Below are 55,926 nucleotides of genomic sequence, written 5' to 3'. Positions count from 1 at the left end.
CGAGGTCGGCCTGGGCACCGACACGCAGGTGGTGCCGCATATTCTGCGCCACACCTGCGCGTCACGGCTGGTTCAGGGCGGCATCGACATTCGCCGTGTGCAGATGTGGCTCGGGCACCAGACCTTGCAGATGACCATGCGCTACGCCCACCTTGCCGCCAACGATCTCGACAGTTGCGTGGTGGTGCTGGAAGCCCGGCCGAAACCTGCCGCGCCGAAAGCGGCGTGCGAGGCGCCGAAGCCGGAGCCGAAACCGCGCGCCAACCGCAAAAGCGCTGCCCCGGCCGCGCGCAAGCGCGAGGTGAAATAGGCAAGGAGCGGGACTGGCGGATAATACCAACGGTCATTTTGAATGATCGTTGGAGCGCGCGACTGCGCGCCGCGCCCGTTGGCGCGAAAGCCAAGTGGCCCGGATGGGCCGCGCCGGCGATTGAGGCGGCCTGGATGTGTCAACATCCAGGCCCACCGGTATTAAGTGGCCTCACCAAGCGCCCTCATGGTGAGGCGCGCAGTGAAGCGAAGCGCAACGAAGCCTCGAACCACGAGGGCGGTCCCGGTCGTGCGTCGTTCGAGACGGCGGCTTGCGCCGCCTCCTCACGATGAGGGAGGTGGATGCGCCTACCCACGCCCGTTCACAAGGTCGCCGGCAATGTCGAAATGGCCGGTGAGGCGCATTTTGTAGACCTCGTAATTCTCCATCACCCGCTGCACATAGTTGCGCGTCTCGGTGTAGGGAATGCGCTCGATCCAGTCGACGACGGTATCGAGATCCTTGCCGCGCGGGTCGCCATAGCGCGCCACCCACTCGGCGGCACGGCGCGGGCCGGCATTGTAGCCGGCGAAGGTCAGCACATAGGAGCCGTCGAAGCGGTCGAGCTGCTGGCCGAGAAAGGCGGAACCCAGTTGCGCATTATAGCCGGGGTCGGCCGTCAGCATGACCTTGGAAAAGGGCAGCCCGGCCTTCTTGGCCAGTTGCGCGGCGGTGCCGGGCATCAGTTGCAGCAATCCTTGCGCGCCGGCGCTGGACACGGCGGAGACGTTGAACTCGCTTTCCTGCCGCGCGATCGCATAGGCTAGCGCCTTGCCGGACGCGGAAACGTCGGCATCGTCGGGGATGACGCCCAGCGGGTGCGACAGCGCCCCGACATCGATGCCGCGCCCGGCGGCGATCTTGCCGATCCTGAGCGCCAGATGGTGATCGCCCTGCGCCTCGGCCATTGCCGCCAGCAGCGCTACTTCGCCGGGGCCGGTCAATTCGCCCGCCAGATCGCGATAGAGCGCATGGGCATAGCGCTCGAAGCCGGCCGCCTGAAGCCGCCTGATCGCCAGCACCGCCTCGCGCTGCGCGAAAGCCGCGCGCTCCGCCTTGCTCGGCACCGGCGCTGCGATGTTGAGCGTCTGCTCGCCGATGCGCTCGCCCGCCAATTGCCCGTAGAAGGTCGTGCCATAGGCCGCCGCCTTGCGGTAATAGGCCTTTGCGTCGCCTGGCGCGCCGGCGTCCACCGCGCGGCCGAGCCAGTAATAGGCGCGCGACAGCGAGATCGGGCCTTCGGCAAGGGCGGCGATGCGGGCGAAATGCCTGGCCGCGCGTTCGGGTTCGTTCAGGCCGCGCAGCGCGTACCAGCCGGCGTGAAATTCGGCGTCCGCCGCATTGGCCGCGCTTTCGGCGGCATGGTCGGCGGCGACACGATAGGCGGTTTTCATGTCACCCTGATCGGCAAGCTCGCGCGAAAGCACGCGCCGTTCCACCCACCAGGCATCGCCGTCGACCAGCGCCTCGCGGTCGCGCGGGGCCTTGGCCATGATGGCGGCGGCATCGCGGAACCTGTGCTTCTTGCGCAGATATTCGGCCTCGGCGAAGAGATAGCCCGCCGAACGCTGGCCGGCGGGCACCGCTTTCAGCAATTCGCCGGCCTTGCCGTCCTGGCGGATCACCGCCGCCCAGGCTTTTGCCAGGCCTTCCGCCCTTGCCGGTTTGGCGACGCGCAGGGCGGAATTGACCCGGTCGGCATAAAGCATGCGCTCCATGCGGAAGCGATGAACGGAAACCGGAATGATCGCGCCGAACTCGGCGATCATCGCCGCCTCGTCGCCGGCGCCCAGCTTTGCCGTGCGCCAGAACGGGGCGAGCACGCTGATGGCGGCCTGCTGGTTGCCCCGGCCGATATAGGCGCGCGCCAGCAGGGTCACGCCTTGCATGGTTTCGGGCTGGCGCCCGTCAAAGGCGCGGATAACGGCGTCGGGTGCGGGATTTTCCCGATAGAGAGCGCGTTCTTCATTGCGGCGCAGCGTTGTCATTCCCGGCCAGTCGGGCAGCATTTTCATCACCGCAGCGATGTCGGCGCCCGGCACCGCATCGCCGCCATAAAGCGCGATCGTCCAGGCCAGCACATGCCGGTCGAGCGAGTTCGCCGGCAGGGCGTCGCGGATGCCGCGCGCAAGGCCGATATTGCCGGTGCTGAGCGCCTCGAGTCCGTTTTGCAGCCGCATCGATGCGGGCGAGGCCATCCGCTCGGGCAGGGCAGGGGCAATGGCTGCCGCGGGCGCGACTGCCGGAGGCGAAGCGGGCGATGTGGGGCCGGCTTCCAGCGTGAGGCCGGCCGTCGCCAGCGCGGCCAGTGCGACCGCCGACACAAAAATCACCGGGCGATGGCCGCGCCTGATACTCATGCTGAAAAGTCCGGTCTCGTTTATCGGCTTTTCTTGCCGTGAAACGGTGTCGAGACTATGGTGCGCCGCCGCGCTTTGAGCTAAAGCCGAGTGGCATTGTTGCAGTAACGCCGATATTGCAACAATGCATGCAACAATCCCGATGAACCATGGAGCTTGACGAAATCATGCTGAGAGGCTCGCTGACCGCGCTCGTGACGCCGTTCGACAGTAACGGGCGTTTTGACGAGAAAGCCTTTCGCGATTTCGTGGAATGGCAGATAGAACAAGGCACTAAGGGGCTTGTCCCGGTCGGCACGACGGGTGAATCGCCGACGCTTTCGCATGAAGAGCATCGCCAGGTGATCAAGGTCTGCGTCGAGGTCGCGAAGGGCCGCGTGCCGGTTGTAGCCGGTGCCGGTTCCAACAATACCGAGGAGGCGATCGGGCTGGTGAAATTCGCCGAAAGTGTCGGCGCGGATGCGGCGCTTGTCGTCACGCCTTACTATAACAAGCCGACGCAACGTGGTATTTACGAACACTTTTCGGCTGTCGCGAAGGCGACAAGCCTGCCGATCATCATCTATAATATTCCGCCGCGTTCGATCATCGACATGAGCCCGGAGACGATGGGACGGCTGGCGAATACATACAACAACATCGCCGGCGTGAAAGACGCCACCGGCAAGGTCGAGCGCGTTTCGGAGCAGCGCGCCACCTGTGGCAAGGATTTCATTCAGCTTTCGGGCGAGGATGCCTCGGCGCTCGGCTTCAATGCCCATGGCGGTGTCGGCTGTATTTCCGTGACCGCGAATGTCGCGCCACGGCTGTGTGCCGAATTCCAGGAGGCAACACTATCCGGCGACCATGAAAAGGCGCTGGAACTGCAGGACCGTTTGCTGCCGCTGCACAAGGCGATCTTCCTTGATCCCGGTGTTGCCGGCGCCAAGTACGCGCTGTCGAGGCTCGGCCGCATCGAGAATGTGGTGCGCTTGCCGCTGGTGACGGCGGAGCCAGCCACGGCGGAGAAGATCGACGCCGCGATGAAGATCGCAGGCTTGATAAATTGAACGTGGAGGCCCATCTCTCCACGCCATGAACCAGGTCAGAAAAGCCGATCCCAACAACAAGACCGCTGCGGAAAACCGCAAGGCGCGGTTTTCCTATGAGGTGCTGGATACCATCGAGACCGGGCTGGCGCTGACCGGCACCGAGGTGAAGTCGCTGCGCCAGGGGCAAGGCAACATCCAGGAATCCTACGCCTCGGTTGAAGGCGGCGAATTATGGCTGATCAATTCCTACCTGCCGGAATATCTGCAGGGCAACCGCTTCAACCACGAGCCGCGCCGTCGCCGTAAACTGCTGGTTTCCAGGCGCGAACGCGCGAAACTCGCCCAAAGCGTCGAGCGCGAAGGCATGACGCTGGTGCCGCTGAAGATCTATTTCAACGATCGTGGCCGCGCCAAACTGCTGCTTGCCGTTGCGCGCGGCAAGAAACTGCACGACAAGCGCGCAACCGAGAAGCAGCGCGACTGGAACCGCGAGAAGGGGCGCCTGCTGAAAGAGCGCGGCTGAGCGCGATGGCTCCCGCTATTGCCGTTGTGCGCGGGTTCAGCCCTTTGAGGTCGTCCTCTCGAGCTTCACCTTGTATTGGCGATTGCGCCGTGCGTGCTTCGAGACGCTGGCATGGCCGGCTCCTCAGCATGAGGAAGGTAGGTGCGGCTCCAGTTTGCGTAGTGCGTCGTTCGAGACGGCAGCTACGCTGCCTCCTCACGATGAGGGAGGTTGTGTAATGCCGTCGCCTCAAAGCGAAGAAACGGGCGCTACATCAGCCCTCATCCTGAGGTGCGAGCTCCTGAGCTTGTCGAAGGGGCGAGCCTCGAAGGACGAGGGCGGCTCCAGTTCGCGTGGATGGAAATTTATCGCCTGCCGTAATCGATAAGAATAAATCCGTTGCCAATCAGGCGCTTGCCCTGTTAACGACAGTTTCCTTCTCCCCGCTTTGTCCACACCCGTCATCCTTCCCGCATAATCCGTCTCAGCAGCTTGCCAGCGGGAACGGGTGTGCACACTCGAGCATCCAGGCAAGTGTGGCGCCGGGTGTGTGATCCGTAACAGTGAACGGAACCGCCCGGCCCGAACCGGACCTGCGTTGCTCGCGCCCGCAAATGGGCGATGGGCCGGGAAAGGCAAGGGTAGAAACGCCGGCGGGCGCGGACAACCGTGCCATATAATTAAACTTAGGAGGTACGGCCCCGCGCCCGCTTCCCGACCTTTCAAGTTTGAAAGGTCCGTTCTTTGAAATGGCCAGACGGCATTTGCCGGGCGTGGCAATGAATAAGTGCGGCCTCAAGCCGGCGTCTGGCCATACGGGGTCCCCGCCAGCGACGAGCGCAGCGAGCGAGCTTAAGGGCGGGGCAAAAGACAATCAGGGCCGAAAGGCAGCGTGGCAACGAATAAATGCGAGCAGATTCCCGGACTCTATTCCGCAAGGAATCCCGCGATCTCCCTGAACACGCTGACGAACATGTCCTCGGTCAAGACCCCTGTATTGGTGTTGTAGCGCGAGCAGTGATAGCTGGAAAACAGCGTAAGCGCGCCAATCGTCTGGCGGCCGCCATGGCGAAACGGGTATGCCGCGACACGCTCGCCCAGCGCCCGCACCACCGATTGATGGGCAATGGTGCCAAGCGACAGCACGGCGCCGAGATTGGCGAAGTTCTCAATCGTGGCGGTAAGGAAATTGCGGCAGGTGGCGATTTCGGCGCCGACGGGTTTGTTTTGCGGCGGTACGCAGCGCACCGCATTGGTGATTGCCGTGCCGATCAGTTCAAGGCTGTCGTCCGGGCGGGCCTCGAAACGGCCGCGCGCCAAACCCTGCGCGATCATGGTGCTGTAGAGAAGATCGCCGGCATAATCGCCGGTGAAGGGCCGGCCGGTACGATTGGCGCCACGCACGCCGGGCGCAAGGCCGACAATGAGCAATTTGACGGCATGCGGACCTTCAGGTGGCAGAAATGTCGGCACCGGCGCGTTGAACCATGACGGTTCACGGTCGCGCCATTCCTCACGGAAGGCAACAAGGCGCGGGCAACGCGGGCAATCGCGAGGCGGTTCGGCGCGGGCAGGATCGGCTGTAATGGCATTCATGCTGCCACGGGCTCAATAATCGCCGTCGCCGTCGTCGTCGCTTGCAGGTTCAGGTTTTCGCGCCGGCCGTTCCGAAGGATCGCGGCCGATCTCGTTCTTCAGCGTCATCAGGTCGATGAAGTGGTCGGCCTGCCGACGCAGATCGTCCGAGATCATCGGCGGCTGCGAGGCCATTGTGGAGACGATCGACACCTTTCGGCCGCGCCGCTGCAGTGCCTCGACCAGAGTGCGGAAATCGCCGTCGCCGGAGAAGATGACATAGTGATCGACAGTGTCCGCAAGTTCCAGCGCATCCACCGTCAATTCGATGTCCATATTGCCCTTGATCTTGCGGCGGCCGCTGGCGTCCGTGAACTCCTTGGCCGGCTTCGTCACCACCTTGAAGCCGTTATAGTCGAGCCAGTCGATCAGCGGGCGGATCGAGGAGTATTCCTGATCCTCCACCAGTGCGGTGTAGTAATAGGCGCGCAACAGATAGCCGCGCTTCTGGAAATTCGACAACAACCGGCGATAGTCGATATCGAAGCCGAGCGAGCGTGAGGTGGCGTAGAGATTGGCGCCGTCTATGAAAAGAGCGATCTTCTCGCGTGGATCGAACATAGGAAAAGTCCTTTATGAAACAGGCAATATCTTAAATACGCACATGCCCCTGCCTGGGTTTCGCAAGACGAGCGTGCGATCTCAATTATCAAGGAAATAGCGCCGGATTCGCACCATTCCAAGAGGTCGAGCGCCCTGGATTACATATGTGATCGCTAATAAGTCGAGGCCAATTGTCTCATTCGCCCCGATGATGCGGCAAGGAGCCATAAAGCTTGTGTTTTTTCGGCAGCCGGGTTATGGCCTGCGCCAGTTTTCCGTCAAAGAAAAAGTATGAAAGGGGCATTCATGGCCCGCGTTACCGTTGAAGACTGCATTGACAAGGTCGACAACCGCTTCGAACTGGTCCTGCTGGCCGGCCATCGCGCTCGCCTGATCAGCCAGGGCGCGCAGATTACCGTTCCGCGCGACAATGACAAGAACCCGGTTGTCGCCCTGCGCGAGATCGCGGACGAGACGCTGTCGCCCGGCGATCTCAAGGAAGATTTGATCCACTCGCTGCAAAAGCACGTCGAGGTCGATGAGCCGGAGGCCAACGAGGCGCTTCCCGATCAGGCCGCGGTGGCAACGGCAGCCGATTCCGACGAGCCGGAGGAAAGCATCACCTTCGACCGCATGTCGGAAGAGGACCTTCTGGCCGGCATCGAAGGGCTGGTTCCTCCGGAGAAAAGCGACGACTTCTAACAATCGCGCTATTTGTCAGATTGCCTCGAACGCCCTCCCATCGGAGGGCGTTCGTCGTTTCGGCCTTCACCTGCTGCGTACACCCTTCCAGCGGTTGCAAATCGCCGACGGAACTGTTTTCCCGGTTGCAGTCAAATACTAATAGACTAATATATTATTTGTATGGAGGATGCGGGCGGCAGGGGCACTCAGCTTTCGCCCGAATAAAACGGGAGGACGATCATGTTCAGAATTTCGCGCCGTCAGGTGCTTGGCGGGCTGGCGGGCATGGCGGCTTTGCCGCTCAGCAAGGCATTCGCCGATGGGCTTGCACTGCCAAGCTCGCCAGTCGCTCTCAATGTCATCGACGTTGCTGGAAATTTGCAATTGACGCAGGCGGCGATCGAGAAATTCGGCAAGGAAAACCCCGAACTCGTTTCGCGCATAACCTTTTCGCGCGCCCCGTCTCCTGAACTGCCGGCCAAACTCGCCGCCCAGCAGGCGGCCAACAGGGTGGATATCGATCTCGTGCTGACCGGGCCAGGCGCCATGTCGGATGGCATCACACAGGGCCTGTGGATCGACGTATGGACGAAATATCCTTCCGTGCTGCCCAAGCCGGAGGAAGTCTATCACGACAGCGCGTTGATGATGCAGAAGAATTTCGGCCAGCAAGAAGGCGTGGCGGTTGTCTATTCGCCTTCGGGGCCGCTGTTTGAATATGCGCCGGACAGGGTCAAGACGCTGCCGAAGAATGCCGCCGAACTGCTGGATTGGGTCAAGGCCAATCCGGGCAGGTTCTGCTATGCGCGGCCCGTCAATTCCGGCCCTGGCTGGACCTTCCTGATGGCGATGCCCTACATCCTCGGCGACAAGGATCCGGGCGATCCGATCAACGGCTGGGAAAAGACCTGGGCCTATCTGAAGGAGATGGACGAGGGCATCGACTATTATCCTTCCGGCACCACGGTGACGATGAAGGAACTTGCCGAAGGCACCCGCGACATGATTGTCTCGACCTTCGGTTGGGACATCAATCCGCGTGTCCTCGGCATTGTGCCGAAGGAGGTCGAGACCTTTGCGCTGGAGGGCACGCATTGGGTGCCCGACACTCAGTTCATGTGCATTCCCAAGGGCGTAACCGCCGAAAAAGTAGCCGTGGTTGTCAAACTGATGGCCTATATGCTGCAACCGGCGCAGCAGGCCTATACCTATGACAAGGGCTATTTCTATCCAGGCCCGGCGGTGAAGGACGTGCCGCTGAGCGAAGCACCCCAGGCAAGCCAGGATGCGATCGCTGAATTCGGCCGCCCCCAATATGACGACCTTATCAAGAAATTCCCGGTCGAGGCGCCTTTGAAGCCCGAAGCTCTGGTGGCGGCCTTCGAGAAATGGGATCGCGAGGTCGGCGCCAACAAGACGAAATAGCATGACGATACGTTTCGCTGTCATCGGCATCGACCATCGTCATGTCTATGAACTGATCGGAGGCTTGATCGAAGCCGGCGCGATTTGCGCCGGCTTCGACCCGACAAGTACCGATCCTAAGGTCGCCGCCGGTGTTGCAGAACGCTTCCCGCAGTTGAAGCCCGTCGAACGGCAGCGCCTGTTGGATGATCCGAATATCTCCCTGGTCGTTACCGCGGCGGTGCCGAACGAGCGCGCCGCCATTGCCGTCGAGGCGATGCGGCATGGCAAGGATGTGATAGCCGACAAGCCGGGCATCACCAGTTACGAACAACTCGATGCGGTGCGCGTGGCCGTGCGTGAAACCGGGCGCATCTTCTCGATCTGCTTTTCCGAACGCCTGCTGACACAGGCTTCCACACTGGCCACGAAACTGGTGCGGGACGGTGCCATCGGCGAGGTCATCCACACGACCGGCCTCGGCCCGCATCGGCTCAACCGGGCTATCCGGCCGGCCTGGTTCTTCGACCCACAGAATTACGGCGGCATACTGGTCGATATCGCTTCGCATCAGATCGACCAGTTTCTGTTCTACACCAACTGCGCCGACGCTCGCATCGAGGCCAGTTCCATAGGCCATTACGGTGCCGCCGATATTCCTGATTTCCAGGATTTCGGCGATATCCTGCTGCGGGGCGACAAAGCGAGCGCCTATATTCGCGTCGATTGGTTCACCGCTGATGGTCTGCCGACCTGGGGTGACGGACGACTGGTCCTCCTTGGCACGAAAGGCACGCTCGAACTGAGGAAATATGTCGATATCGCCGGCAGGCCGGGAACAGATCATGTCTTTCTGGTCGATGGCGACCAGACCCGTCACTTTGACGCGTCGGGCGAGAAGATCACCTATTTCGAGCGTTTTCTCGCCGATATGCGCGACCGCAGCGAAACGGCGATGCCGCAGGAACATGTCTTCACCGTATGCCGGTTGGTATTGGAAGCGCAAGCGACAGCAACTGTGTTGACGAGCGAAGAAAGGGTGACGCGATGAACAGGCTGGGTGTCGCCATGGTCGGCCTCGGTCCGGCATCGCTGCCGCATGCGAGGAGCCTTATGGACCTTGCCAACCTGATCGACGTGAAGTGGGCCGCAACCCGTAGCGAAGCCAGCGCACAGGCCTTTGCGCGGCAGTTTGCTTTTCCGGTGACGACCGACATCAGGGCGGCTATCGCCGACCCTGACGTACAGGCGGTGCTGGTGTTGACGCCGGCCAATGCGCATCTGGACATTGCCGAGGCGGCACTGGCCGCCGGCAAGCATGTGCTGGTGGAAAAGCCCCTTGAAACGACACTGGAACGCGCCGGGCGCCTCGTGGCAGCGGGTCGCACCGCTGGTCTTCGTCTTGGCGTCGTGCTGCAACACCGTTTCAGGCCGGCAAGTGTGCGTTTACGCGAAATTCTAGCGTCCGGCGGCTTGGGCACGGTGGAGACGGCATCTCTCAACGTGCCGTGGTGGCGCCCACAGGCTTACTACGACGCGGCCGGTCGGGGCAGTTTTGCTCGCGACGGCGGCGGTGTGCTTCTCTCGCAGGCAATCCACGCTATTGATCTGTTTCACTCGCTGCTTGGTGTGTCCAGGGTGGTCGCGTCGCAGGTCCGCACAACGGCGCTGCACCGTATGGAGTCGGAAGACTACGTCTCTGCCCTGATGGAGCTTTCCAACGGCGCGCCGGCCTCGCTGCTTGCAACGACGTCTGCCTATCCCGGCTCGCCCGAGGCCATGCATATTGTCGGTTCGCTCGGCACGGCCACCCTGACGGGCGGTGCGCTGAAAGTCGCCTGGCTCGACGGGTGCGAGGAAGCCGTTGAAGCGGAAGGCAAATCCGGTAGCGGCGCCGCGATCATGGATTTCCCGCATGATGCGCATCGTGCACTGATTGCCGACTTCGCCGCTGCGGTGGCTGAAGGCCGCGATCCTGTCGTGACAGGCGAGGAGGCGTTGGAAACGCAACGCCTGATCGCCGCCATCATCCGCGCCGATCCGACCAATCGTCAGCCGGTATAATTTAAAGCGTAAACTGTATTCGCCTGCCCACGTCGCCAGTACGGCGAGGGCAGGCGAATATCAGGTGGAGGCGGGCTGCTGCTTGGCGCGCGCCACGATCTGTGTCGGATTGACGAAGCGCAGGGCGATCAGCAGCCAGACCAGCGTCGTGATCATGTAGATCACTGCCATCGCATCGATCGATTGCACCGCGCGCACGCCGGACGCGAACACCGAGTAATAGAGCGCCACGACAAGCGTCTGGCTGGTCGGTCCCGCAGTCAGGAATGTCAGCTCGAACATGCCGACGGTGCGCACCAGGACGAGCAGCAGCGCCGCCAGTATACCGGGCACCAGCATCGGCAGCAGCACATGCAGGAAGAGCTTGAAGGTGTTGGCGCCAAAGACGCGCGCCGCCGCCTCAATCTTCGGATCGATCTGCTCGATGAAGGGGATCATCACCAGAATGACGAACGGTACGGTCGGCACCAGGTTGGCCAGAACAACGCCCCAGAATGTGCCCCCGACACCGGCCTGATAAAGCACGGTCGCCAGCGGGATGCCGAAGGTGATCGGCGGCACAAGAAGCGGTAGCAGAAACAGTAGCATAACCAGCTTCTTGCCGGGAAAGTCTCGCCGCGCCAGCGCATAAGCGGCGGTAACGCCGAGCAGGCCGGAAAGCGCCACCACCGTAAAGGCGATCTGGAATGTGACCACCAGCACGTCATAGAGCTGGAATTCCGACCAGGCGGAAAAGTACCAGCGCGTCGTGAGGCCAGCCGGCACCCAAGTGCCGAGCCAACGCGTGCCGAAGGACGACAGGATCACGGTGGCGATCATCGCCACCAGGTTGAGTACGAAGAAGCCGACCACCACCCAGATCGCGGTGATCCAGAGCTTGGCGCCAATGGTAGTGTCGCGGATCATCTCAGCCTTTCCCGCCGGCCGTCGAGCCGCGATAGAACAGGTTGCGCACGAAAAGTATGGCGACCACGATGACGAGTTGGACCGCAGCCATGATCATGGCGATGGCCGAGGCCATGGAATAGTCATATTGCTCGAAAGCGGCCTGATAGGCGGCAATCGAGATGACGCGGGTAGGGCCAGCCGGCGCTCCCAACAGGATAGCCGATGGAAAAACGGCGAACGCCTGCACGAAAGACAGCAGGAAGGCAATAGCCAGGCCGGGAATCAGCAAGGGCAGGAAGACATGGCGGAAGCGCTGCCAGGCGCGTGCGCCATGGACAGCGGCCGCCTGTTCCAGCGCCGGATCGATGCCGCTCACATAGGATAGCGTCAAAAGGAAGGTGAACGGAAACCCGGTGATGATCAGCGACGCGAACACGCCCCAATAATTGTTGGTCAGCTTGACCGGGCTGTCGATGATGCCGAACAGCATCAGCGTACGGCTGAACCAACCTTGCGGTCCGAGGTAATTGAGCAGGCCCTCTGCGACGAGCACGGTGCCCAGCGTAACTGGTAGCACGAGGATAGTGGTTAGCAGGCGCTGGCGCGTCATCAGGCGGACGCGAAAGGCGATAGGTAATGCCAGTATCAGGCTGATGATCGTCACCGGAACCGCGAGCCATAGCGTCGTGGCGATGGTGTTGTAGAGAAATGGATCGGAGAAAAAATGCTGATAGTTAGCAAAAATCCCCCCTTCCTTGGGTTCGAAGGATAGCAGCAAGCCGTAAAGAAAGGGATAGACGAAGATCGCGAGTGTAAAGAGGGCTGCCGGCACAACCAGCAGCGTCACACCGTCCAGGCCCTTCAAGGCAAGCCGCTGCCGCAACGATGCCGGGGGGGTATGTTCAAGGCTGCTCATCCTTGCCTCATGCCGCGTAAATCAGCGCGTGGGCCGGATCGAGCGAAAGCGAAATGGCATTGCCGACCGCCGCCGCTTCCGGGGCATGGAAGATCAACTCCAGTCCGTCTTCCGTGCGCGCGGTCCCCACGAATTCCCGGCCGCGATATTCGATGGTTTCCACCGTGGCCTTGAGGGCATCATTCGCCTTCGAAACCGTGACATCGTCGGCACGGGCAGCGATGACAGCCGCACCGCCGATCTCAATGTCGCCGCGCAAGCGCCCGGAAAAACTGGTGCCTCTTACGTCGATTGTAGCGCGTTCGCCATCGCGCGCCGTCACCTTGCCGGTGAGGCGATTACGATAACCCATGAACTCCGCGATATCGAGATGGTCCGGGCTTTCGTAAAGGTCGCGCGGCATGCCCACCTGCCGGATTTGACCATCGCGGAGCACCACGATCCGATCTGCCAGCGACAGGGCTTCATCCTGATCGTGCGTGACATAGAGCGTCGTCGCGCCAAGCTGGTTGTGAATGCGCCGGATTTCGGCGCGCATTTCGAGTCTCAGCTTGGCATCGAGATTTGAAAGCGGCTCATCCATCAGCACCAGCGGCGGCTCGATGACGATGGCGCGAGCAATGGCGACGCGTTGCTGTTGACCGCCGGACAACTGGCCGGGAAGCTTGTGGCCCTGGCCTTCCAGCCGAACAAGTCCAAGCGCCTCGTCCACCCGTTTGGCGATTTCGGCTTTTGGCGTGCCTCGCATCTTGAGGCCGAAGCCGATATTGGACCTGACCGTCATATGCGGGAACAGGGCATAGTTCTGGAACACCATGCCGAAACCGCGGTCTTCGGGCTTCAGTTGGTCGATGCGCTTGTCATCCAGATAAATGCTGCCCCCGGTCGTTGCAAGCAGCCCGGCGATACAGTTCAGCGCTGTCGATTTTCCGCATCCCGATGGGCCGAGAAGGGCGATGAATTCGCCCTTGCGGACCGTCAACGAAACATCGCGCAGCGCATTCACCGTTCCGAAGGCACGGCTCATATGATCAAGGCGAAGTTCGTCGAATTTCGACGAGGCAAGCAGCATCCCTGGCAATCCCGATTTACGGCCGATCCGGCTACGCGGCCGGATCGGAAGGCTTAAAATTGAATGGCGTAGAGGGCTATTTCGGCACTGCGGCGACCTGTTCGTCCCATATCCGGAATGCCGTGACCATGGCCGCCGGTTCCAGCGGGAGTTCGATCGGATTGTTGGCGATCAGATCGGCATATTCGGGCCGGCCGAATTCCTTGATCGCATCCTGGCTTTCCTGCGGCGCCATGTCGAGCGTAACGTCTTTCACCGCGGGGCCGGGATAGAAATAGCCCTCGTCATAGGTGTAAGCCTGTTGTTTAGGTGTCAGCAGGAAGGCCATCAAATCCTTGAGGACGGCGAGCTTCTCCTCGCTGACGCCTTTCGGCACGCACATATAATGCGCGTCGGCGACCCAGTGGAAACCTTTCAGTGCGCCGACCATGGCCTTCTTCGGCACGACGCCGAGGACGCGCGGATTGATATCCCACCCGGTTGTTGTCACCGTCATGTCACGCGTGCCTTCGCCGAGTTCTTTCATCAGCGCGCCGGTGCCGGTCGGGTAGTATTCGATATATTTGTGCAATTCTTTGAGATAAGCCCAAGTCTTGTCCCAACCCTTGACCGGGTCCTTGGGATCCTTGTCGCCGAGAAGATAAGGCAGGCCCATAAGGAATGTGCGGCCGGGTCCGGAATTGGCCGGGCGTGCATAAAGGAAGCGGTTAGGGTTCTCTTTCGCCCAGGCCAGCAATTCATCCGTCGTGGCCGGCGGCGTCTTTACTTTGTCCGGCATGTATTCGATGAGAGGACCGGAGGGATAATAGGTCACCACCACGCCGAAATCCTTGGCCAGAGTCTGCATGCGCGCGGCAGGTTCCTGGTAGATTTCGTCGAGCTTGGGCAAGGCACCGGAAGCATCGGGCAACAACTTGACCCAAAGGTCCATTTCGATGCCAGCCGAAAGGGCATCGGTGCCGGTGAGGACGAGATCGATATCGACGCGGTCGGCTGCCTGCTGCGCCTTAAGCTTGCCGGGAAGCTCCGGTGCCGGCGCCTTGGTGAAGGAGATGTTCGAAACCAGTTCAGGCTTGGCCGTTTTATAGTTCTGGATCGCCTTTTGCGTGAGGGCGAGATTGCCCGCTACGTCCACGATGTTGAGCGCCACTGGCGAAGATGGAAGCTTCGCGGATTGAGCAAAGGCTCCGAACGCCGGGAACGTGGCCATGCCGGCCAGGGCGCCGACCGCTTGTCTGCGGTTGATCTTGATCATTTTGTCTCCTCCGGTGGCGGCCACCCCCTTTCACGGGAGTGGCGTTCGCATTTAATATATTAATCTATCAGTTCCCAAACACAACTGCTTTTTGACCATTCACGCCAGACTAAGGGCTTATCACCTGGGTGACCGTGGCAGCCGCGCCGTCCCGCATGAGTTGGGCAAGAGCGGCTTCAACGGCGGAGCGGAACTCCTGTTCTCGTGGAAGATCGGTGCCGAAAACCTGTTCCATGTTGAAGAAAGCCGAAGCCAGTTCGGTCGGTGACGTGACGCTTTCGGCCTGTCGGCGCATCGCGGCGGCGAATGGGTCGCGCACGTCGATTACGGCCCCTTTTTCATCGACGCCCGAGGCATAGCGGATCCATGCGGCGACGCCGAGAGCTAGTCTTGCAAACGGTGCTCCCGCCTTGATGCGATCCCGGATCGTATTGAGCAGGCGTTGCGGGATCTTCTGCGAACCATCCATGGCGATTTGCCAGGTGCGATGCCGCAGCGCCGGATTGCTGAAACGGGCCATGAGATCGGTCTTGTAGGCAGAGAGATCGATGCCTGGCAGTTGTGGCAAGGTTGATGTCACTTCCTCGTCCATCAGCCCGGATATCAGCACGGCGAAGCCTGGTGCCGACATAGTGTCGGAAACTGTTTCATGGCCAGCAAGATAGCCGAGATAGGCGAGCGTCGAATGGCTGCCATTGAGAAGCCTGAGTTTCATCAACTCATAAGGATCGACATTGCTGACGAATGTCGCTCCAGCGGCCTCCCATTGCGGCCGACCCGCCGGAAAATCGTCTTCGATCACCCATTGCGAGAAGGGTTCGGTCATGATTGGCCATGCATCGGTCAGGCCGAGAGATTTTGAGACAGTTTGACGATCCGCGTCTGTCGTTGCCGGAACGATCCGGTCCACCATGGTTGAAGGGCAGGCGATTTCATCGGCAACGAAACTGCCAAGGTCGCGATCGCGCAGTTCCGCGAAACGCGTGACGACACGTTTCAGCGTTCGCCCGTTGGCGGGTAGGTTGTCGCACGACAAAAGCGTGAAAGGCGTGGCGCCTGCCGCGCGCCGCCGTGCAACGGCTTCGACAATGAAGCCGATGGCGGAGCGTGGAGAACCCGGCATCGCGAGGTCATGGCGTATGTCTGGATGTCCTTCATCAAGATCGCCGCTGGATGGGGAATGGCAGTAGCCCTTCTCCGTTACGGTTAGCGATATGACTTTCACCCTTGGATCGGCCATTGTTTCCAGCAGGTGCTCCGGATCCTCGGGGGCAACCAACTGGTCTATACTGGAACCGACCACACGCAATCGCTCACCATCGCCGTCGCGCGCTGCAACCGTATAGAGGCCATCCTGCGGCGCCAGTGCGTCGCGCGTGTCCGTGCTGCGCAGCGAAGCGCCGACGATACCCCAACGGTCGTCGCCATCGGCGAGAACCGTATCAGTGTAAACGGCCTGATGTGCACGATGGAATGCGCCGATCCCCAGATGGACGATACCGGGCGTGACGGCTGTGCGGTCATAGATCGGACGCTGAACCGACGCCGGGAGTGATTTCAGCGTGACATTGGAAAGACGTTGTGTCGTGGTCACAATCTGTATGCCTTCTTGGCAAGGCCATAGGCCAGGTCGTGTGCAATTTCGTGCGCTTCCGCCTCGTCCAGCCGGTGGTCGGCGACCAGACCGGCCAGATAGGCACAATCGACCCGGCGTGCCATGTCGTGACGGGCGGGGATTGAGCAGAAGGCGCGGGTGTCGTCGTTGAAACCCACGGTGTTATAAAATCCCGCCGTCTCGGTGGTGAGTTCGCGGAATCGGCGCATGCCTTCCGGGCTGTCGAAGAACCACCAGGGCGGTCCAAGCCGCAGGATCGGATAGTGTCCGGCAAGCGGCGCCAATTCGCGCCCATAGCTGGTTTCATCCAGGGTAAACAGAATCAGGGTCAACCTGCTGTCATTGCCGAAGACATCGAGCAGCGGCTTGAGATCATGCACATAGTCGGTGCGGGTCGGGATATCGGCGCCCTTGTCGAATCCGAAATCGGCGAACAAACTCGGGTTGTGGTTGCGGAATGAACCGGGGTGAAGCTGCATGACTAATCCGTCATCCACGCTCATGCGCGCCATTTCGGTCAGCATCTGGGCGCGGAACAACTCGGCGTCCTCGTTGGAAACGTCCGGTCGTCTTACGCGATCGAACAGGTCAGCCGCCACGGCGGGAGACAGATTGGCTGTGCGAGCGCTCGGATGGCCGTGATCGGTCGATGTCGCGCCGCGTTCCTTGAAATAGGCGCGGCGGATGCGATGGGCTTCGAGATAACCGGCATAGGTTTCTGGCGTTGCGGCCATTTCATGGAACCGCTCGAGTTCGGCATGGAAACCCTTCCGTGCGGGATCGACAACGGCATCTGGCCGGTAGGCCGGCAAAACGCGGCCCTGCCAGCCTGAAGCCTTGATGGTGTCATGCGCTGCAAGAGGATCAGTCGCCGAATCGGTTGTCGAGATCGCTTCGATGTTGAAACACTGGTAGAGCGCGCGTGGCCGCATGCCGGGTTCACTCAATTGCGCTGCAAGACGCTCATAGAGCCGGTCGGCATTTTGGGCATCGAGCCGTTCTTCGATGCCGAAAACGGTTTCCAGCGCATGCTCGAACCAGAGCCGGGAAGGAGTGCCGCGAAACAGGTGATAGTTTTCAGCGAAACGCCGCCAGATTCGCCGCCCATCCGCTTCAACGGGCTCGCCGTCCAGCCTCGGCACACCAAAATCCTCCATACGCATGCCCTGGGAATAAAGCATGCGCAAGATGTAATGGTCTGGCTTCACGAACAGCGTTGCGGGGTCGGGGAATGGCTGGTCGTAGGCATACCAATCAGGATCGGTATGGCCGTGCGGCGAAATGATCGGCAGGCTATGAACCTGTTCATAAAGGCTCCTGGCTATGGAGCGGATGCCAGGCTCAGCTGGAAAAAGCCTGTCAGGATGAAGCGGCATGGAAAATCCTTGCGGTCTGCATTGCGCTGACAAAAGCCGCGCGCGGCATCGTAACTTTCGATTGGATCGATGCTGGTGGACAGTAGAAAATAATATATTAATATGTCAACCGACCGCGAACGAGAGGCAGGAATAAATGGAATCCGCGAAGGGGCGAGCTACTGTTTCAGCGTCGGATTTGAGCTCGGCACACGCCGGGCAATCGAAGGTAAAGGCGCGGACAGGAATCGTGCGCACCACCGCCGCTACCGCTGTTTATCGCGAGCTTCACGCCGCAATCGTGTCGATGCAACTCAAGCCGGGCACCGCACTTAATGAGAAGGCCTTGACTGAACGGTTCGGCGTTAGCCGCACGCCGGTTCGCGAGGCCCTGATCCGCTTGGTCGAGGACGGGCTGGTCAACATCTATCCCCAATCCGGCACATTCGTTGCACCCATCCCGGTTTCCATGATCCCGGATGCTGTTGTAATCCGCAAAGCGCTCGAAGGGGCGACCGTCGAGAAGGCAGCGGAATGTGCCGATGCCGGCGGCATAGCCTTGCTGGACGACATTCTGGCTCGGCAACGCTTCTTGTCGGAACGGCAGGACATGAACGGCTTTCACGAGGCCGACGAGGCCTTCCATGAGGCTATCGCTCACATTGCCGACTATGACGGCATCTGGGATTATTTGAAGCCGGTCAAAGTGCAGATTGACCGCGCCCGCCGTATGACTCTGCCGGCGTTGGGCCGCATGAATCATGTGATTGGCGAGCACGCCATTATCCGCGACGCGATCGCTGCTCACGATTCCAAAGCAGCATGCGAGGCCATGAAGATTCACCTCGGCGCGGTCATTCCCGACGTTGAGGAATTGCGTTCCGCATATCCCAACTGGTTTATCTGATCGGCGCTACTGGCCAACCGCTTCCCTGACGATATTTTCGAGAACGGTATTGACCTGATCGCGTCCGTTGCCTTCCGGCAAGCGGCGGAAGCCGACGACAACCTGTCCCGGCGCTGCCTCGGCTTCGTAAGCGAAGACAATATAGGGGCAATAGGCGATATTGCCGATATCGGCCTCCATCACCGCGCGCGACATGACGGCCGAACAGAATTCCTTGAATTCGGCGTTGCGGTAGAGGGTTTTGGTCGCCCCGACATCGTCGGCGGTTCGCTCCAGCATATCTCCGATATGGCCGGTATGATCGACAACATAGCCGCGATTGATGATCGCGCCTTCAAGATCCGTAATCACGTCCGCGAACGGCGTATTGGTGGTAAAGGTGGTAACGTCGTCGACGGCAGCAGCGGGAGTTGCGGCCAGCAGCAGGCCGGCAGACAGGATTGCGCCGAAAAACTTACGGCCTGACATAGGCATAGCCTTCCTTCTGCAATTCCATAAGGCGCACGACGCCGGAGGGAACAATCGTCGCCTCGCTCACCAATGGCACGTCCTTCCCGGCCTTTTTGATCATGCCCTTATGCGTGTTCTCGCAAGCAGCAAAGGTGATCTCCGGGCTTTCCAGCGCCATGGCGGCAATGCGGTCTTTCACCGGACTGGTCGCTTCGACATACATATTCAAACCGGGGCCGAAGGCGACGATCTCGATCGCGACCTTCTCACCCTTGCCTTCGTAGTAGGATTTGACGTTTCTGGCGTTGTTCAATGCGAGATTCATCAGCGCCGGGTCGTTCTGGTCAACCTGAATGGCAAGCTTGTGGACCGCCTCATCGGCCTGTGCGGCGATGCCCATGACAGAGACCAGCGCGGCGGCCATTGCTATGCGGATTGCAGACATTGTTTCTCCTGCGTCATGCTTGTCGGCCAATGTGCATTGACCAACGGCCACGAAACCATAAGGATGCAAAAAGCCGAATGTGTCAATTGTGGCTGGATTGCTGGCCATGTGAGAGCAGGGATAGGAAAAAGAAATGAACAGCATTTCACGTCGCGCGGTGCTTCGCGGCGGTGCCGCACTGGCCGTTGCCGGGTTCATGTCCTCGCCAGCGCGAGCCATCGGCCATCTGACGACAGGCGATGGTGAACTCACGATCATGGCCGACGGTTTCATCAAGCTGCCGCTGTCGGCAGCAATGCCCGACGTGCCGCAAGCCGAACTCGAAAAGCTTCTGACCGATAACGGGCTGGCGACCGATGCGCTGGTCAACGATTGCAACGTCACGGTGCTGCGCAAGGGCGAACAATTGGTTATCTTCGATGCCGGGGCTGGCCCGAACTTCCTGCCGAGCACCGGTCGTCTTGCCAGCAATCTTGCCGAAGCTGGCATCGATCCCACCGCTGTTACAGATGTCGTCTTCACCCATGCGCATCCCGATCACATCTGGGGCGTGACCGACGATTTCGACGAGTTGCTTTTTCCCGAGGCTCGCTATCACATCAGCCAAACGGAATGGGATTTCTGGCGCTCCGAGGGCGCGCTCGACGCCATGCCGGAAGCGCGCAGGAATTTCGTTCCGGGCGCCCGCAATCGCTTTGATAGGATCGAGGACAAGGTCTCATTCTTCATGCCGGGCGATGAGGTGATTGAGGGAGTCGAGGTGGTCGGCACGCCAGGCCACACACCTGGCCATTCTTCCTTCATGGTGCATGGCGGCGATACGCCGGTGCATATTTTAGGAGATGCGGCAACCAATCTGGCCGTTTCGCTGGAACGACCCGATTGGCCGACCGGGGCCGATCAGGATCCGGATACGGCAATCAAGACGAGAACGGCGCTCCTCGACCGCTTGGCGAATGATAAGGCGTGGGTGATCGGCTTCCATTTTCCGCATCCGGGCGCCGGAACCATCGAGCGCAAGGGCGCGGCCTATCGCTTTGTAACTGCCTGACATCTATTCTGCCGGCTCGCTGTGGGTGGCTCGGAAGACGGCAAACGGAGAGCCTTCGATCAGATAGGACAGCCCCATGCGTGCGCCGAGCGCTATAGAGGCCATGACCAGTGGCGCCGAAATGGCCAGGACGGAGACTGCCGAAATGCCCTGGCCGATGGTGCAGCCCATGGCAAAGACACCGCCGGCGCCCATCAGGAAGCCACCCGACAGATGCCGGCCTAGTTCACGCGCGTCGTCGCAGGCTTCCCAGCGCACGTCCTTGCGGGTCATCGCGCAGGCGGCCGCTCCAATCACCACGCCTACCACCAGCCCGACGCCATAGTCAGGCAGCGTCCCGGTATAGGTTATGAATTGCAGGAATGTGTCTGCAACCGGGACGACAAAAGAGGCTGCTTCGACCTGCACTGGCTCGAAACTGTGCTGGGCGGCAAGGCTGGTAGCAATCCAACCAAAGGCGATGACGGCACCGATGATGATTGACGACAGGATCGCACCACGCTCCTTAAGGAATCCGCGATCGCTGAACACCCACGCGAGCAAGGACAACGCCGCAGTTGCTGCGACTGCGGCGTTGAGGTCGGCGCCTGCCCATGAAGAGGCAAGAGCACCGAGCGACTGTCCGCCATGAGCGGAAAGGTCGAGGGCAAAATTATCGACGAACTGTACACGCCCGAGCGCCACAAGCCCGCGTTGGGCCGCGAGGGCAGAAAGACCGAGCACCATCAGCACGACCAGTGAGCGCAGGCTGCCGCCGCCGGTGCGCACAAGTGCGCCGAAGCCGCATGTGCCGACCAGCGCCATGCCGAAGCCGAAGGCTAGCCCGCCAATGATTGAGCCGGTCCAGCCGAATCGCGAAGTGAGATAGAAACTCTGGCCGATGTCAGCGTAGCCGGCAGCCGCCAGAATCTGGGTCAGCATCAGCGCCACGGCTGCGGCCAGCACCCATGTCTTTAAGCCTCGACTGTCACCCGCATACCAATGGCGCTCCAACGCAGCCATGGTGCAGAAGTGCTGCCGCCGCGCGGCGAAGCCTAGCGCGATGCCTGCAAAAAGGCCGGCGACAGGCAGAAACCAGGGCGAATCCACAAACTCCATTGTTCCTCCGCTGCGCTTCCGTTCCGGTGCAAAGCGTCGGCCTTTATCTCCTCAAGGATGCCTGACCCGCGGCTCCTCGTGGCGTACAGGCGCGCAGAACAGTTCGTACAATGTTGCGATCACCGACGAAACTTCTGCACTGGCGATCGAATAATAGATGGTACGGCCATCGCGGCGCGTGTTGACGAGACTGTCGAAACGCAGTCGCGCAAGTTGCTGCGATACGGCCGCCTGCGGCATCTTCATGATGTCCTCCAGTTCCGAGACGGACTTTTCGCCTTCCGCCAGAAGGCACAGGATCAGCAACCGGCTTTCATGCGACAGCGCCTTCAACAGATCGCTTGCCTTGCGCGCCTGATCGAGCAACCGGTTGAAATCTTCCGGGGATTGGTTCTCACTTGGTCTTGGAAGGCCCATGTCACACCCTGTTTGGCCTGAAATGATACCGCCGCCGCAGCGCCCTGTCAGCCCTGGCTGGCGGGAGAGAGTTTTGCCAGCAATTCGTCGATACGGAACCAGAAAAATTCATCGCCGGGATAGCCACGCAGGCGGCCGATCTCCCGGCCATTTTCCATCAGCACGAAAGTTGGTGTGAAGCGTTCCCTGGTAATATCAGCCAGATCAGCCGGCCATGGGCCGGTGATGTCCACCCGCCGCAGGGGCGCGCGCTGGCCCTCCGGCGTTTTCGGCCAGGCTGGCGCAATCTCCCGATTGAAGCGTGCGCACCAAACGCAGCCGGGTTGTTCCAGCATTAGCAATTCTGCCGCGCCCGCCGATGGCGGGATGCCGAGCACGATCAGAACCGAGGTGATCCACACCGATAGCGCTTTTGTCATGGATAATATCCAATTGCGTTTGCAACATATAGTATTTTCCGAATATCTTCCACCGTGAAGCGTCGTTTGTCGATGCGGCAGAGGGGCAGGAGGGGATATGCTCGATGTAAGCCTTGGCGGTGCGTTTCTGGCGGGCCTGCTGTCCTTCGTCTCGCCCTGTGTCTTGCCCATCGTGCCACCTTATCTGGCCTGGCTTGCCGGTGTCAGCTTCGAGGAGTTGAGGGCCGAGGATCAGTATGCCGCCCGGCGCCGCCGGGTGCTGGCCGCGGCCATCGCTTTCGTACTCGGCTTCACCACGGTGTTTATCGCGCTCGGTGCCACGGCGAGCGTGGTTGGCAAGACCATTGCCCAGCATTTCGACATTCTTTCGATCATTGCCGGGATCATTATCATCATACTGGGGCTGCATTTCCTCGGCGTTTTCCGCATTGCGATGCTCTATCGCGAGGCACGCGTGCAGGTAGCGCGGAAACCGGCGGGCTTCATCGGCGCTTATGTCGTCGGTCTGGCCTTTGCCTTTGGCTGGACGCCTTGCGTCGGCCCCGTGTTGGCGGCCATCCTTTTCGTCGCGGGTTCAACCGGAACCGCAGGTAGGGGCGCGGTGCTGCTGGCCGTCTATTCGCTCGGCATCGGCATACCTTTCATTCTAGCCGCGTTCTTTGCCGGCCCGTTTCTCAACTGGGCAACACGTTTCAAGCGACATATGCATAAGGTGGAAATGGCAATGGGCGGACTGCTGGTGGTCACCGGCATTCTGTTCATCACCGGCCGTATGTCGGCGATTTCCTACTGGCTGCTCGAAACGTTTCCTATATTTCAGACAATCGGTTAGGAGGATGGCATGATGATCACATCGATACGCAACGTAACATTTGCGCTTGCCGCTTTTCTGGCCGTGGCAATGCCAGCCGTCGCTTCGGAACTGGGCGACGACGGCTTGCATAAGGAAGACTGGTTTGCGCTGACTTTCCGCGACATGGCAGACGACATTCGCGCTGCGAAGGCCGACAATAAGCGTCTTGCCATCATCTTCGAGCAACGTGGCTGCATTTATTGCGCCGCCATGCATGAAAAGCTGCTTTCTGACCCGGAAGTTCGAGACTACATCAAGGCCAACTTCAAGGTCGTTCAATACAATATGTTTGGCGATGAGGAGGTCACGGACCTCGACGGCGAGGTACTGACCGAAAAGAAAGCTGCACGCAAATGGGGCTATGTCTTTACCCCGACCATCGTTTTTCTGCCCGACGAGGTGCCGGCCGGCAAGACCGTCGCCGAGGCTGCGGTGGCCACAATGCCGGGGGCATTCGGAAAATGGACATTCCTGGATATGTTTCGCTGGGTACGCGAGAAGGGATATGAAAAAGACGAGCACTTCCAGATTTATCACGCACGCCACATCAAGGAACTGCGCGCGGCTGGAAAGTTGGATGCCGAATGACCGCTCGGTCAATATATGCAGAAAATCATATTTTTTAATTGATGGTTTGAAAAAGTGCGGCTAACCTGTTTATGAGGGAAACGGCGGGGGCCTTTGCCGGCGCCCGCGTTTGGAGGGAGCGAACGGATGAATTTGGCAGGAATCCTGGTGGCGGCGTCGGCCGCTGCTATGTGTGGGAGTGTTGCGTTCGCGGCCGAAATAGCGCCGACGGATGTCAAGTTCGAGGACTATGCCGTTAATGCATCGCTGACCGGCGTTGCAGGTAATGCCGAGGAGGGCGCCAAGGTGTTCGCCGACAGAAAGCTCGGCAATTGTCTGGCCTGCCATGAGAATAAGGCCATGCCGAAGCAGCTTTTCCAGGGCAATGTCGGCCCCTCGCTGGATGGTGTTGCCGATCGCTGGTCGCCGGCACAGCTTCGCGCGATTGTGAGCGATTCCAAGAAAGTGTTCGGCCCCGAGACGGTCATGCCGGGTTTTTATTCGCTCGAAGTCGGCATCAATGTCCGCAAGGATCTGGTCGGCAAGACGGTTCTGAGCGCGCAGCAGGTTGAAGATGTTGTCGCTTATCTGGCGACGCTGAAGGAATAGCGGAAACGCACGGAGATGAAGACGATGAATTTGAATAGACGACAGGCGCTGGCTCTTTCCGCGGGTGCGGTCGCCTTTGCCACAACCGGGTTCACGGCGTTACCGGCAAATGCCGCGGCCGAGGAGACGGCTAAGCGAATCACAGAATTTGCGGGTGGCAAGGAGCCCGGCACCGGAAAGATCACACTGACCGCGCCTGAGATTGCTGAAAACGGCAACACTGTGCCGATTTCAGTCAAGGTCGAAAGCGCCATGAGCGGTGACGATATGGTTGAGTCCGTGCTGATCCTAGCCGATGGAAATCCCAATCCGGATGTCGCCACCTTCAATTTCACCGCCATGAGCGGGGTTGCTGAGGCCACGACGCGCATGCGGCTCGCCAAGACGCAGACGGTCTACGCTGTCGCCAAGATGGCGGATGGGTCTACTTTCGTGGACAAGAAGGAAGTCAAAGTCACTATCGGAGGCTGCGGCGGCTGACGGTTCATGTCATCCGATTTAGCATCCCCTCCTTGGAGTATTGAATAATGGCAGCAAAACCGAAGCCACGCGTTAAAGTTCCGAAGACGGCCAAAGCCGGCGAGACCATCGTCATAAAGACGCTGATCAGCCACAAGATGGAATCCGGCCAGCGCAAGGACAAGGAAGGCAAGATCATTCCGCGTAAGATCATCAACAAGTTTACCTGTGAATTCAACGGTGAGCCCGTTTTCTCTTGCGACATGGATCCGGCGATCTCGGCCAATCCTTATTTCGAGTTCAGGGCAAAGGTGCCGGAAAGCGGCATGTTCAAGTTCTCCTGGGTTGATGATGACGGATCTGTCTACACTGACGAGCAGAAGATCGAAGTAAGCTGATTGCGCTTATCGGTCGGCGACCGGCAAGTTGAGGGCTTGGGGAGGAACGGCAAGTGAAGAAAATCTCTTTGGCGGTCGCGGCTGTGGCGACGATGGTTTCAAGCTCGGTGGTGAGCGCCTATGCCGACCCGGTTGACGACAAGCTTGTCATCGACGGCCAGGAGATGATCACGCGAGCGCCCGCGCCGGAAGGACATCCATTCAAGGAAGTGCTTTCCGGCTGGTTGTTCCGCGAGCCGGAGACCCGTGAACTGGAGGCGGATTCCTTCCAGAATTCCGGCATGCTCTATGTCGAGCGCGGTCAGGAGATATGGAACACGGTGGAGGGCAGCAAGGGCAAATCCTGTGCCTCATGCCATAACGATGCCGCGGAAAGCATGAAGGGAATCTCTGCACATTATCCAAAATGGGATGCGGACGCCAAACGGCCGATCAATATCGAGTTGCAGATCGATAAGTGCCGCACCCAGAACATGGGAGCCGAGGCTTACAAATTCGATGCGCCCGAGCAAAAAGCGCTGACCACTTTCATCAAATACCAGTCGCTCGGAGCACCGGTCAAACTCGATCTGAAGCAGGGCGAGATGCAGAGTTGGTGGGACAGGGGCAAGAAGGAATACTATACCCGCACGGGTCAGCTTAATCTTGCCTGCGCATCCTGCCATGAAGCCAGCATGGGCAAGCACATCCGAGCCGACCACCTTAGCCAAGGGCAGGCCAACGGCTTCCCGACCTATCGGCTGAAGCAGGCTGATATGGTGTCGCTGCATAATCGCCTGCGAGGCTGCATCCGTGACACGCGCGCTGAGATGCCGAAACCGTTCTCGGACGAGTTGATGGCGCTGGAGGTCTACGTGACCTGGCGTGGCACCGGGCTCTCGGTCGAAACGCCGGCGGTGCGGCAGTAACAAGCGGCGCTTCGCGCCAGCAGCAAGACACTCCCTGTGCGGACAACCTGGTTCACAGCCGGGCAGGGGTGCTATTGAACGGAGAGGACCATGTTCTCACGACGTGAATTTTTGGCTGCCACCGTGGCGCTTTCGGCCATTACCGGCTCGGGCCTTGTGGGGAAATGGTCGCGTGCGGCAGCACAGCAGGCGCTCAAGGAAAGCGATTTGCTCGATTTCGGTGCATTCGGTAATGTCACGCTGGTACATATCACCGACATCCATGCGCAGTTGATGCCGGTTTACTTTCGCGAACCCTCGACCAATCTCGGGGTGGGTGCGGTGGCCGGCTTGCCGCCGCATATCAGCGGCTCCGATTTTTTAAAGCTTTACAATATCGAGTCAGGCTCGCCCGAGGCCTATGCCCTGACTTCAGAAGATTTCAGCGCGCTAGCGAAAACCTATGGCCGCATGGGCGGGATAGATCGCATCGCCACCATCGTGCGGCGCGTGCGCGCGGAACGGGGCGACGATATGCTTCTGCTCGATGGCGGCGATACCTGGCAGGGCAGCTATACCGCGCTGCAGACAAAGGGCCAGGACATGGTGGATGCCTTCAATGCACTGGAGCCCGATGCCATGACCGGCCATTGGGAATTCACCTATGGCACCGACCGTGTGAACGAAATCATCGAGAGCCTGCCGTTCCCGTTTCTTGGTGGCAATATCTTTGACGCTGAATGGGATGAACCGGCTTTCGACGCCTATAAGATGTTTGAAAAGGGTGGCGTGAAAATTGCCGTGCTCGGCCAGGCCTTCCCCTACACGCCTATTGCCAATCCGCGCTGGATGTTCCCCAACTGGTCGTTTGGCATCCGCGAAGAGGAAGTGGCCAGGAATGTTGCCGCGGCGCGGGCTGAAGGGGCGGAACTGGTCGTGTTCCTGTCGCATAACGGTTTCGATGTCGATCGGGCGTTGGCCGGTCGCGTGGAAGGCATTGACATCATCCTGACCGGGCACACCCATGATGCACTGCCGGAACCGGTTCTGGTGGGAAAAACCTTGCTGATTGCCTCGGGCTCACATGGCAAATTCGTCACGCGCCTCGATGTCGATGTTCAGGGCGGCGCGATGAAGGGCTTTCGCCACCGCCTGATCCCGGTGTTTTCCGATGTGATTACGCCCGATTCCGAGATGACGAAGCTGGTTGCCGGCCTGCGTGCACCCTACGAGACGGAACTGAAGCGTGAACTCGGTACGACACAAAGCCTGCTTTATCGCCGCGGCAATTTTAACGGCACATTCGACGATCTCATCTGTCAGGCGCTTCTCGAGGTGCGCGAGGCCGATATCGCGCTTTCACCTGGTTTCCGCTGGGGAACCTCCGTCCTGCCGGGGCAGAAGATCACGGTGGAGGATCTGCACAATGCCTGTGCGATGACCTATCCGGCGGCCTATCGCTCGGCCATGACCGGTGAGACTCTGAAAACGATACTGGAAGACGTTGCGGACAATCTGTTCAACAAGGATCCCTACTATCAGCAGGGCGGTGACATGGTGCGGGTTGGTGGCATGGGCTATAGTATCGATCCGAATGCGGAGATGGGGCGTCGCATCTCCGGAATGACCCTGCTTAAGAGCGGTGAGTCGGTCGAACCGACGAAGGAATATCAAGTCGCCGGTTGGGCCTCCGTGAATGAAGGCACCGAAGGCCCTCCGATCTGGAAGGTCGTGGAAGAGCATCTGAAGCATAATCCGGTGGTTGAACTGACGGAAAATCGCTCGGTCAAGATTCTCGAATAACCATTGGGCTGACAGCATCAAATATTGGACAGTCGCTCGGCGCCCTGATATATAGATAAAATCATATATTTCTATTGTTTGGAAGCGGAGGAACCAATGGCAAGAGTGAGCGCGCCGGATACGGCTGCGTCGCGTCGTGGCTTTCTGAAAGCCGGCTTGGCGGGAGGCGCGGCTTTCGCCAGTGCTCTGGTTTCAGCGCGCGCCGGTGCCGCCGAGGCGGGTGGTGACCCAGCAATCACAGAGATCCAGGACTGGAACCGCTATTCCGGCGCGGGTGTCGATCAGTCACCTTACGGTATGCCGTCCCCCTTCGAGAAGGAGGCGGTGCGCCGGAATGTGCCGTGGCTGACGGCCGATCCGGTTTCATCGGTCAATTTCACGCCGCTGCATGCGCTGGATGGCATCATCACGCCGAATGGACTTTGTTTCGAGCGCCATCATGCCGGCGTTGCCGCCGTCGATCCGGCCGAGCATCGACTGATGATCAATGGGCTGGTCGAAAAGCCGCTGGTCTTCACTATGGAAGACCTCAAGCGCTTCCCACGCGAGAACCGGATATATTTCCTCGAATGCGCGGCCAATTCCGGCATGGAATGGCGTGGCGCGCAACTCAATGGCTGCCAGTTTACGCATGGCATGGTCCATTGCGTCATGTACACTGGTGTGCTGCTGAAGCACGTGCTGGCGGAGGCCGGCCTGAAAAGCTCGGCCAAGTGGCTGTTGGCCGAAGGTGCGGACGCCGCCGCCATGACGCGATCGATCCCAATGGAAAAGGCGCTGGACGATTGCATGATCGCCTTTGCCATGAATGGCGAGGCGCTGCGACCCGAACAGGGCTATCCGGTCCGGCTGGTCGTTCCGGGTTTCGAAGGCAATATGTGGGTGAAGTGGCTGCGACGGCTGGAGGCTGGCGACGAGCCTTGGCAGCAACGCGAGGAAACCTCGAAATACACCGATCTTCTCGCCAACGGCAAAGCCCGCCGCTTCACCTTCACCATGGATGTGAAATCCGTCATCACTAGCCCCAGCCCACAGGCGCCGATCGCGCATGGCAAAGGGCCGCTGGTAGTGTCGGGGCTTGCCTGGTCCGGAAACGGCGTCATCAAGCGCGTCGATGTCTCGGTCGATGGCGGTCGCAACTGGACGCCGGCGCGTATCGACGGACCAAGTCTGCCAATGGCGTTGCACCGCTTCTACCATGAGTTTGACTGGGATGGCTCGGAACTGTTCCTGCAATCGCGCGCGGTGGACGAGAAAGGTTTTGTGCAACCTTCCAAGGACGCGCTGCGTGCGGTGCGAGGCGTGAATTCGATCTACCACAATAACGGTATCCAGACCTGGCATGTTGGTACGGACGGAGCGGTTGAAAATGTCGAGATTTCCTGAATTGCTGCTGGCCGCTGGTCTTGGGCTCTGGCTGAGCGCCAGTGTTGCACAGGGCCAGGATGCCACGGCCGGTGAAAAGCTATTCTCCCGCTGTAAAGCCTGTCACGCGATCGGTGAGGGTGCAAAGAATCGTGTCGGGCCGGAACTCAATGGTCTTGTCGGACGCAAGGCCGGAACTGTGGCCGGCTATAGATACTCGTCGGCCATGACGGAGGCCGGCGAGGGTGGGCTCGTGTGGGACGAGGCGTCTTTGCGATCCTTTCTTGGCAACCCGCGCGCCTTTGTTAAAGGTACGAAAATGGCGTTCCCAGGCTTCAAGAAGGAAGGGGACCTTGCCAATATTGTTGCCTATCTGAAATCCTTCACGAAGGATGGCAAGATGGCTGGAATAGACGATCAGGCCGCGACGCCTGCACGTCAGGAGGCCGAGAAGATTGAGGCTCCAGCGGCTCAGCCGCCGCAAGCCAAAGCTGCCCCGGCGGTTCAGCAGGAGGGCGCTGGCAAGGTGTTTGGACTGGGGCGACTGGCAACGGCGGACGAGATTGCCGCATGGGATATCGATGTGCGGCCGGACGGGCTCGGCCTGCCGGTTGGCAAGGGGACTGTTGCCCAGGGTGAGAAGATATTCGATGAGAGTTGCTCGTCCTGCCATGGTGATTTTGGCGAGGCTGTTGGCCGTTGGCCGGTGCTGGCTGGCGGGCAGGGCACGCTTAAGGACGAGCGACCCGTCAAGACTGTAGGCTCCTACTGGCCGTATCTGTCGACGGTATACGACTATATCCGTCGCGCCATGCCGTTCGGCAATGCACGTTCACTGTCTGACGACGATGTCTATGCGCTGACCGCTTACGTCCTCTATCTGAACGATGTCGTGACGGATGAGGATTTCGAACTGTCGAATAAAAACTTCACCTCGATCCACCTGCCGAACGAGGCGAATTTCATCGATGACAACCGCGCTCAAGAGCCGGAATATGCCCAAAAAGGCGAACCCTGCATGAAGGATTGTGTGCCGGGCAAAGCTAGGATCACAATGCATGCTGCTGTTCTGGACGTTACGCCGGACGCCCAAGATGGCGACGAAGCCCCGGCATCGGGGATTGAATGATCTATTCTGCCGGTAAGGTAGCGTGGCGGTTGCCTTGCCCTGGAGCGAAAATCCTGGAGCCATCGATGATCCGGTCGGCGATGGCCGCTCCGGTAATCATTGAGGCAAGGCCGATCAGCGACGAGATTGCCAGTACGGAACCACCGGTAAGACCGGCGCCGATGGTGCAGCCCACGGCCAATATGCCGCCGAAGCCCATTAAGATGGAGCCGATGACGTAACGCCAGATGGACGGCACGCCGGCTTCGGAAAAAGTCGCTACACGAAAGTCGCGGAAGATTAGCGATGCCAGGAATGCGCCTAGGATCGTTCCGATCAGCAGGCCCTGATCCATGCCGGTCGTAATTGCGCTACCCAAGGCGATCTCGCCGGTGGTAGCCAGCGGACGGATGAAAGACAGGCTTTCCGCTTGGATCGGGTCGAATACCTGCGTTGATAGCGAATAGGTGAAATACCACCCCGCGGCGACAGTTGCGCCGACCCCAGCCCCCCCTATGAAACGCCATGGCGAGACCTTCGATACCATGGCCAAGGCGAGTGCGGCGGCCAGAAGGATGATGCCGGCAATGACCCCGGCGGATTGGCTTACTCTTGCATCTGCCAGGAGGTCGTTACCGCCGATCTGTGCGGTGCTCCAGAGCCCGCCGACGGTATCGCGCAACGGCACAAGCACGCCGCTATAGGTGGCAAGCCCAACCGCTGCGATGATGACGATCGAAAAGATCGCGCGCAGATTGCCGGACGAACCGAGCACCAGCAATCGCGAAACGCAGCCGCGCGTCAGCACCATGCCGATGCCGAAAGCCAGGCCGCCGATAATGGCACCAGACAGGCTTTGCGCAGTGGAGAAGAAGCGGGTTTCGGTGGCGCTGATAAGGCCGAGGGTCAACAGCATTTGCACGCCGAGAATGGCAACGGCGAACCCGGCCGCCCAAATGGCGAGAGCCGTCAGATTCCGGCCGCGAGTAAGGTCGAGAACGGCCGAACGCGTGCAGTACGCACTACGCTGCGCGAAGAAACCGAAAAGAAGACCGAGAACCACGCCTCCCACGAACGCAGCGCCGGATTCTCCGACCAGATCAATGAGCGGGACGAGGTTCATTTATCTTCCTTCAAGAAACTCACGCAACGTAGGCATTGAAAATTAGGGAAAACAGGTATGTGATTTCAAAATCAGCTATTTGAATATGAAAAAATTCCGTATTTCGAAGTCTGGGAAGACGAAACTTCGATAATCCGCAAACGGCGAATGTCAGCTCTGTGTCTTGCTACTTTTGCAGCGTGAATTTCCAGACTATTTGTGACATGCGCCATTAACGTGTAGCGGCGTAAACGGGATTTTTCCTATTGCCAATGCCATCATGCACATAGCCGACACCCATTTTCGTCTTTTTAGCCACGGCCTTGACACAGGCTTGCTGCAGTCGGCACGGAGCACTCGACCATGATGCGCCAGTATGAGCTTGTCGAGCGTGTGCAGCGTTACAAACCGGAGGTGAATGAGGCGCTGCTCAACAAGGCCTATGTCTATGCCATGCAGAAGCACGGGCATCAGCGACGCGCGTCGGGCGATCCTTATTTTTCGCATCCGCTGGAGGTGGCGGCTATTCTGACTGACATGCGTATGGACGAGGCAACCATCGCCGTAGCCCTGTTGCACGACACGATCGAAGACACGACTGCCACACGCGCTGAAATCGATGAACTGTTTGGGCCGGAAATGGGCAAGCTGGTTGAAGGGCTGACGAAGCTCAAGAAACTTGATCTCGTTTCGAAGAAAGCCGAGCAGGCGGAAAACCTGCGCAAACTGCTGCTGGCGATCTCGGAAGACGTGCGCGTGCTTCTGGTTAAACTGGCGGATCGTCTGCACAATATGCGCACGCTCCACCATGTCCCCGAGGCCAAGCGCCAGCGTATCGCCGAGGAAACCATGGACATCTATGCGCCGCTCGCCGGGCGCATGGGCATGCAGGAAATGCGCGAGGAACTGGAAGAACTGGCCTTCCGCTATATCAATCCGGAAGCCTATCGGACAGTCACGGCCAGACTGGCGGAGATATTCCAGCGCAATAAGGGCGTTCTGATCGAAATCGAGAAGGCGCTTTCGGCGCTGTTTGAAAAATACGGTATCGAGGCTGAGGTCACGAGCCGGCAGAAAAAGCCGTGGTCGGTCTTTCGCAAGATGGAAGCTAAGGCGCTGTCCTTCGAGCAGCTTTCGGACATTTTCGGCTTCCGTGTGATCGTCGACAGGGTGGAGGATTGTTACCGCGCGCTCTGTGCCATCCATACGACCTGGTCGATGGTGCCGGGTCGTTTCAAGGACTATATCTCGACGCCCAAGCAGAACGACTATCGTTCGATCCACACCACCATAGTCGGGCCGTCGCGTCAGCGGATTGAATTGCAAATACGCACCCATGAGATGAATGAGCTTGCGGAATACGGCGTCGCCGCCCATTCCATTTACAAGGACACCGGTGGCAAGGCGAGTGGATCAGGCGCTCATCTCATCTCCAGGGACAGCAATGCCTATGCTTGGTTGCGCCGCACGATTGAGCAGCTTTCCGAGGGTGACAACCCGGAGGATTTTCTTGAAAATACCAAGCTGGAACTGTTTCAGGATCAGGTTTTCTGCTTCACGCCCAAAGGCATGCTGATTGCCTTGCCGCGCGGGGCAACGCCCATCGACTTCGCCTACGCCGTGCATACGGACGTGGGGGATAGTTGCGTTGGCGCCAAGGTCAATGGCCGCATCATGCCGCTGATGACCGAGTTGAAGAACGGTGACGAAGTCGAGATCATACGTTCCAAGGCACAGGTGCCGCCAGCCGCCTGGGAGTCAATGGTCGTCACCGGCAAGGCGCGTGCGGCGATCCGCCGTGCCACCAAAAACGCCATCCGCAAGCAATATTCCGGCCTCGGCATACGGATTCTGGAGCGTGCTTTCGAGCGCACCGGCAAAGCCTTTTCCAAGGAAAGCCTGAAGCCGGTTCTGCACAGGCTCGCACGCAAGGACATAGAGGATGTACTTGCCGCCGTTGGTCGTGGCGAGCTTGCCTCGGCGGATGTCATCAAGGCGGTCTTTCCCGATTACCAGGATGAGCGCGTGACCGCGCCGGTACCGAAGCAGCGCGAGGAGGGTTGGTCGAGAATTCGCAATGCTGCCGGCATGCTGTTCAAGATGCCTGGGCGCTCAAGGCGTGGCAAGGATCAGCAGAAAGATGGGGCCGTTCCCATCCGGGGTGTGAGGGGCGATTTGCCAGTGCGCTTTGCGCCCGAAGGCGCCGTTCCCGGCGATCGCATCGTCGGTATCGTCCAGCCGGGCTCCGGCATCACCATTTATCCGATCCAATCGCCCTCGCTGACCGCGTTCGACGATCAGCCGGAGCGCTGGATCGACGTGCGCTGGGACATTGACGAGAACAACAAGGAGCGCTTTCCGGCACGTGTTTCCGTGACAGCGATCAATGCGCCAGGTTCCCTTGCCGATATTGCGCAGGTGGTTGCATCGAACGACGCCAACATCCATACGCTGTCGATGGTGCGCACCGCCCCCGACTTTACTGAGATGTTGGTCGATCTAGAAGTGTGGGATTTGAAGCACCTGAACCGGCTGCTGTCGCAGCTCAAGGAAAATTCTAGCGTCAGCGATGCCAAGCGCGTGAATGGCTGACGGAACTGGTGGCGAAGCATGAATACGGAGCAGGTGCTGGAGATTTTTCGTGAGGCGGGAGCTGTGCTGGAGGGGCATTTCATCCTGACTTCTGGCTTGAGAAGCCCTGTTTTCCTGCAAAAAGCGCGCGTCTTCATGCATGCCGACAAGACCGAGAAATTGTGCAAGTCGCTTGCTGCCAAGATACGCACGGAAGTTTCGGGAAATATTGATTATGTTGTCGGCCCCGCCATTGGTGGCTTGATCCCGGCCTATGAGACGTCGCGGCATCTCGGCGCACCGGCAATCTGGGTCGAGCGTGAGCAGGGCACCTTTCGATTGCGGCGCTTCGAAATCGAAAGGGGCGCACGTGTGGTCATTGTCGAAGATATTGTTACGACCGGCCTGTCGATCCGTGAAACCATCGAATGTCTGCGCGATCTTGGTGCCGACGTCGCGGCCGGAGCATGCATCATAGATCGTTCCGCCGGCAAAGTTGATGTCGGCGTCCCGTTGATCGCGCTTGCACAATACGAGGTTCCGGCTTATCCCGCCGACAAACTGCCTCCCGAGCTTGCCGCCATTCCGCCGATCAAGCCGGGCAGCCGCAACATATGACGCTTGCCCACGGCAGGCATTGGTCGGTAAACTCGAAGTATGTTGTTCAGGCGTAGAGTTTCGGAAAGTTATTGGGAGCGGTTCCGCCTGTGGCTGTGGCCGCGACGGTCTTTTTCGCGCTCGTTACAGTATTTTCTGAAGCGCATCTTCCGTCTCAAAGCGACGCCACATGCCGTGGCGGCCGGTGTGGCTTCGGGGGTGTTTGCATCGTTCTTCCCGCTCGGCGTCCATTTCATCATCGCCGCGGCGGTTTCCTACATGATTGCCGGCAATCTTGTTGCCGCCATCCTGGGAACAGCGCTCGGCAATCCGGTCACTTTTCCGTTCCTGTGGGGGGCCTCCTGGGAAACCGGAAAACTGATGCTGCATCACCATCTGCCGCACCATGGCACACCGGCGCACCTCGGCGCCATGTTGCATGATCTGACAGTTTCGCAACTGTGGGGGCCGATCCTGAAACCGATGCTGGTTGGCGCGGTTCCCCTTGGCATCGCTACCGGGTTGATTTTTTATGCTGTGACGCGTTGGGGCGTGGGCCGGTTCCAGGACCGGCGACGCAAGCGTTTCGCTGAGCGGTTGGCCAAGGTGAACCAGGCGGCTTGCGCTGATGGCGGCATAGGCTCGCCTGCACAATGATCGTCGGCATCGGCAGCGATCTTATCGACATACGCCGCATCGAAAAGTCGCTTGAGCGCTACGGCGAGCGCTTTATCACGCGCATATATACCGATATCGAGCAGGCGCGTTCGGAAGGGCGTCGCGCTCGCATCGCTTCTTATGCCAAGCGTTTCGCGGCCAAGGAGGCCTGCGCCAAGGCGCTCGGCAGCGGCATCTCGCAAGGTGTATTCTGGCGCGATATGGGTGTCGTCAATCTGCCCAGCGGCAAGCCGACCATGTGGCTGACAGGAGGGGCTGCGGCACGGCTCGCCACGCTTTTACCTGCCGATTACGGCGCATTGATTCACCTCACGATCACTGACGATTTCCCCTTGGCTCAAGCCTTTGTGATCATTGAGGCCATACCTGCCGAACAAGCGCCACAATGATGGTTTCAGGCCGGGATTGACGTTTGCCACGCGCGCTTTGAGCCCGTATACCAGCCACCGATACAACCGAGGACAAGATGAGCGTGGCTGAAAAACCCGAGAAGAAATCCGGCGGGCTTGGCGAGACCGTCAGCGTCATCGTGCAGGCCTTGATCCTGGCCCTCGTCATCCGCACCTTTCTGTTCCAGCCTTTCTCGATCCCGTCCGGGTCCATGCGGCCGACACTTCTGGAAGGTGACTATCTCTTCGTCACCAAATGGGCCTACGGCTATTCGCATTATTCACTGCCATTCTCGCTCCCGCTGTTCTCCGGCCGTATCTGGGCTGGTGAACCGGAACGCGGTGATGTCGTGGTGTTCAAGTTTCCGCCCAATCCGTCTGTCGATTATATCAAGCGTGTCGTCGGCCTGCCGGGTGATCGCATCCAGATGAAGGATGGCCAGCTATTCATCAATGGCGTTGGGGTGCCGCGTGTGAAGGTCGGCCAGATCGACAATCCCGACATTACCGAAGTCGATCGCCCTGTTGACGTTTATCGAGAGACGCTGCCTAACGGCGACAGCTACGACACGCTCGACCTGACGCCGAATTCCATCGGCGATAACACCCAGGAATTCCATGTGCCGCCGGGGCACTATTTCATGATGGGCGACAATCGCGACAATTCCAGTGACAGCCGGTTCTCGGTCGGCTTCGTGCCAGCGGAGAATCTGGTCGGGCGCGCGAACATCCTCTTCTTCTCCATAGCGGGTGGAGCAAGCCCGCTCGAAATCTGGAAATGGCCGACCGATCTGCGTGTCTCGCGCCTGCTCCATTTCGTCAACTGATGGGCCTCAAGCGGCCGACAGGCGATGCACTCAACGCCGCAATGGCGGATCGGACGGGGCATGCCTTCAAGGACGTTCGTCTACTCGAGACGGCGCTCACCCATGCCAGCGCCGTCAAGGCAAAGGCCAACAATGAACGCCTGGAATTCCTTGGAGACCGGGTGCTTGGCCTGCTTGTCGCCGACTTGCTCTTGCGTCGCTTCCCTGATGCGCCGGAAGGCGAAATCGCGCCGCGTTTCAATGCTCTGGTCGATGCGCGCGCTTGCGCGGAAGTCGGCGCCGAGATCGAACTGGCCGATTTCATTCGTGCAGACGCCGCCCTGAAGGCGCGCGCGCGCGGTGGCAACTACCTCGCCGACGCGGTGGAGGCGCTGATTGCGGCGCTCTATCGTGATGGTGGCCTTGATGCAGCGCGTACCTTTGTGCATCGCTATTGGGAGCCGCGCCTGGGCATGGTCGTTGCCAAGCCGGCGAACCCGAAGTCCGAGTTGCAGGAATGGCTGGCGAGTATAGGCGAAGCCCGGCCCGAATATTTTATCGATAACCGTGAAGGACCGGACCATCAGCCCACTTTCACGGTGTCGGTCCGGGTCGAGGGTTTTGCCCCCTCGTCCGGAAGAGGCGCTTCGCGACGCGCGGCGGAAGAAGCGGCAGCTTCCGTCTTCCTGCGAAGGGAAGGTGTCTGGACTCCAGAGGAGCCAGGGGAGAATAGGTCGTGACGCAGGAAAGTCATCCCGCACCGGCTGTGCCGGCAACCCGCTCAGGCTTCGTCGCCCTGATCGGTGCGCCCAATGCCGGAAAATCGACACTGGTCAACCAGTTGGTCGGTACGAAGGTGTCCATCGTTACCCACAAGGTGCAAACGACGCGCGCTTTGGTGCGCGGCATTGCCACTCATGGCGCGGCTCAGATCGTGTTCCTGGATACGCCCGGTATCTTCAAGCCAAGACGCCGGTTGGACACCGCCATGGTCACGACCGCCTGGGGCGGCGCAAAGGACGCTGACATGGTGTTGGTTCTGATCGACGCCGAGCGCGGTATCAAGGGCGATGCCGATGCGATCCTCGAACGGCTGAAGGATGTCCGACAGCCGATGGCCCTCGTTCTCAACAAGGTCGACCGCGTGAAGCCGGAAACGTTGCTGGCGCTCAGCTCCGCCGCGAATGAGCGAGTGCCTTTCCAGCGTACCTTCATGGTATCGGCGCTGACTGGCTCCGGCTGCAAGGATCTGCTCGATTATCTGGCTGAAACATTGCCAGGCGGGCCCTGGTATTATCCGGAAGATCAGATTTCCGACCTGCCGATGCGCCAACTCGCCGCCGAGATCACGCGCGAGAAGCTCTATCTCAGGCTGCATCAGGAGCTGCCTTATTCGTCCCATGTCGAAACCGAGAAATGGGAGGAGAAAAAAGATGGCTCGGTGCGCATCGAGCAGGTCATCTATGTCGAGCGCGATAGCCAGAAGAAGATCGTGCTCGGCCACAAGGGCGAGACGATCCGTGCCATCGGTCAGGCGGCGCGCATGGAGATTGCCGCCATCCTCGAGCAGAAGGTGCATCTGTTCCTGTTCGTGAAGGTGCGCGAGAACTGGGGTGACGATCCTGAGCGCTATCGCGAGATGGGGCTGGATTTTCCTCAGTGAGGCGCTTCTCCATCTTACCTTGATTTCGCCGTCGAAGCGGTGAAAAGCTCCACATATGGAATGGCGAGACGAGGGAATCATTCTTGGAACGCGCAGGCATGGCGAAACCAGCGTCATCCTGGAGACGATGACGCGCGCGCATGGCCGCCATCTCGGATTGGTGCGCGGTGGCCGTTCGCGTCGCCAGCAGCCGGTTCTGCAGCCGGGCAACCGGGTGGACCTGGTATGGCACGCACGCCTCGATGAGCATCTCGGCACCTTCCAGGTGGAGGCTCTGGAGATGAACGCGGCCCGCCTGATGGATAGCGCCGCCGCGATTCACGGTCTGCAATTGGCAGCCGCGCATCTGCGCCTTTTGCCGGAGCGCGACGCCCATGAGGGGCTTTACGAGACGCTCGGCATCATCCTCTCTCATCTGGACGATATCGATGCCGCTGGTGAGTTGATGGCGCGTTTCGAACTGTTCGTGCTCGATGAACTCGGCTTCGGGCTGGACCTTTCGCAATGCGCGGCCACGGGTGGGAGGACCGATCTCGTCTATGTTTCGCCGAAATCCGGGCGCGCCGTATCGCGTGATGCCGGTGCGCCATGGCATGAGCGGATGCTGGCCCTGCCAGCTTTTCTGCACGGCGGTGTCGGCCTGCGGGCAGATCCGGCTGCCTTGGCGGATGCCTTCCGACTGACGGGCTTCTTCCTTGCCCGCCATGTCTATGAGCCGCGTGGTATGGAAGAACCCGGCGCGCGGGCCGGATTTCTCGTCGCTCTGCGCCGGCATCACGCGAGCCGTGCGGTGGATGCGGGAAACAACGCAGCTTGAAATCAATGACGCTTTGAGCCGCAAGTGGCTGATATTTAAGGGATCGCCATGTACGAGATCAGCTTCATCGCGATCATTGTCCTGTTTCTCATTGTCTGGCGCCAACATAGACGACTTTCCCATGTCGAGCGCGAACTGACCACTTTGCGAGGGATTGTGCCGGCGGGTGGCAAGAGCATCGAAACCGCTATTTCCACGCCGGCTGAAGCTCTTTCTGGTGATGAAACTGCTGCGGTAAAGGTAAGTCAGGATGCCGGGGCGACGGACGACGAGACCGCTTTTTTTGATGGGCCATGGAATGTTGCGGCCAAGGTGAAGGAGGAAACAGCCGGCGAGGCGATGCCCGAGCCGGCTTCCAGACAGGCCAGTCCCGTAGCCAAACCGGATATCGAAACCGCACTCGGCACGCGCTGGGCGGTTTGGGTTGGCGGCGTAGCGCTGGCGCTCGGCGGGCTGTTCCTCGTTCGCTACAGCATTGAGGCTGGGATATTCGGTCCCGGTGTGCGGCTGACCCTTGCCGCGCTTCTTGGTTTTGCGTCCATTGCGGCCGGCGAATTTGTCCGCCGTACCGGCTTCAAGGTGCCTGTGCAGGGGGCTGCCGGCGCCTATGTGCCCGCAATCCTCACCGCCGCTGGCGCCTTCGTTCTGTTCGGCACCGTCTATGCCGCCCACGGCATCTATGGCTTCATCGGCCCGGCTTCCGCCTTCCTGCTGCTTGGCCTGCTCGGCATCGCCACCATTGCAGCGGCGCTCGTTCACGGCCAGGCGCTGGCAGGCGTCGGCCTGCTCGGCTCGCTGGCGACGCCGTTCCTTGTCGCGTCGCAGTCGCCCAGCCCATGGACCTTGTTCGGCTATCTGGCCATCGTGCTGGCTGCCACCGCCTTCATCGCGCGTATCCGGGACTGGTCGTTTCTCGTTATCGCGGCCTTTACTGGAACCGGGCTGTGGACGCTGCTTTACATGGCCGACGCATTTGAAATTTCTGCCCCGGTCGTTGCCTTCATCGACGTGGCGTCGCTGGCTGTGCTTGCCTTTATCTGGCTTGGCGGACGTGGCGAGGAGCAGGGTGTGTCTATTCCGCTGCTCTGGTCATCGCTGGCATCGGCGGTGCTGGTGGCAATCTCGGTACTGATCCTTATCGTCGATCCCGACATCGCGGCCGGCCATGCCATCTGGGGCGCATTGGTTGTCGCGGCCATGGTGGCGGCGGCGCTCTATCGCCGACCGGCTCTGCCGCTGCTTTACGGGGCGGGGGCAGCGACCGTTCTCGCTTACGCGTGGATGTCGCCGCTCTCCACCATCTCGCTGGATTTTTCCGGCAGCTACCCCGAAATCGTCGGCATACAGACTCTTGCCGCGCAATCGTCGCTGCCGTTCCTCGATTTCATTCTGGGCCTTGGCTTCCTCGCGGCAGGCTTGTGGGCGGCACGCCGCCTTGTGGTCAAGGCGTGGGGGGACGCGGCATCATGGGCAGGGTGGGCAGCCGTTGTGCCGTTCAGCATCCTGCTTTCCGATTGGCTGACCTTCGGCAATATCGACCATGATTTCTTCTACGCCGTGCTCGCGCTCATCCTGCTGAGCGCGCTCATGGTCGGTGGCGAATGGATCGCCCGTGCCGAGGAACCGCCGCTTGCCGGCGGGCCAGCAGCGTCATTTTCACTCGGCGGAGCCGGTGTGACCGGCCTGGTGATGTTGCACATGGCTTTTGGCTCCGGCCTCACCACGGTTCTGCTCGGTGCTGCGGCCATCGTACCAGCCGTGGCAACGCGATGGCGCGCCTATCCTGTTCTCGGCTGGCTTTCGGCAGGTGCGGCCGTGGCAGTCCTCGGGCGCGTCGCCTTCGATCCGGCCATCGTCGGCGCGGCGTTTCTTTCAAAAACGCCGGTCTTCAACTGGCTGCTGCTTGGTTACGGCGTGCCGGCGCTGGCCTTCGGCTTTTCGGCCTGGCAGCTTGCCCGCACGACGAACGGTCGTCCGCGCCTGGTCATGGAAGCCGCAGCGGCGTTGTTCGGGCTGCTTGCCATCGCCATGCTTGTGCGCCACGCCATGCATGGCGGCGTTATCGACAGCGGTGCGCCGACCCTGGCCGAGCAGGCGATCTATACGCTGATCGCACTCGGCGCCGGCGCTATCTTGGTGGCGCTCGACATGCGCTCGCCCAGTTCGGTGCTGCGCTATGGCTCGCTCATTGCCGGTGTGCTTTCCGTTCTGGCTATCGTCTTCCAGCATTTCATTGCGCTTAATCCGCTTTACACCGATGAAGCTACCGGCTCGATTCCCGTCTTCAACCTGCTTTTGCTTGCCTATCTTCTTCCGGCGATCGCCGCCGGCGGGCTGGCGCTCTACGCGCGGGGAAAACGGCCCGGATGGTATTCGACCATGCTCGGCGCTGTCTCGGCGCTGCTTGTCTTCGCCTACGCGACGTTGTCGGTGCGGCGGCTCTTCAGGGGGCAACATCTCGGCTACTGGGCCGGTTTCGGCCAATGGGAAACCTATTCCTATTCGGCGCTATGGCTGGTCATGGGCGTGGTGATCCTTGCGCTGGGCGTCAGACTGGGGTCGCAAATCCTGCGTATTGCCTCGGCCGCGCTGATCGCGATTGCGGTGCTCAAGGTCTTTGTCTTCGATATGTCCGCGCTGGAAGGGGTGTTGAGGGCGCTCTCCTTCATCGGCCTTGGTGCGGTGCTGATCGGCATAGGGCTGTTTTACCAGCGGCTTCTTACCAGGGCGGCGCAGGAAAAGCAGGCGGTGGAGGTCGGATCGTGATGCTGAAACAGCGGTTTTGATCTGGCTCGGCCCTCCTGCGGAAAAGAGGATGAAGCCAACCTCGACAGCCATTGCCGCATGACGTCGAACCAGTCACAATTCAGCCCTAATCGAGGTGCGATAGCGATTCAGCAAGCTGGCGATTCCCGCCGATGCAAGTGACGGTTCCGGCGAAGTTTTCTCCGCCAAGATGAGGTTTCCTGAGCCCGATGTCTGTCGAGGTTCGTACGGCCCGCGCGTCTGACGTCGATGCTCTCGCCGCCATCGAGAATGCCGTCTTTTCCGGTGATCGCATCTCGCGGCGCTCCTTTCGCCTGTTGATAGAACGCGAGACGGCCGAAACGCTGATTGCGGAAAGCGACGGCCGTGTCGCGGGCTACGCCATTGTCCTGTTTCGCAAGGGCAGCGGCATGGCGCGTCTGTATTCCCTGGCCGTCGCGCCCGATTTTTCCGGCAAGGGCGTCGGCCGTATCCTGCTCGGCGTGGCCGAGGAGATCGCCTTCGCGCATGGCCGCATGTTGCTGCGGCTGGAAGTGCGCGAGGATAATCTTCGCGCCATCGCGATTTATGAGCGCGCCGGCTATCGTCGCATCGGGCGTGAACTCGACTACTACGAGGATGGTCAACCGGCGCTGCGCTATGAAAAGCCGCTGCGTGGCGGCGTGTCGATTTCTACCGCCGTGCCGTTTTACGAACAGACCAGCGATTTTACCTGCGGTCCATGTTGCCTGATGATGGCTATGGCGAATTTCGACCGCGGCTTCGTGCCTGACCCGGTCATGGAGATCAGGCTGTGGCGCGAGGCGACCACGGTGTTCATGATGTCGGGGCCGGGTGGCTGCGAGCCGTTCGGCCTGGCTGTGGCCGCGCATGAGCATGGGCTTTCCGCCGAGATTTTCGTTTCCTTTCACGGCTCGCTATTTCTGCAATCGGTGCGCAGCCACGAGAAACGCCGAGTGATGGAACTGGCGCAGGTCGATTTTCGCCGCCGGGCCGAAGCCTATGGCATCCCGGTGAATTACCGCCCGTTCGGCCTCGATGATATCCGCGCGGCGCTTGCCGAAGGGCGGTTGGTTCTGGTGCTGATCAGCGGCTTTCTGATGTTCGGCAAGAAGGTGCCGCATTGGGTTCTGGCGCTCGGCGACGACGACGACAACCATATCCTGATCCACGATCCCTGGGTCGAGGACGAAAAGCAGGAAACCGCGTCGGACGCGGCCAACATCCCCGTACCCTATGCCATGTTCATGGCCATGGCGCAGTTCGGCCGCGAGGGTTTGCGTGCCGCGATCGTGCTTGGAAAGCGTGAGAAGCAATGAGTTGGGTCATTCTTACCGGCCGGCAAAACGATCTCGATCACGCGGCCACACCGCACAAGATCATCACTAACCGGGACTATCTCTCTCACCCGGCGCTGTTTCGCGGCCAGCGCCCCAAGGTCATCAACCTGTCGAACAGCTATGCCTATCAAAGCCGCGGCTATTATGCCTCGCTACTGGCCAGTTCGCGCGGCCACCGTGTCATCCCGACCGTCGAGACGATGATCGATCTGTCGGAACGCAAGCTTTACGAGCACGCGTTGCCGGAACTCGAACTGGCACTCAACAAATGCCGCAAGGATTTGGATGGCGAATTTCCCGCCAAGGTCTGCTTCTTCTTCGGCATCGGTCCCGGAAGGGCGTGGGACCGTTTTGCCAGACTCCTGTTCGACTGGTTCCGCGCACCGGCACTCGAGGTCCACATCAAGGACAATTCTGAGTGGGCGGCGATCCGCAAGATCGGTTTTCATCCGCTGGCGCGCATGGACTGTACGGAAAAGCGGCGTTTCACCCATTGTCTGGAAACCTATACGGGGCGTGAATGGCGCGAGAGCAAGAGCCGCACGCCGGCACGCTATACATTCGCAACGCTGGTCGATCCGGCTGAGGAATTGCCGCCGTCGCAGATTTCCTCGTTGCGCCATTGGGCGCGCATTGCCGAGAAAATGGGCGTCGAGGTCGAGCCGATCACCCGCAAGGACCTCGCCAGGCTTGCCAATTACGACGCGCTGTTCATTCGCGAGACGACGTCGATCTCCAACCATACCTATCGTTTTGCCCGCCGCGCCCAGCAGGAGGGCATGCCGGTGATCGACGATCCGCTGTCGATGATCCGCTGTACCAACAAGGTCTATCTCGATGAGTTGCTGGCGGCAAACAAGGTGCCGGTGCCGCCGACCGTGATTATCGCCGGCACGTCCGATCTGGAACATGCGGCAGATACGCTTAGCTTCCCGTTGGTGCTCAAGATTCCCGACAGCTCGTTCTCGCGCGGCGTCAAGAAATGCGCGGATTTCAAGGAATTGAAGGCACTGGCTACAGAATGGCTGGAAGATTCCGACCTTTTGATCGCCCAGAAGTTCATCCCCACGACGTTCGACTGGCGTATTGGCGTTCTGGGCGGCCAACCGCTGTTTGCCGTCCATTACCTGATGGCCAAGAAGCATTGGCAGATCGTCAATCACAGGGTCAATGGCAAGCCCGAAGAGGGCGGCTTCAAGTCCTTCACGCTGCGCCAGGCGCCCGCCGAAGTGGTGGAAACCGCCGTCAGGGCCGCGCGCTGTATCGGTGACGGGCTTTATGGCGTCGATTTGAAGGAAACGCGGGACGGCATCTTCGTCATCGAGGTCAACGACAACCCCAATCTCGACCACGGCTGCGAGGATTCAGGCGAGAAGGACGAGGTCTGGGTCCGCCTGACCCAATGGTTCCTCGACCGGCTAGAGCGGCAGGGGCGATAATTATCGCTTCGCCCGCAGCAACTCGATTTCGGCGTAACGCGCCAGAAACGCCTCCTGCGCCCAGCGCACCGGGCGTGGCGACAGGTCGAACCGGTCAACTGAGAAGCCGCGCGGCCGGCCGAAAATCTCGGCGGCCTCGCTGAGCGAGAAGCCGGCCAGTTCCGTCGCCTCGAAATAGGCGGCGATCTGGTCGGCCCGCTTGATGTTCTTCTTCACCTCGGCGGCCAGATCGGCAGGCAGCGAAAAACGCAGATGGATCGCACTCTGCAGGCGATGTTCGCATTCCTTGTAGCTGCCGCCCATCACCGCCTTGAACGGCGAGATCATGTCGCCGATGACATATTCCGGCGCGTCGTGCAGCAGCGCGGCAAGCCGGGCTTCCGGCCCCGCACCAGGTGCGATGGCGGATAACAATGCTTCGACCAGAAGCGAATGCTGCGCCACTGAAAAAGCATGATCGCCGCTCGTCTGACCGTTCCAGCGCGCGACGCGGGCAAGGCCGTGGGCGATGTCGCCGATCTCGATATCGAGCGGCGAGGGGTTGAGCAGGTCGAGCCGGCGGCCCGAAAGCATGCGCTGCCACGCCCTCGTGGCGGCACCGGAACGGGCAGGCGCCATCAGGCCGGCTCGGCGCCGGCGGGTTTGGCGCCGTCGCTTTCGGGAAAGGTGAATCTCGCCCAGCCGGGGATGGATAGGTTCACCGGAATGTCGCCGGCAAGGATCGTCTGGCCATTGTCGAGCGCGTCCTTGACGCGGTCGATGCGTACGACCGCCAGCCCAGACGTGCCGGCGCTGGAGCCCAGTGTGCCGACGGCGCGGCCTTCGACGGCAAGCTTGGTGCCGGGCGCGGGCAGGGGCGCTTGCGCCGTCACCAGCAGCACCCGCCGCCGCGCGGTGCCGCGATGCTGCATGCGCGAGACGACCTCCTGGCCGACATAGCAGCCCTTGGAAAAACCGACGCCGCCGGTCTGGTCGAGCAGCACGTCATGCGGGAAGGCATCGCCAAGCTGATAGTCGCTGCCGCTTTCGGCGATGCCGGCGGCGATACGAAAAGCCTCCCAGCCGGCATGGTCGCCGTCGCCCTGCCATTCTCCGCCATAGCAGCGCATGACATTACCAGTGGCGAAGCGGCGGTCGGCCAAGATTGAATCGGTTTGTGAAGCCCTTGAATCATCTCCCCATGTGGCGACGACAAGCGCCTGATCCTGCTTGGCAATGCCCGCCTTGGCGCGCAGCCTGTAGAGCATCAGCCGACGCACGAAATCGTCGACGCTGGTCGCATTGCACTCCAGCCGCAGGCCGTCCGCGCCGCTGCGCGAGATCAGGAAATCGAACAGGATCTTGCCCTGAGGCGTCAACAATGCGCCGGGTTTTGCTTCACCAGTGTCGAGTTTGTCGAGGTCGGTGGTCAGGATGTTTTGCAGGAAATGTTCGGCGTCCGGCCCTGTAACGGTGACGATCGCGCGGTTGTTGAGGCGGGCAAAGGGCATGGGCAAAGCGGGCCTGATCTTGCAAAATGGTCGGCCATTACGTAAGCCGCTGGCATCTTCCCCGCAAGAGACCGGATCGCCATGGCCGACACCTTTGATCTCATCCTGACGGGCGGCACCGTGGTCAACCATGACGGCAAGGGGGTGCGCGACGTCGGCGTGCGCGATGGCCGCATCGTTGCCATCGGTGATCTCGGCCGGGCCTCCGCCGGCGAGACGATCGATTGTCGCGGCCTGCATGTGCTGCCCGGCGTTGTCGATAGCCAGGTGCATTTTCGCGAGCCGGGGCTGGAGTATAAGGAAGACCTTGAAACCGGTTCGTGCGCCGCCGTTCTGGGCGGTGTCACGGCGGTGTTCGAAATGCCCAACACCAAGCCGCTGACCACCAGCGAGGCTGCCCTTGCCGACAAGGTGAAGCGCGCCACCGGCCGCATGCATTGCGATTTCGCCTTCTGGGTCGGCGGCACGCGCGAGAACGCCGGGGATGTCGGCGAGCTGGAGCGCCTGCCCGCCGCCGCGGGCATAAAAGTGTTCATGGGTTCCTCCACCGGCGACCTTCTGGTCGAGGACGACGAGGGGGTGGCCTCGATCCTGCGCAACACGCGCCGCCGCGCCGCCTTTCATTCCGAGGACGAGTTCCGGCTGCGTGAGCGGCTTGGCGAGCGCGTCGAGAATGATCCGGCCTCGCATCCGGTCTGGCGCGACGAACTGGCCGCGCTCACCTGCACGCAGCGGCTGGTGCGTATCGCGCGGCAGACACGTGCGCGCATCCATGTCCTGCACATTTCGACCGCCGAGGAGATCGACTTCCTCGAGCGGCACAAGGATGTCGCTACCTGCGAGGCGACGCCGCACCACCTCACCTTGACGGCCGATGACTATGCAAAGCTCGGCACGCTGATCCAGATGAACCCGCCGGTGCGCGCCGCCCGCCATCGCGACGGCATATGGCGTGGCATCGCGCAGGGCATCGTCGATGTTCTGGGTTCCGACCATGCGCCACATACGCTGGAGGAGAAGCAAAAGCCCTATCCGGCCTCGCCATCCGGCATGACCGGCGTGCAGACGCTGGTGCCGGTGATGCTCGACCATGTGAATGCCGGACGGCTCACCATCGAGCGGTTTGTCGATCTTTCCAGCCATGGTCCGCAGCGCATTTTCGGCATGGCACGCAAGGGCCGCATCGCCGCCGGCTACGATGCCGATTTCACCATTGTGGATATGAAGCGGCGCGAGACCATCACCAATGCCCAGCAGGGCGCCAAGGCCGGCTGGACGCCGCATGATGGCCGCGAAGTCACCGGTTGGCCGGTCGGCACCGTCATTCGCGGCCAGCGCGTCATGTGGGAGGGCGAGATCGTCGCGCCCGGACAGGGCAGGCCGGTGGAGTTCTCCGAAGCCCTGCCGCGCTGACACACTTATTCATTGCCACGCCCGGCTTTCGCCGTCTGGCCATTTCAAAGAACTGACCTTTCAAGGGTGAAAGGTCGGGAGACGGCGCATGGCATTGCGCCTGATTGATTAAGTAGTGACGCTCTGCCATGCGCCGCCGGCGTTTCTACCCTTGCCTTTCCCGGCCCATCGCCCATTTGCGAGCGCGAGCAACACAGGTCCGGTTCGGGCCGGGCGGTTCCGTTCACTGTTACGGATAACACACCCGGCGCCACACTTGCCTGGATGCTCGAGTGTGCACACCCGTTCCCGCTGGCAAGCTGCTGTGGGGATTATGGGGGAGCGGTGGAGGGTGTGGACAAAGCGGGGAGAAGGAAACCGTCGTTACTCAGCCAAACACCTGACCAGAAACGGAATTATTTTTGTAATGACTGATTGTCGTGATTTTTCATCCACGCCAATCGCGACTGTTCGCGGGACAGCACCCCCCTCTGGCCGGCAGGCCCGAGGGGGGTGTCTAGCGCCAACCTTCCCTCACTCTGAGGTGAGAGCCCGAAGGGCGACTTCGAAGGGTCGAAGCACGCGCAGCGCCAACTGGAACCGCCCTCGTGGGTCGAAGCTTCGTTGCGCTACGCTCCACTGCGCACCTCACCATGAGGTCGGGGGCAGCACATATTTCTTTGCCTTGAAGCGGCAACGTTACACAAACCTTCCTCATCGTGAGGAGGCAGCGTGAGCTGCCGTCTCGAACGACGCACAGCGCTAACTGGAACCGCCCTCGTGGGTCGAAGCTTCGTTGCGCTACGCTCCACTGCGCACCTCACCATGAGGTCGGGGGCAGCGCATATTTCTTTGCCTTGAAGCGGCGACGTTACACAAACCTTCCTCATCGTGAGGAGGCAGCGTGAGCTGCCGTCTCGAACGACGCACAGCGCGAACTGGAGCCAACCCCGCCCTTCGAGGTTCGCTGCGCTCACACCTCAGGGTGAGGGTTGGCGTTGAGCTTCGCTTCACTGTGCTCACCGTGCGGGCGGGGGTGGCGTCCGTTTCTCATGCCATGCCAACCTCCCTCATGCTGAGGAGCCGGCCATGCCGGCGTCTCGAAGCACGCACGCGGAGAACGGGACCTGACTGAAGCCGGTCTTAATCTCCCGCCACGAAGAACACCCAGCGGCCCTGCGGCGTGATGCCGACGCGGTAGAAGATATAGGCGCCGAACTGCTTCATGTCCTCATAGTCGCCGGCGGTGACGATGCGGAACAGTTCCACCCGCTGCCGGGCGTCGAGCTTGTCGAGCGGCAGGGCGAAGAAATACGGCCAGACGTAAAGCTCCTGCGGCGTTCCGGCGTCGAGATGGACATAGCCGGCCTCAAGAACCTCCTCCATGATGGCGAGGATCTCCTGGCCTTCGCTATCGCCCGACAGGCTTTTCAGGAAAGCGATCGGATCGCCATCGACTTCCGTTAGCGAAAGCTGGGTCATCGAATCGCCGGTACCGACCAGCGGCCTGAGCTTTTCGATATCGCCGCTCTTGCAGGCCTCGACGATCAACTGGTGCATGCGCCGCACCGGCTCAGGCAATTTGTCGAGATCGTATTCCACCGTCGGCAACGGCTTGGCTGGATCGGCCTTCGGATGCGTGACGTCGCCATCCGCCGGCGTGTCGGGAGTGACCTGCTCGGGCGCGTCCTCGTCTTCGGGCGACGTGTCGGGCTGCGTGCCGGTCGGCGCCGTGGTGCCGATCGGGTCGGGCATCGGCACGATGCCGGGCGTATTCGGATCCTCGTCCGACTGCGGCGGTGCCTTTTGCGTGGGAACGTTCTGAATCTCGCTGAGCGCCGCAGCCGGCAAGGTGGCGACCAACATCGCAGGGGCGCCAACCAGGGCCAGATACACAAGAAACGCCGAAGCGCGCGGCCTGCCTGAAAAACGAAAGTCCACTGCCCGTCTCCTCTGCCGGGCGGTCATTCCACGGCTAGTGCCGCAGCATTTCCGGCTCGAACGCGCCCGCAATGACCTTTTCGCGCATGCGGTCGAGGAGGGCAAGGGTGGCGATCTCGCCATTGGCCCGCAGGATTTCACCGAATGCGGTTTCCAGCGCGGCCTCGGCGATGATTTCAGGCTCAATGCCGGCCGAAAGCCCTTCGGCCCAGGCTTCGTTATGGCTTTCGACGGCGGTCAGGCGTTTTTCTTCCCTGACCAGAGCGTCGATCTCGCTGACACTGTATTCCATACGCAATATCCACCTTACAAGCGGTGACCCACAGCCCTCACGGGCGTCAATTTCTCTTTACGACGCCGAATGCGGATCGGATTTGATCTGTCCCTTTCGTGTCCCGACAAGCCAGCGTGCTGACTTCCTATCCGATTCTACCCGATTGCAGGCGGCAGCGACATTAAACTTTGAACTTAAGTTAATTGCTGTTCAGGGTTGTAACGTTTTGTTCAGATGCGTGGCGAATTCGCCACATTTGCGGCTGTGCAGTCAAAAAGAAGGATGCGAGGTTCAATTGCCGTAGCGTGAGGCGGTATCGCGTGTCAGAGCCTCGCCTTCCTTCATGTAGCGGGCAATTGCGGCGGTCGCGGACGCCGTGCAGTGCGTGTAGGTGGCGTCGAAGGAGCGGTACCCGCGGTTGAACGCAGCCACGAGGCGCGCACGCCGGGCAGGATCTGGATTTTCCGACTGCAACAGCTTTTCCATTTCGCCGCGCCAGGTGTCGCCACGCTCGCCGCACAGATTGCGCAGGAAATGCAGCGAGCCGAGGATTTCGGCCAGCCGGACGAGGCCGGGCTCGAACGGCGCCTGCGCCGCCGGCGCGGCACGCACAGGCGACGCAAGCATCAGGGCAAGGCAGGCGGCAAGGGCGAGAGAACGTTTCATACGGCTGTTGTGGCCAAGCATGCGGGCCGCCGCAAGGCCGCCATGCCGTTGCACTCAATCATTTTGCGGTAGCCCCAGCAAGCGTTCGGCGGTGACAAGCACGGCATCGGCCAGCGGCAGCGCACGCATTTCGGCCAGCGTATAGAAGGCTGCCGTCTCGGCGTCATCGCTGGCGACAGCCTCGCCGCCGTCATGGCGCGCGCCGAACACGGTCAGGCGATAATCGACCGGGTGGCCCTCGGGTGCGCCCTCGATATGGATTTCGATGAGCGGACGAAGATCGGCGGCGCATAACTGCGTTTCCTCGAAAAGCTCGCGCCGGGCGGCGTCTTCCAGCGTCTCGCCCGGCTCCACCTTGCCGCCGGGAAAGGCATAAAGCCCTTTCGACGGTGCGTGCGCGCGCTTGACCAGAAGCACGCGTTCGCCGCGCACGACGGCAACGGACACGGCGGGTATGACGGGTATGTTGTTGCTCATCGGACTCCAATTGTCGTGCCTGTCCGATCTGCTGTGGACCGCCTGGACCTCGACAGGTTTAGCGGTTGCGCCGCTCCTGTTCCACCTTCACTTTGATGGCCCGACGAATTTGAAGGAAAGACGATGTGCGGACGCTTTGCGCTGACCGCGGCCGCTGACCAGACGGCTGTCTTCCTCGGCCTGGCGGAAGTGGACGCGTTCCCGCCGCGCTACAACATCGCGCCGACGCAACCGGTGCTGATGGCGCTGGCCGATGTGCCGCAGCCGCCGGGCTCGAACCGGCCGGACCGCACGGCGGTTCTGGTGCGTTGGGGCCTCATTCCCGGCTGGGTGAAGGACACGCGCGATTTCCCGCTTCTGTTCAATGCTCGCTCGGAAGGGGCCGCGCAAAAGGCATCGTTCCGTGCCGCCATGCGCCATCGCCGTGCGCTGGTGCCGGCCTCCGGCTTCTATGAATGGCGCAAGGAACCGGATGGCCAGCGTGGCAAGGGGCAGGCCTACTGGATACGCCCACGCCATGGCGGGCTGGTTGCTTTTGCGGGGCTGATGGAAAGTTACGCCGAGCCAGGTGGCTCGGAAATGGACACCGGCGCGATCCTGACCACGGCCGCCGATGCCGACATCGGCCATATCCATGAGCGGATGCCGGTGGTCATCGAGCGTGAGGATTTTGCACGCTGGCTCGATTGCCGGGGAAATGAGCCGCGCCATGTCGCGGATTTGCTGAAGCCGGCGCCGCCGGGCTACTTCGAGGCGGTTCCGGTGTCGGAACGCGTCAACAGGGTTGCCAATACCGGGCCGGAAATTCAGGAGCCTGCAGTCGAGGTTCGGCAGGCTGCATTCCGGATGTCAGAGAGGGGATCAGAAACTGCAAAGCCGGATTCTCGCGACCGGCAACTCAGTCTGTTCTGACGTCTGGCCCACTCACGCCGCGCGAGGGGTAATGAACTTCTGGGTCGTTTTCTTTTTCTTAGGCGCATGCAGCAACGCGGCGGCGATGCATGCCGGTCCGATGGCCCGATACTGACTGGCCAATGAAGGTTTCTTGCCTTGTATGTGTTCGGCCTTACTTCGGGGCATCTTTCTTTCTCCCTTGATTGCGTTTACTTCGATATTTTCCCACTGATCGCTGATTCCGACCAAATCGTGACGCTGGTCCGCGAGAGCGGGCAAACAGGTCATGCGCATCGATGAGAACGCCGACATGTTTAATAAAATGTTGTAGGTCGCCGTCCGTTCCGCCGGTGCGTGGCTTTGCCGTAACTAGTGGCTTGACGGCAACACCCGCGGACGCGATAAAGCGCGCATGAAGACGTTCTTCGCCATTTGCGGCATTTCGATTATTGGCTAGCGCTCGCGCTGGTCCGGACGTTTTCGCCTCATCTTCATCCAGAGTGAACAACGCCCCGGCCAGCAGGCTGGAGCCGCATCGCGTTTGCACGGCGGTTGCGACTGAACAGGAAAAGGTCCGGAAAGACACGCATGTCCGACAAACATATGTCCGATGGGACGAACCGGCTCAACCTCCATAACACGCTGACGCGCTCGAAGGAGGTCTTCAAACCGATCGACCCCCAGAATGTGCGCATGTATGTGTGCGGTCCGACCGTCTATGACTTCGCCCATATCGGCAATGCCAGGCCGGTCATTGTCTTCGACGTGCTCTATCGGCTGCTGCGCCATCTTTATGGCGCGGATCATGTCACCTATGTGCGCAACATCACCGACGTGGACGACAAGATCAACGCGCGCGCGTTGCGCGATTTCCCCGAGCTGCCGCTCAACGAGGCGATCCGCCGGGTGACGGAAAAGACCGCCGACCAGTTCCACAAGGATGTCGCTGCACTCGGTTGCCTGGAGCCGACCTTCGAGCCGCGCGCCACCGAGTTCGTGCTCGCCCGCGCTGATGGCAAGGCCGACATGGTGTCGTTGATTCAAACTCTCATCGAACGCGGCCATGCCTATGAAGCGCAAGGCGAAGTCCTGTTCGACACCGCCTCGATGCCGGATTACGGCCAGCTTTCCAGGCGCCCTCTGGAAGAGCAGCAGGCCGGCGCGCGCATCGCCGTCGATGTCCACAAGAAGAACCCGCAGGATTTCGTGCTGTGGAAGCTTTCGTCGCCCGAGGAACCGGGCTGGGACTCGCCTTGGGGGCGGGGCCGACCGGGCTGGCATATCGAGTGCTCGGCCATGTCGGCGGCCTATCTCGGCGAGGTGTTCGATATCCATGGCGGCGGGCTCGACCTGATCTTCCCGCACCACGAGAACGAGATCGCGCAATCGCGCTGCGCCCATGGCACGCACACAATGGCGAATTACTGGCTGCATAACGGTTTCCTCCAGGTGGAGGGCCAGAAGATGTCGAAGAGCCTCGGCAACTTCTTCACCATCCACCAGCTTCTGGAAACAGACATTTTCGGCGGCCGCAAATGGCCGGGCGAGGTGCTGCGCCTCGCCATGCTGATGACGCACTACCGCGAGCCGATCGATTTTGCCGTGCGCAAGCTGGAGGAGGCGGAAAACACGCTGCGCAAATGGAAGCGCGCCGCCGATCTGGCCACTGCTCCGGCGGCGGTGCCGGATGAAATGATCGGGGCGCTTTGCGACGACCTCGCCACCTATCCGGCCTTCCAATTCCTCTCGCAACTGGCGGGAGAAGCGGCGGAGGGCAATGCGGCGGCGAGTTCGCTGAAAGCGGCACTGGCTTTTCTCGGCTTCGACGTATTCAGCGCCAAGGTGGACGAGGCTCTGGTTGAAAGGCGGATTGCCGGGCGCCTTGCCTTCATCCGCGAAAAGAACTGGGCCGAAGCGGATAAAATCCGCGACGAATTGCTGGGGCATGGCATCCAGTTGAAGGACGGCAAGGACCCCGCCACCGGTGAACGCGTCACCACATGGGAGGTAAAACGATGATCGACCATACCGGAATTGCAGTCGCGGATTTCGACAGGGCGAAGGCATTTTACGATGCTGCGTTGGCGCCGCTCGGCGCTTCGCTGGTGATGATGGTGCCGCAGGAACATACGGGCGGCACCAAGGTCGGCGGCTATGGCTACGACCGGCCGCAATTCTGGCTGCATGAGGATGCCGAGCCGGGGAAGGGCCGCCATTATGCCTTCACCGCCGATAAGCGGACGGAAGTCGATGCTTTCTATGAAGCGGCGATGGCCGCTGGCGGGCGCGACAATGGCAAGCCGGGCCTGCGCCCGCACTACCATCCGAATTATTACGGCGCGTTCGTCCTCGATCCCGACGGTAACAATATCGAGGCCGTCTGCCATGCGCAGGAATGAGGAAATGGTTTTCGGGTCAATGGTTTGCGTCGATAAACAGAATCGAGATGCGAGCTATCGGCAGGGAGGAAGAGAATGAGCCTCGACAACAAGCCCGTTTATTGCGGCGGCTGCCAGTGCGGCGCGGTGCGCTTCCGCGTCGAAGGCACTTTGGACAAGCCCTCCATCTGCCATTGCCGCATGTGCCAGAAGGCGTCCGGCAATTTTTACATGGCTCTGGTTTCGGTGCGCGCGGCGCATCTGGAATGGACGCGCGGCGGGCTGAAGCATTTTCAAAGCTCGAATTTCGCGCGGCGCGGCTTTTGCGCCGATTGTGGCACGCCGCTGACTTATGAAGCGCCTGACGGCGTGGCGCTGGCCATTGGCGCTTTCGATGACCCGGAAGATATCGCACCCGTGATCCAGTGGGGCGTAGAGGCGAAGCTGCCCTACGTGGATTCTATTTCCCGATTGCCGGGCAGGGATACGATGGCGGACGAGGAAGCCGCCGCTTTCCTGGCCGATCTCGTTTCCTATCAGCATCCCGACCACGACACCGACCAGTGGCCGCTCCAACCATCCGACAACGAAGGCAGACCATGAGCGAGAATTTGCGCACGCTTTATCCCGAAATCGAGCCGTTCGACAGCGGCATGCTCGATGTCGGCGACGGCCATCAGATCTATTGGGAGCGGGTCGGCACCAAGGGCGCAAAGCCGGCGGTGTTCCTGCATGGCGGGCCGGGCGGCGGCGCTTCGGTGAAGCATCGGCGGCAGTTCGATCCCGCACTTTACGATGTGATCCTTTTCGACCAGCGCGGCTGTGGCCGTTCCAGACCGTATGCCTCGCTGGAGGCCAACACCACTTGGCATCTGGTCGCCGATATCGAGCGGCTGCGGCAGATGTGCGGCTTCGAAAAATGGCTGGTGTTCGGCGGCTCATGGGGCTCGACGCTTGCGCTGGCTTACGCCGAAACACATCCCGAACACGTTAGCGAACTGGTGGTGCGCGGCATCTATACGCTGACGCGGGCCGAGCTTGAATGGTATTACCAGTTTGGCGTCTCCGAAATGTTCCCGGACAAATGGGAGCGGTTTCTGGCGCCGATCCCTGAAGCCGAGCACGGCGACCTGATGGCCGCCTACCGCAAGCGGCTGGTCGGCGATGATCGCGCCGCGCAGATCGAGGCCGCACGCGCCTGGAGCCAGTGGGAAGGCGAGACGATCACGCTTTTGCCGGAGCCTGAAACCAGCGATCCGTTCGGCGAGGAGGATTATGCGCTGGCCTTCGCGCGCATCGAAAATCATTTCTTCGTCCATGCGGGCTGGCTGGAGGACGGGCAGTTGCTGCGCGATGCGGGCAGGCTGAAGGATATTCCGGGCACCATCGTGCATGGCCGCTACGACATGCCATGCCCGGCGAAATATGCCTGGGCGCTGCACAAGGCGTGGCCGAAGGCGGAGTTTCATCTGGTGGAAGGAGCGGGGCACGCGTTTTCCGAACCGGGCATTCTCGACCGCCTGATCCGGGCGACGGACAAATATGCGGGGAAAATGTGATGGTGAAAGCTGGACTGGAAATGCTTGCGGGACAACAACGTAAGGCGGCGGCCTGCGAGGTAGTTCCGTGACCCGCGAACGCATCTACCTGTTCGACACGACCTTGCGTGACGGCCAGCAGACGCCGGGCGTGGATTTCTCTGTCGCCGACAAAGTGGCCATTGCCGGTCTGCTGGATGAATTCGGCCTCGATTATGTCGAGGGCGGCTATCCGGGC

Annotated in this window: 58 protein-coding genes (2 of these 58 only partly in view); 36 read left to right on the top strand and 22 right to left on the bottom strand. The window is 60.6% G+C overall.

What is annotated here, in order from left to right:
* Positions 1-310, top strand: partial view of a tyrosine-type recombinase/integrase gene (locus tag BFN67_RS21935; RefSeq protein WP_192856898.1) — the final stretch only. 731 nt of this gene lie to the left of the window's left edge; the window shows 310 of its 1,041 coding nt (coding positions 732-1,041); the start codon falls outside the window, past its left edge; the stop codon is at positions 308-310.
* 308 nt (positions 311-618) lie between these two features.
* Here BFN67_RS21935 and BFN67_RS21930 read toward each other — a convergent pair whose 3' ends face one another.
* Positions 619-2,670: a lytic transglycosylase domain-containing protein gene (locus tag BFN67_RS21930; protein WP_080921581.1), complete on the bottom strand. Its 2,052-nt coding sequence runs from the start codon at positions 2,668-2,670 to the stop codon at positions 619-621.
* A 167-nt stretch (positions 2,671-2,837) separates the two neighbouring features.
* Here BFN67_RS21930 and dapA point away from each other — a divergent pair, with 167 nt between their 5' ends.
* Both dapA and smpB read left to right on the top strand, forming a co-directional pair.
* Positions 2,838-3,719 (top strand): 4-hydroxy-tetrahydrodipicolinate synthase, encoded by an 882-nt coding sequence (dapA, locus tag BFN67_RS21925; RefSeq protein ID WP_080921638.1) that lies wholly within the window; start codon positions 2,838-2,840, stop codon positions 3,717-3,719.
* A 25-nt stretch (positions 3,720-3,744) separates the two neighbouring features.
* On the top strand, positions 3,745-4,224 hold the full coding sequence (gene smpB / locus BFN67_RS21920) for an SsrA-binding protein SmpB (protein WP_080921580.1): 480 nt from the start codon (positions 3,745-3,747) through the stop codon (positions 4,222-4,224).
* Between the two features lie 906 nt (positions 4,225-5,130).
* Here the strand turns inward: smpB and BFN67_RS21915 are convergent.
* Positions 5,131-5,799, bottom strand: coding sequence for a uracil-DNA glycosylase (locus BFN67_RS21915; RefSeq protein ID WP_080921579.1), 669 nt, complete (start codon positions 5,797-5,799; stop codon positions 5,131-5,133).
* Positions 5,800-5,811: 12 nt separating this feature from the next.
* On the bottom strand, positions 5,812-6,399 hold the full coding sequence (locus BFN67_RS21910; protein WP_080921578.1) for a LabA-like NYN domain-containing protein: 588 nt from the start codon (positions 6,397-6,399) through the stop codon (positions 5,812-5,814).
* 288 nt (positions 6,400-6,687) lie between these two features.
* Between BFN67_RS21910 and rpoZ the strand changes: the two genes are divergently transcribed.
* The 4 genes from rpoZ to BFN67_RS21890 all read left to right on the top strand — a co-directional run bounded on the left by rpoZ (position 6,688) and on the right by BFN67_RS21890 (position 10,533).
* Positions 6,688-7,083 (top strand): DNA-directed RNA polymerase subunit omega, encoded by a 396-nt coding sequence (gene rpoZ, locus BFN67_RS21905; protein WP_080921577.1) that lies wholly within the window; start codon positions 6,688-6,690, stop codon positions 7,081-7,083.
* Positions 7,084-7,305: 222 nt separating this feature from the next.
* Complete coding sequence (locus tag BFN67_RS21900; RefSeq protein ID WP_080921576.1) at positions 7,306-8,490, top strand: ABC transporter substrate-binding protein; 1,185 nt, start codon at positions 7,306-7,308, stop codon at positions 8,488-8,490.
* A gap of 1 nt (position 8,491) precedes the next feature.
* Complete coding sequence (locus BFN67_RS21895; protein WP_080921575.1) at positions 8,492-9,520, top strand: Gfo/Idh/MocA family protein; 1,029 nt, start codon at positions 8,492-8,494, stop codon at positions 9,518-9,520.
* Complete coding sequence (locus BFN67_RS21890) at positions 9,517-10,533, top strand: Gfo/Idh/MocA family protein (protein ID WP_080921574.1); 1,017 nt, start codon at positions 9,517-9,519, stop codon at positions 10,531-10,533. Before BFN67_RS21895 ends, BFN67_RS21890 begins: the two co-directional genes overlap by 4 nt.
* Before the next feature lie 60 nt (positions 10,534-10,593).
* On the opposite strand, the gene BFN67_RS21885 is transcribed toward BFN67_RS21890, so the two are convergent.
* The 6 genes from BFN67_RS21885 to uxaC all read right to left on the bottom strand — a co-directional run bounded on the left by BFN67_RS21885 (position 10,594) and on the right by uxaC (position 17,655).
* A complete protein-coding gene (locus BFN67_RS21885; protein WP_080921573.1) occupies positions 10,594-11,439 on the bottom strand; it encodes an ABC transporter permease in 846 nt (281 codons plus the stop codon).
* A 1-nt stretch (position 11,440) separates the two neighbouring features.
* On the bottom strand, positions 11,441-12,337 hold the full coding sequence (locus BFN67_RS21880; RefSeq protein WP_080921572.1) for an ABC transporter permease: 897 nt from the start codon (positions 12,335-12,337) through the stop codon (positions 11,441-11,443).
* Positions 12,338-12,344: 7 nt separating this feature from the next.
* Positions 12,345-13,409 (bottom strand): ABC transporter ATP-binding protein, encoded by a 1,065-nt coding sequence (locus BFN67_RS21875; protein WP_080921571.1) that lies wholly within the window; start codon positions 13,407-13,409, stop codon positions 12,345-12,347.
* A 76-nt stretch (positions 13,410-13,485) separates the two neighbouring features.
* Positions 13,486-14,661: an ABC transporter substrate-binding protein gene (locus tag BFN67_RS21870; RefSeq protein WP_080921637.1), complete on the bottom strand. Its 1,176-nt coding sequence runs from the start codon at positions 14,659-14,661 to the stop codon at positions 13,486-13,488.
* Between the two features lie 112 nt (positions 14,662-14,773).
* On the bottom strand, positions 14,774-16,258 hold the full coding sequence (locus tag BFN67_RS21865; RefSeq protein WP_080921570.1) for a mannitol dehydrogenase family protein: 1,485 nt from the start codon (positions 16,256-16,258) through the stop codon (positions 14,774-14,776).
* On the bottom strand, positions 16,255-17,655 hold the full coding sequence (gene uxaC / locus BFN67_RS21860; protein WP_080921569.1) for a glucuronate isomerase: 1,401 nt from the start codon (positions 17,653-17,655) through the stop codon (positions 16,255-16,257). Before uxaC ends, BFN67_RS21865 begins: the two co-directional genes overlap by 4 nt.
* Before the next feature lie 136 nt (positions 17,656-17,791).
* Here uxaC and BFN67_RS21855 point away from each other — a divergent pair, with 136 nt between their 5' ends.
* A complete protein-coding gene (locus tag BFN67_RS21855; protein WP_080921568.1) occupies positions 17,792-18,541 on the top strand; it encodes a GntR family transcriptional regulator in 750 nt (249 codons plus the stop codon).
* A 6-nt stretch (positions 18,542-18,547) separates the two neighbouring features.
* On the opposite strand, the gene BFN67_RS21850 is transcribed toward BFN67_RS21855, so the two are convergent.
* Positions 18,548-19,009, bottom strand: a complete 462-nt coding sequence (locus tag BFN67_RS21850; protein WP_080921567.1) for a DUF302 domain-containing protein — start codon at positions 19,007-19,009, stop codon at positions 18,548-18,550.
* Positions 18,996-19,436, bottom strand: coding sequence for a DsrE family protein (locus tag BFN67_RS24990; protein WP_080921636.1), 441 nt, complete (start codon positions 19,434-19,436; stop codon positions 18,996-18,998). The genes BFN67_RS21850 and BFN67_RS24990 overlap by 14 nt, the downstream gene beginning before the upstream one ends.
* Before the next feature lie 133 nt (positions 19,437-19,569).
* Here BFN67_RS24990 and BFN67_RS21840 point away from each other — a divergent pair, with 133 nt between their 5' ends.
* The gene (locus BFN67_RS21840) at positions 19,570-20,487 is read left to right on the top strand and encodes an MBL fold metallo-hydrolase (RefSeq protein ID WP_080921566.1); all 918 of its coding nucleotides are present in this window, start codon (positions 19,570-19,572) and stop codon (positions 20,485-20,487) included.
* 3 nt (positions 20,488-20,490) lie between these two features.
* Here BFN67_RS21840 and BFN67_RS21835 read toward each other — a convergent pair whose 3' ends face one another.
* The 3 genes from BFN67_RS21835 to BFN67_RS21825 are packed head-to-tail and all read right to left on the bottom strand — an operon-like array spanning position 20,491 to position 22,421.
* On the bottom strand, positions 20,491-21,585 hold the full coding sequence (locus BFN67_RS21835) for a YeeE/YedE family protein (protein WP_080921565.1): 1,095 nt from the start codon (positions 21,583-21,585) through the stop codon (positions 20,491-20,493).
* Positions 21,586-21,636: 51 nt separating this feature from the next.
* Positions 21,637-22,002, bottom strand: a complete 366-nt coding sequence (locus BFN67_RS21830) for an ArsR/SmtB family transcription factor (protein WP_080921564.1) — start codon at positions 22,000-22,002, stop codon at positions 21,637-21,639.
* 47 nt (positions 22,003-22,049) lie between these two features.
* Entirely contained in the window at positions 22,050-22,421 is a 372-nt protein-coding gene (locus BFN67_RS21825) for a thioredoxin domain-containing protein (protein ID WP_080921563.1), read from the bottom strand.
* 97 nt (positions 22,422-22,518) lie between these two features.
* On the opposite strand from BFN67_RS21825, the gene BFN67_RS21820 reads away from it, so the two are divergent.
* From BFN67_RS21820 to BFN67_RS21780, 9 genes are all read left to right on the top strand, one after another.
* Complete coding sequence (locus BFN67_RS21820) at positions 22,519-23,253, top strand: cytochrome c biogenesis CcdA family protein (RefSeq protein ID WP_080921562.1); 735 nt, start codon at positions 22,519-22,521, stop codon at positions 23,251-23,253.
* Between the two features lie 9 nt (positions 23,254-23,262).
* Complete coding sequence (locus BFN67_RS21815; RefSeq protein ID WP_139789290.1) at positions 23,263-23,862, top strand: SoxW family protein; 600 nt, start codon at positions 23,263-23,265, stop codon at positions 23,860-23,862.
* 126 nt (positions 23,863-23,988) lie between these two features.
* A complete protein-coding gene (gene soxX / locus BFN67_RS21810; protein WP_080921561.1) occupies positions 23,989-24,450 on the top strand; it encodes a sulfur oxidation c-type cytochrome SoxX in 462 nt (153 codons plus the stop codon).
* 24 nt (positions 24,451-24,474) lie between these two features.
* Positions 24,475-24,930, top strand: a complete 456-nt coding sequence (soxY, locus tag BFN67_RS21805; protein ID WP_080921560.1) for a thiosulfate oxidation carrier protein SoxY — start codon at positions 24,475-24,477, stop codon at positions 24,928-24,930.
* Between the two features lie 47 nt (positions 24,931-24,977).
* Positions 24,978-25,307: a thiosulfate oxidation carrier complex protein SoxZ gene (soxZ, locus tag BFN67_RS21800; protein WP_080921559.1), complete on the top strand. Its 330-nt coding sequence runs from the start codon at positions 24,978-24,980 to the stop codon at positions 25,305-25,307.
* A gap of 92 nt (positions 25,308-25,399) precedes the next feature.
* Entirely contained in the window at positions 25,400-26,215 is an 816-nt protein-coding gene (soxA, locus tag BFN67_RS21795; protein WP_080921634.1) for a sulfur oxidation c-type cytochrome SoxA, read from the top strand.
* 90 nt (positions 26,216-26,305) lie between these two features.
* Complete coding sequence (gene soxB / locus BFN67_RS21790) at positions 26,306-27,997, top strand: thiosulfohydrolase SoxB (RefSeq protein ID WP_080921558.1); 1,692 nt, start codon at positions 26,306-26,308, stop codon at positions 27,995-27,997.
* A 96-nt stretch (positions 27,998-28,093) separates the two neighbouring features.
* A complete protein-coding gene (gene soxC / locus BFN67_RS21785) occupies positions 28,094-29,383 on the top strand; it encodes a sulfite dehydrogenase (protein WP_080921557.1) in 1,290 nt (429 codons plus the stop codon).
* Position 29,384: 1 nt separating this feature from the next.
* Positions 29,385-30,491, top strand: a complete 1,107-nt coding sequence (locus BFN67_RS21780; protein ID WP_245295368.1) for a c-type cytochrome — start codon at positions 29,385-29,387, stop codon at positions 30,489-30,491.
* A 1-nt stretch (position 30,492) separates the two neighbouring features.
* On the opposite strand, the gene BFN67_RS21775 is transcribed toward BFN67_RS21780, so the two are convergent.
* The gene (locus tag BFN67_RS21775; protein ID WP_080921555.1) at positions 30,493-31,593 is read right to left on the bottom strand and encodes a YeeE/YedE family protein; all 1,101 of its coding nucleotides are present in this window, start codon (positions 31,591-31,593) and stop codon (positions 30,493-30,495) included.
* A 342-nt stretch (positions 31,594-31,935) separates the two neighbouring features.
* Between BFN67_RS21775 and BFN67_RS21770 the strand changes: the two genes are divergently transcribed.
* From BFN67_RS21770 to BFN67_RS21720, 11 genes are all read left to right on the top strand, one after another.
* Positions 31,936-34,164: a RelA/SpoT family protein gene (locus tag BFN67_RS21770; RefSeq protein ID WP_080921554.1), complete on the top strand. Its 2,229-nt coding sequence runs from the start codon at positions 31,936-31,938 to the stop codon at positions 34,162-34,164.
* 18 nt (positions 34,165-34,182) lie between these two features.
* The gene (gene pyrE / locus BFN67_RS21765) at positions 34,183-34,761 is read left to right on the top strand and encodes an orotate phosphoribosyltransferase (RefSeq protein WP_080921553.1); all 579 of its coding nucleotides are present in this window, start codon (positions 34,183-34,185) and stop codon (positions 34,759-34,761) included.
* A gap of 39 nt (positions 34,762-34,800) precedes the next feature.
* Positions 34,801-35,397 carry a DUF2062 domain-containing protein gene (locus tag BFN67_RS21760; RefSeq protein ID WP_080921552.1) on the top strand — a complete coding sequence of 199 codons (597 nt, stop codon included), beginning with the start codon at positions 34,801-34,803 and terminating at the stop codon, positions 35,395-35,397.
* A complete protein-coding gene (acpS, locus tag BFN67_RS21755) occupies positions 35,394-35,807 on the top strand; it encodes a holo-ACP synthase (protein WP_080921551.1) in 414 nt (137 codons plus the stop codon). The genes BFN67_RS21760 and acpS overlap by 4 nt, the downstream gene beginning before the upstream one ends.
* A gap of 77 nt (positions 35,808-35,884) precedes the next feature.
* On the top strand, positions 35,885-36,634 hold the full coding sequence (lepB, locus tag BFN67_RS21750) for a signal peptidase I (RefSeq protein WP_080921550.1): 750 nt from the start codon (positions 35,885-35,887) through the stop codon (positions 36,632-36,634).
* The gene (gene rnc, locus BFN67_RS21745; RefSeq protein WP_080921549.1) at positions 36,634-37,353 is read left to right on the top strand and encodes a ribonuclease III; all 720 of its coding nucleotides are present in this window, start codon (positions 36,634-36,636) and stop codon (positions 37,351-37,353) included. Before lepB ends, rnc begins: the two co-directional genes overlap by 1 nt.
* Positions 37,350-38,276: a GTPase Era gene (era, locus tag BFN67_RS21740; RefSeq protein WP_080921548.1), complete on the top strand. Its 927-nt coding sequence runs from the start codon at positions 37,350-37,352 to the stop codon at positions 38,274-38,276. Before rnc ends, era begins: the two co-directional genes overlap by 4 nt.
* A gap of 55 nt (positions 38,277-38,331) precedes the next feature.
* A complete protein-coding gene (gene recO / locus BFN67_RS21735; RefSeq protein ID WP_080921547.1) occupies positions 38,332-39,093 on the top strand; it encodes a DNA repair protein RecO in 762 nt (253 codons plus the stop codon).
* 48 nt (positions 39,094-39,141) lie between these two features.
* A complete protein-coding gene (locus BFN67_RS21730; protein ID WP_080921546.1) occupies positions 39,142-41,859 on the top strand; it encodes a DUF2339 domain-containing protein in 2,718 nt (905 codons plus the stop codon).
* Between the two features lie 209 nt (positions 41,860-42,068).
* The gene (locus BFN67_RS21725) at positions 42,069-43,178 is read left to right on the top strand and encodes a peptidase C39 family protein (RefSeq protein WP_080921545.1); all 1,110 of its coding nucleotides are present in this window, start codon (positions 42,069-42,071) and stop codon (positions 43,176-43,178) included.
* Complete coding sequence (locus tag BFN67_RS21720; protein ID WP_080921544.1) at positions 43,175-44,638, top strand: RimK family protein; 1,464 nt, start codon at positions 43,175-43,177, stop codon at positions 44,636-44,638. Before BFN67_RS21725 ends, BFN67_RS21720 begins: the two co-directional genes overlap by 4 nt.
* Here the strand turns inward: BFN67_RS21720 and BFN67_RS21715 are convergent, their stop codons facing one another.
* Both BFN67_RS21715 and ygfZ read right to left on the bottom strand, forming a co-directional pair.
* Positions 44,639-45,256 (bottom strand): YfbR-like 5'-deoxynucleotidase, encoded by a 618-nt coding sequence (locus BFN67_RS21715; RefSeq protein ID WP_080921543.1) that lies wholly within the window; start codon positions 45,254-45,256, stop codon positions 44,639-44,641.
* Entirely contained in the window at positions 45,256-46,128 is an 873-nt protein-coding gene (gene ygfZ / locus BFN67_RS21710) for a CAF17-like 4Fe-4S cluster assembly/insertion protein YgfZ (RefSeq protein ID WP_080921542.1), read from the bottom strand. Before ygfZ ends, BFN67_RS21715 begins: the two co-directional genes overlap by 1 nt.
* 81 nt (positions 46,129-46,209) lie before the next feature.
* Here ygfZ and BFN67_RS21705 point away from each other — a divergent pair, with 81 nt between their 5' ends.
* Positions 46,210-47,541, top strand: coding sequence for a dihydroorotase (locus tag BFN67_RS21705; protein ID WP_080921541.1), 1,332 nt, complete (start codon positions 46,210-46,212; stop codon positions 47,539-47,541).
* A 1,122-nt stretch (positions 47,542-48,663) separates the two neighbouring features.
* On the opposite strand, the gene BFN67_RS21700 is transcribed toward BFN67_RS21705, so the two are convergent.
* The 4 genes from BFN67_RS21700 to BFN67_RS21685 all read right to left on the bottom strand — a co-directional run bounded on the left by BFN67_RS21700 (position 48,664) and on the right by BFN67_RS21685 (position 50,878).
* Positions 48,664-49,461, bottom strand: coding sequence for a hypothetical protein (locus BFN67_RS21700; protein WP_080921540.1), 798 nt, complete (start codon positions 49,459-49,461; stop codon positions 48,664-48,666).
* 34 nt (positions 49,462-49,495) lie between these two features.
* Positions 49,496-49,753, bottom strand: a complete 258-nt coding sequence (locus BFN67_RS21695; protein ID WP_080921539.1) for a hypothetical protein — start codon at positions 49,751-49,753, stop codon at positions 49,496-49,498.
* A gap of 273 nt (positions 49,754-50,026) precedes the next feature.
* On the bottom strand, positions 50,027-50,401 hold the full coding sequence (locus BFN67_RS21690) for a TIGR02301 family protein (RefSeq protein WP_080921633.1): 375 nt from the start codon (positions 50,399-50,401) through the stop codon (positions 50,027-50,029).
* Between the two features lie 54 nt (positions 50,402-50,455).
* Complete coding sequence (locus tag BFN67_RS21685) at positions 50,456-50,878, bottom strand: NUDIX hydrolase (RefSeq protein WP_080921538.1); 423 nt, start codon at positions 50,876-50,878, stop codon at positions 50,456-50,458.
* Positions 50,879-51,001: 123 nt separating this feature from the next.
* On the opposite strand from BFN67_RS21685, the gene BFN67_RS21680 reads away from it, so the two are divergent.
* Complete coding sequence (locus BFN67_RS21680; protein WP_080921537.1) at positions 51,002-51,790, top strand: SOS response-associated peptidase; 789 nt, start codon at positions 51,002-51,004, stop codon at positions 51,788-51,790.
* A 12-nt stretch (positions 51,791-51,802) separates the two neighbouring features.
* On the opposite strand, the gene BFN67_RS21675 is transcribed toward BFN67_RS21680, so the two are convergent.
* Positions 51,803-52,066, bottom strand: a complete 264-nt coding sequence (locus tag BFN67_RS21675; RefSeq protein WP_139789288.1) for a hypothetical protein — start codon at positions 52,064-52,066, stop codon at positions 51,803-51,805.
* A gap of 309 nt (positions 52,067-52,375) precedes the next feature.
* Here BFN67_RS21675 and cysS point away from each other — a divergent pair, with 309 nt between their 5' ends.
* The 5 genes from cysS to cimA form a co-directional block, all read left to right on the top strand.
* On the top strand, positions 52,376-53,791 hold the full coding sequence (gene cysS / locus BFN67_RS21670) for a cysteine--tRNA ligase (RefSeq protein WP_080921632.1): 1,416 nt from the start codon (positions 52,376-52,378) through the stop codon (positions 53,789-53,791).
* On the top strand, positions 53,788-54,171 hold the full coding sequence (locus tag BFN67_RS21665; RefSeq protein ID WP_080921535.1) for a VOC family protein: 384 nt from the start codon (positions 53,788-53,790) through the stop codon (positions 54,169-54,171). The genes cysS and BFN67_RS21665 overlap by 4 nt, the downstream gene beginning before the upstream one ends.
* A 75-nt stretch (positions 54,172-54,246) precedes the next feature.
* A complete protein-coding gene (locus BFN67_RS21660) occupies positions 54,247-54,753 on the top strand; it encodes a GFA family protein (RefSeq protein ID WP_080921534.1) in 507 nt (168 codons plus the stop codon).
* Positions 54,750-55,709 carry a prolyl aminopeptidase gene (gene pip, locus BFN67_RS21655; RefSeq protein WP_080921533.1) on the top strand — a complete coding sequence of 320 codons (960 nt, stop codon included), beginning with the start codon at positions 54,750-54,752 and terminating at the stop codon, positions 55,707-55,709. Before BFN67_RS21660 ends, pip begins: the two co-directional genes overlap by 4 nt.
* 67 nt (positions 55,710-55,776) lie before the next feature.
* On the top strand, positions 55,777-55,926 hold the 5' portion of the coding sequence (cimA, locus tag BFN67_RS21650) for a citramalate synthase (protein WP_080921532.1). The gene runs 1,467 nt beyond the window's last position; 150 of the gene's 1,617 nt are visible here — the first part of the coding sequence; it begins with the start codon at positions 55,777-55,779; the stop codon falls past the right edge of the window.

It is taken from the genome of Manganibacter manganicus (assembly GCF_002075885.1).
GTDB lineage: Bacteria > Pseudomonadota > Alphaproteobacteria > Rhizobiales > Rhizobiaceae > Mesorhizobium > Mesorhizobium manganicum.
This window is presented reverse-complemented; position numbering and strand designations above follow the sequence as displayed.

Coding starts and splice junctions, on each gene's coding strand:
- soxZ (WP_080921559.1), top strand. CDS start 24,978: ATGGCAGCAAAACCGAAGCCACGCGTTAAAGTTCCGAAGACGGCCAAA.
- dapA (WP_080921638.1), top strand. CDS start 2,838: ATGCTGAGAGGCTCGCTGACCGCGCTCGTGACGCCGTTCGACAGTAAC.
- BFN67_RS21720 (WP_080921544.1), top strand. CDS start 43,175: ATGAGTTGGGTCATTCTTACCGGCCGGCAAAACGATCTCGATCACGCG.
- BFN67_RS21680 (WP_080921537.1), top strand. CDS start 51,002: ATGTGCGGACGCTTTGCGCTGACCGCGGCCGCTGACCAGACGGCTGTC.
- BFN67_RS21815 (WP_139789290.1), top strand. CDS start 23,263: ATGATGATCACATCGATACGCAACGTAACATTTGCGCTTGCCGCTTTT.
- uxaC (WP_080921569.1), bottom strand. CDS start 17,655: ATGCCGCTTCATCCTGACAGGCTTTTTCCAGCTGAGCCTGGCATCCGC.
- soxB (WP_080921558.1), top strand. CDS start 26,306: ATGTTCTCACGACGTGAATTTTTGGCTGCCACCGTGGCGCTTTCGGCC.
- BFN67_RS21770 (WP_080921554.1), top strand. CDS start 31,936: ATGATGCGCCAGTATGAGCTTGTCGAGCGTGTGCAGCGTTACAAACCG.
- BFN67_RS21855 (WP_080921568.1), top strand. CDS start 17,792: ATGGAATCCGCGAAGGGGCGAGCTACTGTTTCAGCGTCGGATTTGAGC.
- rnc (WP_080921549.1), top strand. CDS start 36,634: ATGGGCCTCAAGCGGCCGACAGGCGATGCACTCAACGCCGCAATGGCG.
- BFN67_RS21850 (WP_080921567.1), bottom strand. CDS start 19,009: ATGTCAGGCCGTAAGTTTTTCGGCGCAATCCTGTCTGCCGGCCTGCTG.
- BFN67_RS21840 (WP_080921566.1), top strand. CDS start 19,570: ATGAACAGCATTTCACGTCGCGCGGTGCTTCGCGGCGGTGCCGCACTG.
- BFN67_RS21915 (WP_080921579.1), bottom strand. CDS start 5,799: ATGAATGCCATTACAGCCGATCCTGCCCGCGCCGAACCGCCTCGCGAT.
- BFN67_RS21930 (WP_080921581.1), bottom strand. CDS start 2,670: ATGAGTATCAGGCGCGGCCATCGCCCGGTGATTTTTGTGTCGGCGGTC.
- smpB (WP_080921580.1), top strand. CDS start 3,745: ATGAACCAGGTCAGAAAAGCCGATCCCAACAACAAGACCGCTGCGGAA.
- BFN67_RS21895 (WP_080921575.1), top strand. CDS start 8,492: ATGACGATACGTTTCGCTGTCATCGGCATCGACCATCGTCATGTCTAT.
- BFN67_RS21885 (WP_080921573.1), bottom strand. CDS start 11,439: ATGATCCGCGACACTACCATTGGCGCCAAGCTCTGGATCACCGCGATC.
- BFN67_RS21685 (WP_080921538.1), bottom strand. CDS start 50,878: ATGAGCAACAACATACCCGTCATACCCGCCGTGTCCGTTGCCGTCGTG.
- BFN67_RS21705 (WP_080921541.1), top strand. CDS start 46,210: ATGGCCGACACCTTTGATCTCATCCTGACGGGCGGCACCGTGGTCAAC.
- BFN67_RS21880 (WP_080921572.1), bottom strand. CDS start 12,337: ATGAGCAGCCTTGAACATACCCCCCCGGCATCGTTGCGGCAGCGGCTT.
- BFN67_RS21760 (WP_080921552.1), top strand. CDS start 34,801: ATGTTGTTCAGGCGTAGAGTTTCGGAAAGTTATTGGGAGCGGTTCCGC.
- BFN67_RS21665 (WP_080921535.1), top strand. CDS start 53,788: ATGATCGACCATACCGGAATTGCAGTCGCGGATTTCGACAGGGCGAAG.
- BFN67_RS24990 (WP_080921636.1), bottom strand. CDS start 19,436: ATGTCTGCAATCCGCATAGCAATGGCCGCCGCGCTGGTCTCTGTCATG.
- pip (WP_080921533.1), top strand. CDS start 54,750: ATGAGCGAGAATTTGCGCACGCTTTATCCCGAAATCGAGCCGTTCGAC.
- BFN67_RS21660 (WP_080921534.1), top strand. CDS start 54,247: ATGAGCCTCGACAACAAGCCCGTTTATTGCGGCGGCTGCCAGTGCGGC.
- recO (WP_080921547.1), top strand. CDS start 38,332: ATGGAATGGCGAGACGAGGGAATCATTCTTGGAACGCGCAGGCATGGC.
- BFN67_RS21825 (WP_080921563.1), bottom strand. CDS start 22,421: ATGACAAAAGCGCTATCGGTGTGGATCACCTCGGTTCTGATCGTGCTC.
- BFN67_RS21730 (WP_080921546.1), top strand. CDS start 39,142: ATGTACGAGATCAGCTTCATCGCGATCATTGTCCTGTTTCTCATTGTC.
- ygfZ (WP_080921542.1), bottom strand. CDS start 46,128: ATGCCCTTTGCCCGCCTCAACAACCGCGCGATCGTCACCGTTACAGGG.
- acpS (WP_080921551.1), top strand. CDS start 35,394: ATGATCGTCGGCATCGGCAGCGATCTTATCGACATACGCCGCATCGAA.
- BFN67_RS21830 (WP_080921564.1), bottom strand. CDS start 22,002: ATGGGCCTTCCAAGACCAAGTGAGAACCAATCCCCGGAAGATTTCAAC.
- pyrE (WP_080921553.1), top strand. CDS start 34,183: ATGAATACGGAGCAGGTGCTGGAGATTTTTCGTGAGGCGGGAGCTGTG.
- BFN67_RS21900 (WP_080921576.1), top strand. CDS start 7,306: ATGTTCAGAATTTCGCGCCGTCAGGTGCTTGGCGGGCTGGCGGGCATG.
- lepB (WP_080921550.1), top strand. CDS start 35,885: ATGAGCGTGGCTGAAAAACCCGAGAAGAAATCCGGCGGGCTTGGCGAG.
- soxA (WP_080921634.1), top strand. CDS start 25,400: ATGGTTTCAAGCTCGGTGGTGAGCGCCTATGCCGACCCGGTTGACGAC.
- cysS (WP_080921632.1), top strand. CDS start 52,376: ATGTCCGATGGGACGAACCGGCTCAACCTCCATAACACGCTGACGCGC.
- BFN67_RS21890 (WP_080921574.1), top strand. CDS start 9,517: ATGAACAGGCTGGGTGTCGCCATGGTCGGCCTCGGTCCGGCATCGCTG.
- BFN67_RS21725 (WP_080921545.1), top strand. CDS start 42,069: ATGTCTGTCGAGGTTCGTACGGCCCGCGCGTCTGACGTCGATGCTCTC.
- soxX (WP_080921561.1), top strand. CDS start 23,989: ATGAATTTGGCAGGAATCCTGGTGGCGGCGTCGGCCGCTGCTATGTGT.
- rpoZ (WP_080921577.1), top strand. CDS start 6,688: ATGGCCCGCGTTACCGTTGAAGACTGCATTGACAAGGTCGACAACCGC.
- BFN67_RS21690 (WP_080921633.1), bottom strand. CDS start 50,401: ATGAAACGTTCTCTCGCCCTTGCCGCCTGCCTTGCCCTGATGCTTGCG.
- BFN67_RS21775 (WP_080921555.1), bottom strand. CDS start 31,593: ATGAACCTCGTCCCGCTCATTGATCTGGTCGGAGAATCCGGCGCTGCG.
- BFN67_RS21820 (WP_080921562.1), top strand. CDS start 22,519: ATGCTCGATGTAAGCCTTGGCGGTGCGTTTCTGGCGGGCCTGCTGTCC.
- BFN67_RS21695 (WP_080921539.1), bottom strand. CDS start 49,753: ATGGAATACAGTGTCAGCGAGATCGACGCTCTGGTCAGGGAAGAAAAA.
- BFN67_RS21715 (WP_080921543.1), bottom strand. CDS start 45,256: ATGGCGCCTGCCCGTTCCGGTGCCGCCACGAGGGCGTGGCAGCGCATG.
- BFN67_RS21675 (WP_139789288.1), bottom strand. CDS start 52,066: ATGCGCATGACCTGTTTGCCCGCTCTCGCGGACCAGCGTCACGATTTG.
- BFN67_RS21910 (WP_080921578.1), bottom strand. CDS start 6,399: ATGTTCGATCCACGCGAGAAGATCGCTCTTTTCATAGACGGCGCCAAT.
- BFN67_RS21835 (WP_080921565.1), bottom strand. CDS start 21,585: ATGGAGTTTGTGGATTCGCCCTGGTTTCTGCCTGTCGCCGGCCTTTTT.
- soxY (WP_080921560.1), top strand. CDS start 24,475: ATGAATTTGAATAGACGACAGGCGCTGGCTCTTTCCGCGGGTGCGGTC.
- soxC (WP_080921557.1), top strand. CDS start 28,094: ATGGCAAGAGTGAGCGCGCCGGATACGGCTGCGTCGCGTCGTGGCTTT.
- BFN67_RS21875 (WP_080921571.1), bottom strand. CDS start 13,409: ATGCTGCTTGCCTCGTCGAAATTCGACGAACTTCGCCTTGATCATATG.